The 44,869-nt window shown below is 73.2% G+C and carries 38 protein-coding genes and 1 riboswitch (1 of these 39 running past the window's edge); of the genes, 12 read left to right on the top strand and 26 right to left on the bottom strand.

The window, feature by feature from the left end; all coding sequences use genetic code 11:
• Positions 1–119 precede the first annotated feature (119 nt).
• From ABZZ17_RS11125 to ABZZ17_RS11095, 7 genes are all read right to left on the bottom strand, one after another.
• Positions 120–863 carry a DUF3159 domain-containing protein gene (locus ABZZ17_RS11125; RefSeq protein WP_356874382.1) on the bottom strand — a complete coding sequence of 248 codons (744 nt, stop codon included), beginning with the start codon at positions 861–863 and terminating at the stop codon, positions 120–122.
• A gap of 2 nt (positions 864–865) precedes the next feature.
• A complete protein-coding gene (locus ABZZ17_RS11120; protein WP_356874380.1) occupies positions 866–1,285 on the bottom strand; it encodes an OB-fold nucleic acid binding domain-containing protein in 420 nt (139 codons plus the stop codon).
• A gap of 24 nt (positions 1,286–1,309) precedes the next feature.
• Positions 1,310–1,996 carry a response regulator gene (locus tag ABZZ17_RS11115; protein ID WP_356874378.1) on the bottom strand — a complete coding sequence of 229 codons (687 nt, stop codon included), beginning with the start codon at positions 1,994–1,996 and terminating at the stop codon, positions 1,310–1,312.
• Positions 1,993–4,602: a sensor histidine kinase KdpD gene (locus ABZZ17_RS11110; RefSeq protein ID WP_356874376.1), complete on the bottom strand. Its 2,610-nt coding sequence runs from the start codon at positions 4,600–4,602 to the stop codon at positions 1,993–1,995. Before ABZZ17_RS11110 ends, ABZZ17_RS11115 begins: the two co-directional genes overlap by 4 nt.
• 180 nt (positions 4,603–4,782) lie before the next feature.
• Positions 4,783–5,565 (bottom strand): DUF3710 domain-containing protein, encoded by a 783-nt coding sequence (locus ABZZ17_RS11105; RefSeq protein ID WP_356874374.1) that lies wholly within the window; start codon positions 5,563–5,565, stop codon positions 4,783–4,785.
• Position 5,566: 1 nt separating this feature from the next.
• Positions 5,567–6,103: a dUTP diphosphatase gene (dut, locus tag ABZZ17_RS11100; protein WP_356874372.1), complete on the bottom strand. Its 537-nt coding sequence runs from the start codon at positions 6,101–6,103 to the stop codon at positions 5,567–5,569.
• Entirely contained in the window at positions 6,103–6,687 is a 585-nt protein-coding gene (locus ABZZ17_RS11095) for a PaaI family thioesterase (RefSeq protein WP_356874370.1), read from the bottom strand. Before ABZZ17_RS11095 ends, dut begins: the two co-directional genes overlap by 1 nt.
• Before the next feature lie 58 nt (positions 6,688–6,745).
• Between ABZZ17_RS11095 and ABZZ17_RS11090 the strand changes: the two genes are divergently transcribed.
• Positions 6,746–7,216 carry a DUF3093 domain-containing protein gene (locus ABZZ17_RS11090; protein ID WP_356874368.1) on the top strand — a complete coding sequence of 157 codons (471 nt, stop codon included), beginning with the start codon at positions 6,746–6,748 and terminating at the stop codon, positions 7,214–7,216.
• Between the two features lie 32 nt (positions 7,217–7,248).
• On the opposite strand, the gene ABZZ17_RS11085 is transcribed toward ABZZ17_RS11090, so the two are convergent.
• The 4 genes from ABZZ17_RS11085 to ABZZ17_RS11070 form a co-directional block, all read right to left on the bottom strand.
• The gene (locus ABZZ17_RS11085; RefSeq protein WP_356874366.1) at positions 7,249–8,181 is read right to left on the bottom strand and encodes a hypothetical protein; all 933 of its coding nucleotides are present in this window, start codon (positions 8,179–8,181) and stop codon (positions 7,249–7,251) included.
• 10 nt (positions 8,182–8,191) lie between these two features.
• Positions 8,192–8,488: a DUF4193 domain-containing protein gene (locus ABZZ17_RS11080; RefSeq protein WP_356874364.1), complete on the bottom strand. Its 297-nt coding sequence runs from the start codon at positions 8,486–8,488 to the stop codon at positions 8,192–8,194.
• 384 nt (positions 8,489–8,872) lie between these two features.
• Positions 8,873–10,120 (bottom strand): HAMP domain-containing sensor histidine kinase, encoded by a 1,248-nt coding sequence (locus ABZZ17_RS11075; RefSeq protein WP_356874362.1) that lies wholly within the window; start codon positions 10,118–10,120, stop codon positions 8,873–8,875.
• A 5-nt stretch (positions 10,121–10,125) separates the two neighbouring features.
• On the bottom strand, positions 10,126–10,779 hold the full coding sequence (locus ABZZ17_RS11070) for a response regulator transcription factor (protein WP_030008767.1): 654 nt from the start codon (positions 10,777–10,779) through the stop codon (positions 10,126–10,128).
• 262 nt (positions 10,780–11,041) lie between these two features.
• On the opposite strand from ABZZ17_RS11070, the gene ABZZ17_RS11065 reads away from it, so the two are divergent.
• A complete protein-coding gene (locus ABZZ17_RS11065) occupies positions 11,042–11,209 on the top strand; it encodes a hypothetical protein (protein ID WP_356874360.1) in 168 nt (55 codons plus the stop codon).
• A gap of 161 nt (positions 11,210–11,370) precedes the next feature.
• On the opposite strand, the gene ABZZ17_RS11060 is transcribed toward ABZZ17_RS11065, so the two are convergent.
• Positions 11,371–12,198 (bottom strand): inositol monophosphatase family protein, encoded by an 828-nt coding sequence (locus ABZZ17_RS11060; protein WP_356874358.1) that lies wholly within the window; start codon positions 12,196–12,198, stop codon positions 11,371–11,373.
• 13 nt (positions 12,199–12,211) lie between these two features.
• Complete coding sequence (locus tag ABZZ17_RS11055; protein WP_356874356.1) at positions 12,212–13,372, bottom strand: ferrochelatase; 1,161 nt, start codon at positions 13,370–13,372, stop codon at positions 12,212–12,214.
• A 183-nt stretch (positions 13,373–13,555) separates the two neighbouring features.
• On the opposite strand from ABZZ17_RS11055, the gene ABZZ17_RS11050 reads away from it, so the two are divergent.
• Both ABZZ17_RS11050 and ABZZ17_RS11045 read left to right on the top strand, forming a co-directional pair.
• Positions 13,556–14,821, top strand: a complete 1,266-nt coding sequence (locus tag ABZZ17_RS11050) for an MFS transporter (protein ID WP_356874354.1) — start codon at positions 13,556–13,558, stop codon at positions 14,819–14,821.
• Positions 14,763–16,100, top strand: a complete 1,338-nt coding sequence (locus ABZZ17_RS11045; RefSeq protein ID WP_356874352.1) for a D-arabinono-1,4-lactone oxidase — start codon at positions 14,763–14,765, stop codon at positions 16,098–16,100. Before ABZZ17_RS11050 ends, ABZZ17_RS11045 begins: the two co-directional genes overlap by 59 nt.
• A 17-nt stretch (positions 16,101–16,117) precedes the next feature.
• Here ABZZ17_RS11045 and ABZZ17_RS11040 read toward each other — a convergent pair whose 3' ends face one another.
• Positions 16,118–16,978 carry a hypothetical protein gene (locus ABZZ17_RS11040; RefSeq protein ID WP_356874350.1) on the bottom strand — a complete coding sequence of 287 codons (861 nt, stop codon included), beginning with the start codon at positions 16,976–16,978 and terminating at the stop codon, positions 16,118–16,120.
• A 505-nt stretch (positions 16,979–17,483) separates the two neighbouring features.
• Here ABZZ17_RS11040 and sepH point away from each other — a divergent pair.
• Complete coding sequence (gene sepH / locus ABZZ17_RS11035) at positions 17,484–18,542, top strand: septation protein SepH (protein ID WP_356874348.1); 1,059 nt, start codon at positions 17,484–17,486, stop codon at positions 18,540–18,542.
• A 60-nt stretch (positions 18,543–18,602) separates the two neighbouring features.
• On the opposite strand, the gene ABZZ17_RS11030 is transcribed toward sepH, so the two are convergent.
• The gene (locus ABZZ17_RS11030) at positions 18,603–19,439 is read right to left on the bottom strand and encodes a sulfurtransferase (RefSeq protein WP_356874346.1); all 837 of its coding nucleotides are present in this window, start codon (positions 19,437–19,439) and stop codon (positions 18,603–18,605) included.
• A gap of 176 nt (positions 19,440–19,615) precedes the next feature.
• Here ABZZ17_RS11030 and ABZZ17_RS11025 point away from each other — a divergent pair, with 176 nt between their 5' ends.
• Positions 19,616–20,440, top strand: a complete 825-nt coding sequence (locus ABZZ17_RS11025) for a VOC family protein (RefSeq protein WP_356874344.1) — start codon at positions 19,616–19,618, stop codon at positions 20,438–20,440.
• Between the two features lie 179 nt (positions 20,441–20,619).
• Here the strand turns inward: ABZZ17_RS11025 and ABZZ17_RS11020 are convergent, their stop codons facing one another.
• A complete protein-coding gene (locus tag ABZZ17_RS11020) occupies positions 20,620–21,411 on the bottom strand; it encodes a hypothetical protein (RefSeq protein WP_356874342.1) in 792 nt (263 codons plus the stop codon).
• A 194-nt stretch (positions 21,412–21,605) separates the two neighbouring features.
• Between ABZZ17_RS11020 and ABZZ17_RS11015 the strand changes: the two genes are divergently transcribed.
• The 3 genes from ABZZ17_RS11015 to ABZZ17_RS11005 all read left to right on the top strand — a co-directional run bounded on the left by ABZZ17_RS11015 (position 21,606) and on the right by ABZZ17_RS11005 (position 27,469).
• Positions 21,606–23,096, top strand: a complete 1,491-nt coding sequence (locus ABZZ17_RS11015) for a hypothetical protein (protein ID WP_356874340.1) — start codon at positions 21,606–21,608, stop codon at positions 23,094–23,096.
• An 82-nt stretch (positions 23,097–23,178) separates the two neighbouring features.
• Positions 23,179–25,272: a hypothetical protein gene (locus tag ABZZ17_RS11010; protein ID WP_356874338.1), complete on the top strand. Its 2,094-nt coding sequence runs from the start codon at positions 23,179–23,181 to the stop codon at positions 25,270–25,272.
• Positions 25,273–25,366: 94 nt separating this feature from the next.
• Positions 25,367–27,469 (top strand): DUF11 domain-containing protein, encoded by a 2,103-nt coding sequence (locus ABZZ17_RS11005; protein WP_356874336.1) that lies wholly within the window; start codon positions 25,367–25,369, stop codon positions 27,467–27,469.
• Between the two features lie 84 nt (positions 27,470–27,553).
• Here the strand turns inward: ABZZ17_RS11005 and ABZZ17_RS11000 are convergent, their stop codons facing one another.
• Genes ABZZ17_RS11000 through ABZZ17_RS10985 form a run of 4 tightly spaced genes read right to left on the bottom strand, consistent with a single transcriptional unit; the run spans position 27,554 to position 32,931 of the window.
• Positions 27,554–28,204: a thymidine kinase gene (locus ABZZ17_RS11000; RefSeq protein WP_356874334.1), complete on the bottom strand. Its 651-nt coding sequence runs from the start codon at positions 28,202–28,204 to the stop codon at positions 27,554–27,556.
• 52 nt (positions 28,205–28,256) lie between these two features.
• Positions 28,257–29,462: a nucleotide pyrophosphatase/phosphodiesterase family protein gene (locus tag ABZZ17_RS10995; RefSeq protein WP_356874332.1), complete on the bottom strand. Its 1,206-nt coding sequence runs from the start codon at positions 29,460–29,462 to the stop codon at positions 28,257–28,259.
• Positions 29,462–30,058 carry a DUF5998 family protein gene (locus ABZZ17_RS10990; RefSeq protein ID WP_281209526.1) on the bottom strand — a complete coding sequence of 199 codons (597 nt, stop codon included), beginning with the start codon at positions 30,056–30,058 and terminating at the stop codon, positions 29,462–29,464. The genes ABZZ17_RS10995 and ABZZ17_RS10990 overlap by 1 nt, the downstream gene beginning before the upstream one ends.
• Positions 30,059–30,105: 47 nt before the next feature.
• Complete coding sequence (locus ABZZ17_RS10985; RefSeq protein WP_356874329.1) at positions 30,106–32,931, bottom strand: GNAT family N-acetyltransferase; 2,826 nt, start codon at positions 32,929–32,931, stop codon at positions 30,106–30,108.
• A 197-nt stretch (positions 32,932–33,128) separates the two neighbouring features.
• On the opposite strand from ABZZ17_RS10985, the gene ABZZ17_RS10980 reads away from it, so the two are divergent.
• On the top strand, positions 33,129–33,410 hold the full coding sequence (locus ABZZ17_RS10980) for an HPr family phosphocarrier protein (protein ID WP_007267025.1): 282 nt from the start codon (positions 33,129–33,131) through the stop codon (positions 33,408–33,410).
• Between the two features lie 279 nt (positions 33,411–33,689).
• Here the strand turns inward: ABZZ17_RS10980 and ABZZ17_RS10975 are convergent, their stop codons facing one another.
• From ABZZ17_RS10975 to ABZZ17_RS10960, 4 genes are all read right to left on the bottom strand, one after another.
• Positions 33,690–34,355, bottom strand: a complete 666-nt coding sequence (locus ABZZ17_RS10975) for a GntR family transcriptional regulator (protein WP_356874326.1) — start codon at positions 34,353–34,355, stop codon at positions 33,690–33,692.
• A 218-nt stretch (positions 34,356–34,573) separates the two neighbouring features.
• On the bottom strand, positions 34,574–35,383 hold the full coding sequence (locus tag ABZZ17_RS10970; protein WP_356874323.1) for a M23 family metallopeptidase: 810 nt from the start codon (positions 35,381–35,383) through the stop codon (positions 34,574–34,576).
• 12 nt (positions 35,384–35,395) lie between these two features.
• Positions 35,396–35,552, bottom strand: a riboswitch (cyclic di-AMP (ydaO/yuaA leader).
• A 238-nt stretch (positions 35,553–35,790) separates the two neighbouring features.
• Positions 35,791–37,158 carry a pitrilysin family protein gene (locus ABZZ17_RS10965; RefSeq protein ID WP_356874410.1) on the bottom strand — a complete coding sequence of 456 codons (1,368 nt, stop codon included), beginning with the start codon at positions 37,156–37,158 and terminating at the stop codon, positions 35,791–35,793.
• A 20-nt stretch (positions 37,159–37,178) separates the two neighbouring features.
• Positions 37,179–38,528: a pitrilysin family protein gene (locus tag ABZZ17_RS10960; RefSeq protein WP_356874321.1), complete on the bottom strand. Its 1,350-nt coding sequence runs from the start codon at positions 38,526–38,528 to the stop codon at positions 37,179–37,181.
• 253 nt (positions 38,529–38,781) lie between these two features.
• Between ABZZ17_RS10960 and ABZZ17_RS10955 the strand changes: the two genes are divergently transcribed.
• Both ABZZ17_RS10955 and ABZZ17_RS10950 read left to right on the top strand, forming a co-directional pair.
• Entirely contained in the window at positions 38,782–41,238 is a 2,457-nt protein-coding gene (locus ABZZ17_RS10955) for a DNA topoisomerase IV subunit A (protein WP_356874319.1), read from the top strand.
• Positions 41,239–41,344: 106 nt separating this feature from the next.
• A complete protein-coding gene (locus ABZZ17_RS10950; RefSeq protein WP_356874317.1) occupies positions 41,345–43,459 on the top strand; it encodes a restriction endonuclease in 2,115 nt (704 codons plus the stop codon).
• Between the two features lie 97 nt (positions 43,460–43,556).
• Here ABZZ17_RS10950 and ABZZ17_RS10945 read toward each other — a convergent pair whose 3' ends face one another.
• Positions 43,557–44,645: a GTP-binding protein gene (locus ABZZ17_RS10945; protein ID WP_356874314.1), complete on the bottom strand. Its 1,089-nt coding sequence runs from the start codon at positions 44,643–44,645 to the stop codon at positions 43,557–43,559.
• A 24-nt stretch (positions 44,646–44,669) separates the two neighbouring features.
• Positions 44,670–44,869: the end of a citrate synthase/methylcitrate synthase gene (locus ABZZ17_RS10940; RefSeq protein ID WP_356874312.1), read on the bottom strand. The gene runs 952 nt beyond the window's last position; only the last 200 of its 1,152 coding nucleotides appear in the window; its start codon lies beyond the right edge, outside the window; its stop codon occupies positions 44,670–44,672.

Raw genomic sequence — 44,869 nt, 5'->3', positions numbered from 1 at the left:
CAGCACGCCCGCGGGCCCCCGCGCTCCGGGCCGCCCCGACCGCCGCCCCCCACCCCGAAGGGGCGGAGCGGCTTCGCAGCTGCTCCGCCCCTTCGGCGTGCGTGACGGTCGGGCGCGGGTCAGACCCCGCGCTCCCGGGCGGCGGCGGCCTTGGCGGCCTTCTCCGCGGCCTCTTCGGCCTCGTACTCGGCGATCACGTCGATCGGCGGCGGCGCCTTCGCGAGGAAGAGCCAGGTGAAGTACACGGCCAGCACCATCGGCGGGAGCTTCAGGGCGATCAGCACCCAGCCGAGCTGGGTGGCGTCGCCCCACCAGTACAGCGGGAAGAGGATCGCGTACTTGGCGAGGAAGATCAGGCCCCAGGCGAGGCTGGCCTTCGTGTACGCCTTCTTCCGTCCGGGATTGCGGGTGCGCCAGGACAGGTTCTCCTTGAACACCGGCCCCAGGACCACGCCGAGCAGCGGGAACCCGACCAGCGCGGAGACCGTGAAGGCCACGCCCAGGCCGGCGCCGTAGATCATGCCGGGCAGGTAGAAGCCCTTGGCGCTGCCGGTGAAGAGCGCGAAGGCCACGCCGACGCCGACGCCGAAGACGCCGCTGAAGGCGTGCTTGACGGTGTCCTTGCGCAGCAGCCGCACGACCACCAGGAGGACGGCCACCGCGCCCGCCGCGATGGCGGACAGCTTCACGTCCTTGTTGATCGTGTAGATCATCACGAAGAGCAGGCCGGGGAGCATCGTCTCCACGGTGCCCCGGATGCCGCCGAAGGCGTCGAAGAGCGCCGCCTGGGTCACGGCGCTCTGGTCGGCCGCCGACGGGCCTTCCGGCGCGGCCGGCGGGGTGGGTTTGTCGAGTGACGTCACCGTCAGTGCTCCTGTCCGAGCGGTCGGAGTTCGTACTTCGGGTTGAAGAGCACCCGGCGCCCATGACTCATCGAGATCCGCCCGGAGGCGATCATGCGCCGCCCGGGCTCGATTCCCACGATCGAGCGACGCCCGAGCCACACCACGTCGAGTGCCGCCGAGCCGTCGAACAGTTCCGCCTCCAGGGCCGGTACGCCCGCTCGCGGCCGCAGGGTGACGGTACGCAGGGTTCCCGTCACCTTGACTATCTGGCGGTCGTGGCAGTCGCAGATCCGCAGGCACCCCGCGGCTTCTGCGTCCTCCTGCAGTTCCGCCGAATGCAGCTCCTCCTGGGAGGTGGAAAGCCGCTCTATCATCCGGCGGAACCGGCCCGCCGGCCTGGCCGGTTTCGCGGGCTTCTCGGGACGCGGTTCAGCACTCATACAGGAAGCGTACCGGCGCCCCCGCTACCTCTCGAAGCGGTATCCCATGCCCGGTTCGGTGATGAAGTGCCGCGGGTGCGAGGGGTCCGCCTCCAGCTTGCGGCGCAGCTGGGCCATGTAGACGCGCAGGTAGTTGGTCTCCGTGCCGTAGGAGGGCCCCCACACCTCCTGGAGGAGCTGCTTCTGGCTGACGAGCTTGCCGCCGTTGCGCACCAGCACCTCCAGCAGGTGCCACTCGGTGGGGGTGAGGCGTACGTCGCGCCCCGCGCGCACCGCCTTCTTCGCGGCCAGGTCCACGGTGAACCCCTCCGTCTCCACGACTACCTCGCCCTCCCCGGCGCCGGGGGTGGGCTCGGCCCGGCGGACGGCGGCGCGCAGCCGGGCGAGCAGTTCGTCCATGCCGAAGGGTTTGGTGACGTAGTCGTCGGCGCCCGCGTCCAGCGCCTCGACCTTCTCGTCGGAGGTGTGGCGGGCGGAGAGGACGAGGATCGGGACGCGGGTCCAGCCGCGCAGCCCCTTGATCACCTCGATGCCGTCCATGTCGGGCAGGCCCAGGTCGAGGACGACCACGTCGGGGTGGCGGGCGGCCGCGAGTTCCAGGGCGCCCGCTCCGTCGGCGGCCGCGTCGACCTCGTACTTGCGCGCCTTGAGGTTGATCACGAGGGCCCGGACGATCTGCGGTTCGTCGTCCACCACGAGCACCCGGGTCATCGGGGTCCTGCTTTCTGTCGTTCGGGGTGTGCTGCCGTGTCCACGCGGAGGGGTCCGGCTCCGGTTCCGGTCTCCGTCTGCGGGGTGTCCGGCGGCGGGCGGTCGCGGCCGGCGGCGCGGAGGGTGAGCACCATGGTCAGTCCGCCCCCGGGGGTGTCCTCGGCGGCGAGGCTGCCGTCCATGGCCTCGGCGAAGCCGCGGGCCACCGCGAGCCCGAGGCCCACTCCGGCGCCGCGGGGGGCGTCGCCGTAGCGCTGGAAGGGGGCGAAGATGCGGTCCTTGGCCTCGTCCGGGACCCCGGGGCCGCGGTCCACGACCCGCACCTCGACGCGGTCGCCGAGGAAGCTGGCCGCGACCAGCACGGCCTGCCCGGGCGGGCTGTACTTGACGGCGTTCTCGACCACGTTGGCCACGGCGCGCTCCAGCAGCCCCGGGTCCACGGCCACCATGGGCAGGGTTTCGGGCACGTCGAGCAGCACGCTGTCCTCCGGTACGCCGCCCAGCGCCATTGGGACCACCTCGTCGAGGTCGATCTCCCGGATCAGCGGGGTGACGGTCCCGGTCTGGAGCCGGGACATGTCGAGCAGGTTCCCCACCAGGTGGTCGAGCCGGTCGGCGCCGTCCTCGATCCCCTCCAGCAGTTCGGCGCGGTCCTCCTCGGACCAGTCCACGTCGTCGGAGCGCAGCGAGCTGACGGACGCCTTGATGGAGGCGAGCGGCGTACGCAGGTCATGGCTGACGGCGGCCAGCAGGGCGGTCCGGATCCGGTTGCCCTCGGCCAGCCGGCGGGCCTCCTCGGCCTCTCCGACCAGCCGCTGGCGGTCCAGTACGACGGCGGCCTGGGCGGCGAAGGCGCCGAGGACCCGGCGGTCCTCCGCGGGCAGTACCCGCCCGGACAGGGCCAGCGCCATGTGGTCGCCGATCGGCATGTCCACGTCGGCGTCCTCGGGGCGGGCCGCCGGGCTGGGGCCGACGCTCCCGGCCCGGGTCCAGGGCTCGACGTCGCCCTGCCGCTCCAGCAGGGCCACGGACTCCATCGCGAACGTCTCCCGTACGCGCTCCAGCAGCGCGTCCAGGGCGGTCTCCCCCCGCAGCACGCTCCCGGCCAGGAAGGAGAGGATCTCGGACTCGGCGCGCAGCCGCGCGGCCTGGTGGGTGCGCCGGGCGGCGAGGTCGACCACGGAGGCGACCGACACGGCGACCCCGAAGAAGACCGCGATGGCCATGATGTTCCGGGGGTCGGAGACGGTGAGCCGGTGCAGCGGGGGAGCGAAGAACCAGTTCAGCAGCAGGGAGCCGATGGCGGCGGAGGCGAGGGCGGGCCAGAGTCCGCCGAGCAGCGCGGCCGTCACCGTCAGCGCCAGGAAGAGCAGCATGTCGTTGGCGAGGCCGGGATCGGCGTCGATGTGGGTCAGCAGGAGGCACAGCAGGACCGGGAACAGCGCTCCGACCAGCCAGCCCGCCACGATGCGCGGCCTGCCGAGGCGGGCGGCCGAGCGGGTCACGGGCAGTCCGCGCCCCTTGGCGACCTCCTCGTGGGTGACGATGTGGACGTCGAGGTCGGGTCCCGAGTCGCGGGCCACGGTCGCGCCGACGCCGGGGCCGAGGACGTACTGCCAGGCCTTGCGGCGGCTGGAGCCGAGGACGACCTGGGTGGCGTTGACGCCGCGGGCGAAGGCGAGGAGCGCCTCCGGGATGTTGTCCCCGATGACGTGGTGAAACGTTCCGCCGAGGTCCTCGACCAGGGTCCGCTGGACCGCGAGCTCCTTCGGGGAGGCCGAGGTCAGGCCGTCGCTGCGGGCGATGTAGACCGCCAGGATCTCGCTGCCGGAGCCCTTCGCGGCCATCCGGGAGGCCCGCCGGATCAGGGTGCGCCCCTCCGGCCCGCCGGTGAGTCCGACGACGATCCGCTCGCGCGCCTGCCAGGTGGAGCGGATGTCGTGCTCGCCCCGGTACTGCTGGAGGTACTCGTCGGCCCGGTCGGCCACCCACAGCAGCGCGAGTTCGCGCAGCGCGGTGAGGTTGCCCGGCCGGAAGTAGTTGGACAGGGCCGCGTCGACCTTGTCGGGCTTGTATATGTTGCCGTGCGCCATCCGGCGGCGCAGGGCCTGCGGGGACATGTCGACCAGCTCGACCTGGTCGGCCCGCCGCACCACCTCGTCCGGCACGGTCTCCCGCTGCCGCACGCCCGTGATCGACTCGACCACGTCCCCGAGGGACTCCAGGTGCTGGATGTTCACGGTGGACACGACGTCGATGCCGGCGCGCAGGAGTTCCTCCACGTCCTGCCAGCGCTTGGCGTTGCGCGAGCCGGGCACGTTGGTGTGCGCGAGCTCGTCCACCAGCGCGACGGCGGGACGGCGGGCGAGCAGCGCGTCCACGTCCATCTCCGTGAAGGCGGCGCCGCGGTGGACCAGTTCCCTGCGCGGCACCTGTTCGAGTCCGTGCAGCATCACCTCGGTGCGCGGCCGCCCGTGGTGTTCGACGAAGCCGACGACGCAGTCGCCGCCCCGCTCCACCCGGCGGTGGCCTTCCGAGAGCATCGCGTACGTCTTGCCCACACCGGGTGCCGCGCCGAGATAGATCCTTAGCCTGCCGCGTCCCATGGGCTCATTCTCGGGGACGTTCCCGCCGTTCACGCACTGACGGCCCGCCGTACGCCCATCCCTGACGCAACCCTGACGCGGACGCGACCGGCCGCACGGGCCCGCCCCGCCCGGTACGCGGACGGGCGGGCCCCGCCCCCGCAGGGAGCCGGACCCGCCCGTCGTCTGCCGCTCGCGGGGTCAGCGGACCTCGGTGATCTCCGGGCCGCGCTCCAGCTGGCCCATGCCGCCGGAGAAGCGGGAGCTCTCCTGGTCCTCGGCCGTCTGCACGCCGTCCGGCACCATCTGGGCGTCGTTCGGCAGCTTCAGGACGATCGGGTCACGCGGGGCCATGGGGCCGTCGCCGCGCAGGACGACGGTGTCCCGGAAGATCTGCTCCAGCACGCCGGCCGACTCGGGGCGCACCGCGCCCTGGCCGGAAATGACGCCGCGCAGGAACCAGCGGGGGCCGTCGACGCCGACGAAGCGCACCAGCTGGGCGCCGGTCTGGCCGTCCGGCAGGGGTACGGGCACCTGGGCCCGCAGTTCCCAGCCCAGGGGGCCCTCGACCTCGTCGATGATGCCGCCCTGCTGGGTGATGCCCGAGGCGATCTCGTCGCGGACCTCGCCCCAGATGCCCTCCTTCTTGGGGGCGGCGAAGGCCTGCAGCTGCACGGCGCTGTCGCCGAGGACCACGGTCGCGGCCACGATCGCGTCACCGGCGACCTCGACGCGCAGTTCCATGCCCTCGACACCGGGCACGAGGATGCCGCCCAGGTCGACCCGGCCGTCGGCCGGGTTTCCGAGCACCTCGGAGACGTCCCACGGGCCGTCGGGCCGCGGGGCCGGGGGCAGGTTCATCCTGCGCGGCTTCGCGGAGTCGGGCTCGCCGGCGTCGTCCGGCTCATCGGCGCGCACGCCGTCGACCTGCTCGGCCGCGCCGCCGTCCTTGACGGAGTCGTTCTTCTTGCGACGTCCGAACACGTCACTGTCCTTCCCGGTCGGTTACGACCGAAGCGTAGCCATTCCCACCCTGCTGACCAGCGCCGGATCCGGCCACGGCCGCATGACCGCCGGTGGAGCCGAACCCCCCGTCGGCCCGGGCCGAGCCGGGAAGCTCCTCCACCTCGTGGAAGCGCACCTTCTCGACCCGCTGGACAACCAGCTGGGCAATGCGGTCGAAACGCTCGAACCTGACGCTCTCGCGCGGGTCGAGATTGACCACGATCACCTTGATTTCCCCACGGTACCCGGCATCCACCGTCCCCGGGGCATTCACGAGCGCGAGCCCGCAGCGTGCGGCCAGGCCGGAGCGGGGGTGCACGAAGGCGGCGTACCCGTCGGGCAGGGCGATGGAGACGCCGGTGGGCAGGACGGCCCGCTCCCCGGGCTCCAGTTCCGCGGCCGCGGTGGTCACCAGGTCGCAGCCGGCGTCACCGGGGTGACCGTAGGCGGGCAGGGGCACCTCGGGGTCGACGCGGCGGATCAGCACGTCGACGGGCGCATGGGTGTTCTGGGACATCAGGGGTTCACCTCGAAGGCGCGTGCGCGCCTGACCTGGTCCGGGTCGGCCATCGCCGCCCGGATCTCCTCGGGCCGACCGTTGTCGATGAAGTGGTCGACCTTCACTTCGATGAACAGGGCGTCGGCGCGCACCGCGACCGGGCCCTGCGGGCCGCCTGTGCGGCCGACGGCGCTGGAGTAGATCTTCCGCCCGGCCACGGCGGTGACCTCCGCCTCCAGGTACAGCACGGTGTCCACGGGCACGGGGCGGACGAAGTCGGTCTCCAGGCGGCCGGTCACGGCTATGACGCGCAGCAGCCAGTTCAGGGAGCCCAGCGTCTCGTCGAGCGCGGTGGCCAGGACGCCGCCGTGGGCGAGGCCGGGTGCACCCTGATGAGCGGGCTTCACGGTGAACTCCGCGGTGACGCGGACGCCCTCTCCGGCGCGGGCCTCCAGGTGGAGGCCGTGCGGCTGTCCCCCGCCGCAGCCGAAACAGTGCTCGTAGTGCGCGCCGAGGAGCTCGCCGGGGGCCGGTGCGTCGGGGTGCCGGACCGGTGCGGCGGCGTCGGCCGGGGGCGTCAACGCTGTGTTTCGTCCACTCACAGCCGCTGACCTTACCCGCGCGGCTACCCGCCGGTCGCCTCGTGGCAGGCTTGCCCGTATGCAGCTCTCCCCCGCGCACCACGACGAACGCCTGTCCGCCCCCCGCTCCTGGTGGGGCATCGCCGTGCTGGCCGGCATCGCGTGCGCGCTGATGCTGTTCCCGCTCGGGACGACGCCGCTGCTCGCGGGGCTGGTGGGCGGCACGGCGCTGACGGGGCTGCTGGTCAGTTCGTACGGCTCCGCGCGCGTGCGCGTGGTGAACGGCTCCCTCGCGGCGGGCACCGCCCGGATCCCGGTGACGGCCCTGGGCGAGCCCGAGGTGCTGGAGGCGGAGGAGGCCCGCGCCTGGCGCACGTACAAGGCCGACACCCGCGCCTTCATGCTGATGCGCAGCTACGTCCCGACGGCGGTCCGCGTCGAGGTGACGGACCCGGCGGACCCGACCCCGTACGTGTACCTGTCCACCCGCGAGCCGCAGGCCCTGTCGGCGGCGATCCGCGCGGCGAAGAGCGGCCCCGCCGGGGCCTGAACGGCACGGGCCGGCCCGCCTCGGGGACCGTCTCAGTCGCGGGGGTGCATCGGGCGGCCTTCCAGTGCGGCCCTGGCGGCCTCGGGAAGGGGCCCAGGGGGCCGCTCCAGGGGCGGGAGGGCCGGGAGGGCATCCCACGGCACGGCCCGGGCGCGCAGGTCCCCACGCACCTTCTCGGCGACTTTCCTGGTGTCCCGGCGGTTCATGACGGCGCCGACGGCGGCGCCCACCATGAACGGCATCAGGTTCGGCAGGCTGCGGAACATCCGCTTCATGATCTGTTGGCGCAGTTCGCGCTTCATCTGACCGCCCAGCGCCGCGTTGAGCGTCGTCGGCTTGGTCAGGTCGACCCCGCGCTCCTCCGTCCACGACGTGAGGTAGGCGAGGCTGCGGTCCTTCAGGTTCCCGCCGGGGCGGAGTCCGTAGACCTCGTGGAGTTCGGCGATGAGCTTCAGCTCGATCACGGCCACGCCGGTGATCTCGGCGGCCAGCTCCGCCGGCATGGCGGGCGGAACCGGCAGCATCGCCGCGGCGCCGATGCCCGCGCCCACGGTCGAGGTGCCGTTGGCGGCCCCGGTGATCAGCTTGTCGGCAAGCTGATCGGGACCCAGGTCCGGGAACTGCCTGCGCAGGGTCGCGAGGTCCCGGACCGGAACGCGCGGTGCGTTCTCGATGATCCAGTCGGTGATGTACAGGGCGGCGGCCTTCGCGCTCTCGCCGCCCTTGCGCACACCGTTCCTGACGGCTTGCACCGGACGTGCCCCGGACCGGTGCCGGGGCTGTTCGTCAGCGTCCGTGACCGACGGCACCGCCGCGGCGGTGTCGCTGGGCACGGCAGTCTTCTCGAGGGCCGAGCCGCCGGAGGCCCCAGGACCCGTTTCCGGGTCCGTGGCTGCCGCCTGCGTCTCCGCCTGACCGCCGGATTTACGGAAGCGTCGCTTCCGAAATGGCGTCGAGCCCGTCACGGCCGAGGCCTCAGTCGCAGTCGCGGCAGATCGGCTGGCCGTTCTTCTCGCGTGCCAGCTGGCTGCGGTGGTGCACCAGGAAGCAGCTCATGCAGGTGAACTCATCGGCCTGCTTGGGAAGGACCCGGACGGCCAGTTCCTCGTTGGAAAGGTCCGCGCCGGGCAGTTCGAGGCTCTCGGCGCCGTCGAAGTCGTCGACGTCGACGCTCGACGACGTCTTCTCGCTGCGCCGGGCCTTCAGCTCCTCAATGCTGTCGTTGTCGACGTCGTCGTCGGTCTTGCGTGGGGTGTCGTAGTCCGTTGCCATTTTTTCGCTCTCCCCCTCTGGGATTTAGCGGTGTCTCAGCGCACGTAACGCGCGAGAGGCCGGACTTGTGCCCGACCTGAGGCGGAGATTTTGCCTCACATCAAGGTCTGTTACTCAATCGACACCCAGCCGCACGCCCGAAGGAGCTTGTGGCTGGGATGACGACCGGGACCGTACACGGTCCGGGGGCCGTCTTGCACAAACGCCACCCCGTGTATTTCCCGCCATCAGGGGGGCCGGAAACCCGGACTTCCCGGGCTTTCCGGCCGCCCAGGGGTCACTGAACGCACATGACCCGACACTCGACAATGTGATCGATCACACAACTACCATCCATCATCCCTCCAGACCGTTCCGCCGACAGCGAACAGGTCCCCGAGTGGATCAAAGGGGCAACGTGACACGCATCACCAGGCCACCGCCTTCGCGGGGCGTCGCCTGGATGCGGCCGCCGTGAGCGCGCGCCACGGAGCGCGCGATCGACAGACCGAGGCCCACACCCTTGTCACTGCCCGTTCGTTCCGTACGCAGCCGTCTGAAGGGCTCGAAGAGGTTGTCCACCTCGTACGCGGGAACAACGGGACCCGTGTTCGATACCAGGAGCACCGCCTGGCCGTGCTGGGCCTCGGTCGTGACCTCCACCCAGCCGCCCTCCGGGACGTTGTACCGGACGGCGTTCTGGACCAGGTTGAGCGCGATCCGCTCCAGCAGGACGCCGTTGCCCTGGACCACGGCCAGCGCCCGCTCGCCGCGGATCTCCACGCCCTTCGCGTGGGCCTCCCCGCGCGCCTGGTCGATGGCGCGCGAGGCGACCTCCGCCAGGTCCACGGGCTTGCGCTCCACGATCTGGTTCTCGCTGCGGGCCAGCAGCAGCAGGCCCTCGACCAGCTGCTCGCTGCGCTCGTTGGTGGCCAGCAGCGTCTTGCCCAGCTGCTGGAGTTCCACCGGTGCCCCGGGATCGGAGAGGTGCACCTCCAGCAGCGTCCGGTTGATGGCCAGCGGGGTCCGCAGCTCGTGCGAGGCGTTGGCCACGAAGCGCTGCTGCGCCGTGAAGGCCCGCTCCAGGCGGTCGAGCATCTCGTCGAAGGTGTCGGCGAGCTCCTTCAGCTCGTCGTCCGGCCCGTCCAGCTCGATCCGCCGGGTCAGGTCGGAGCCGACCACCCGGCGGGCGGTCCGGGTGATCTTGCCCAGCGGCGAGAGCACCCGGCCGGCCATCGCGTAGCCGAAGGCGAAGGCGATGATGCTCAGCCCCAGGAGGGCCATCAGCGACCGGCTCAGCAGGTCGTCCAGCGCGTGCCGGCGCTGTTCGAGGATGCACTTGCCGATCGCGGCGTTGAACTGGTCGAAGGACTGGTCGATGCCCACCACGCCGGGACAGGTGCTGCTGGAGACCTCGACCTTCTGCCCGCCGACGATCTTGAACGGGAGCGCGTTGCCCTCGCGCAGGGCCTGCGCGGCCAGCAGGTAGATGATCGACAGCAGCAGGATGCCCGCGATGAGGAACATCCCGCCGTACAGCAGGGTGAGCCGTATCCGGATGGTCGGGCGCAGCCAAGGGAAGGGACCCTCGGGCTGGCCGGGGTCCCACGTGGGTTTCGGTGGCGCCGCCGGCGGCGCCGGAGTCGCTGCCATCCTCGTCAGATCCGGTATCCGGAACCGGGGACGGTCACGATGACCGGCGGCTCGCCGAGCTTGCGGCGCAGGGTCATGACGGTCACCCGGACCACGTTGGTGAAGGGATCGGTGTTCTCGTCCCAGGCCTTCTCCAGCAGCTGCTCGGCGGAGACCACGGTCCCCTCGCTGCGCATGAGGACCTCCAGCACCGCGAACTCCTTGGGCGCCAGCTGCACCTCCTTGCCCTCACGGAACACCTCGCGCCGGTTCGGGTCGAGCTTGATCCCGGCCCGCTCCAGGACGGGCGGCAGCGCGACCGTCGTACGCCGCCCGAGGGCGCGCACGCGGGCGGTCAGCTCGGTGAAGGCGAACGGCTTGGGCAGGTAGTCGTCGGCGCCGAGTTCCAGTCCCTCGACGCGGTCGCTGACGTCGCCGGAGGCGGTCAGCATGAGCACCCGGGTGGGCATGCCGAGCTCCACGATCTTCCGGCAGACGTCGTCGCCGTGCACCAGCGGAAGGTCCCGGTCGAGCACGACCACGTCGTAGTCGTTCACCCCGACGCGCTCCAGGGCGGCGGCGCCGTCGTACACGACGTCCACGGCCATGGCCTCCCGGCGCAGGCCGGTGGCCACCGCATCGGCGAGCAGCTGCTCGTCCTCGACGACGAGTACGCGCACGTCGTTTCCTTCCTTCGAGCCCAGAAGGGCACACGTGTATTGCCCGCCCATCCTGCCGGTTTCGGCCGTAAACCGGCTGTAAGGCACCGCTCGGCCCCCCTCCGGGGACAGGTGTGCGGGGTGGACGTGAGGATTCCCTCGCCTCACGAGGTTTCTGCGCCCAGGGTGCCGGGGAGGACCTCACCACACCCCAACCATTCCTTGACGGCGGATTGACACGCGCTCTTCCGCCGCCGGCCCACGAAGAGGGGGCGAACCCACCATGGACGCATTCACCGCGGGTCTCCTGCAGCGCATCAGGAGCACCCAGTCGGACCTCAGCAAGGCCCGGGAGACGGGCGACGACTACCTCGCGGACGTGGAACAGGCCGAACTGGAGGACCTCCAGCGGCTCGCGGCGGAGCACGGCGTGCCCGTCACCGCGGCCTGACCCCGCACCACCCCGACCCCCGGGGCGTTCGCCCCACGGACCACGGAGCCCGTACCACCGCGTCACCGCAGCACCGCAGCACCGCGTAACCCCGTAGCTTCCGGCCCCGGCCGCCTCGTTCGGCGACCGGGGCCCGCTCGTGTGCCCGCCCGGCGGCGCGGTCAGTCGTGCCAGGCGCCGGTCTCCTCCAGCAGCGGCTGGAGCGAGGCGAAGACCGCCGGCGAGGCCGCCAGGACCAGTTCCCCGGAGGCCGGTTCGCCCGGCCGGCCGCCGGTCAGCGCGCCCGCCTCGCGGGCGATCAGGTCGCCCGCCGCCAGGTCCCAGGGGTTCAGCCCGCGCTCGTAGTACCCGTCCAGCCGCCCGGCGGCCACGTCGCACAGGTCCAGGGCCGCCGAGCCGCCCCGGCGGACGTCGCGCACCCGCGGGATGATCCGCGCCGCGACCTCGGCCTGGTGGGCGCGCCGCGTCTGGACGTAGCCGAACCCGGTCCCGATCAGCGCCTGGTCCAGCGGCGCGCCCGCCCGGCAGGCGAGGCGGGCGGTGCCCATCCAGGCCCCGCCGCCGAGGACGGCGTGGTACGTCTCCCCCCGCATCGGAGCCGCCACGACGCCCGCGACGGTCACGCCCCGGTACTCGGCGGCGATGGACACGCCCCAGCTGGGCAGCCCGTAGAGGTAGTTCACGGTGCCGTCGAGCGGGTCGACGATCCACCGCACCCCGCTGGTGCCCGGGCTGTCCGCGCCCTCCTCGCCCAGCAGCCCGTCGGCGGGCCTGCGCTCGGCGAGGACGCCGGTGATCAGCTTCTCGGCCGCGATGTCCATCTCGGTCACCACGTCGATCGGGCTGCTCTTGGTGGCGGCCACCGACAGGTCCGCCGGCCGGCCGTCCCGCAGCAGTTCCCCGGCCCGCCGGGCGGCCTCCAGGCCCACGTCGAGCAGTTCGGCCTTCAGCTCTTCGGAAAGCTCCGGCCCGTCGAAGATCTCGGACATCAACGCTCCTCCCCTACGCGTAAGGACTGTCGGCGCCCGCGGCCGCCGGCCGGGGTGCCCGCGCCGGGCAGCAGCCCACGGCGCACAGGTCGTGGCTCGCTCCGAGCAGGCCGAGCGCGCACCGCTCGACGTCCTCGCCGCGCTCGCCCGCGGCCCGCTCCAGCACGAGGTCGCGCACCGCCGCGGCGAACCGCGGGTCGGCGCCGACGGTGGCCGAGCGGGCGACGGGCAGGCCCAGTTCGGCCGCCTTGGCGGTGGCCTCGGTGTCGAGGTCGTAGAGGACCTCCATGTGGTCGGAGACGAAGCCGATGGGCACCATCACCGCCGCCGGGGCGCCCGCGCCGTGCAGGACCTCCAGGTGGTCGCAGATGTCCGGCTCCAGCCAGGGCACGTGCGGGGCTCCGCTGCGGGACTGGTAGACCAGCTCCCAGGGCCGTTCGGTGCCCGTCCGCGCGCGGACGGCGTCGGCGATCACCTTCGCGACGTCCAGGTGCTGCCTGACGTAGGCCCCGCCCCCGCCGTGCTCCCCGGCCGGTCCCGAGGCGTCGGCGGCCGCGGTGGGGATGGAGTGCGTGGTGAAGACCAGGTGGGCCCCGTCGCGCACCTGCGCCGGCAGCCCGGCCAGCGAGGCGAGCACCCCGTCGATCATGGGCTGCACGAAGCCGGGGTGGTTGAAGTAGTGCCGCAGCTTGTCCACCCGGGGCAGCGGCGCCACGCCCTCCGCGGCCAGGGCGGCCAGGGAGTCGGCGAGGTTCTCCCGGTACTGCCGGCAGCCCGAGTACGAGGCGTACGCGCTGGTCGCCAGGACCGCGATGCGGCGGCGGCCGTCGGCGGCCATCTCCCGCAGCACGTCGGTCAGGTACGGCGCCCAGTTCCGGTTGCCCCAGTACACCTGCAGGTCCAGCCCGTGCTCGGCGAAGTCCTTGCGCAGCGCGTCCAGCAGCTCGCGGTTCTGCCCGTTGATGGGGCTGACCCCGCCGAAGCCGAAGTAGTGCTGCCCGACCTCCTTCAGCCGCTCGCGCGGGATGCCGCGCCCGCGCGTGACGTTCTCCAGGAACGGCACGACGTCGTCGGGTCCCTCGGGGCCGCCGAAGGACAGCAGCAGGAGGGCGTCGTAGGGGGCGGCGAGGCCTTCGGCCACGGGCGCCTCGGGGGCACGGAGCTGGTCTGACATGCCTCGAATCCTGCCACCACGCCTTCGCCGACGAGAAGCGGCCGCGTCCGCATCCCGGACGCGCCGCAGGTAAGGTGACCCTAAGTCAACCCGTCCGGTCAGCTGTTCCGCGCACGGTCCCGTGCGGTCCCGCGTCGGCGCCCGTAACCTGTACGGGCCAATGACGTCCCTTACGGAGATCCCTTGCCCAGTCCCTACCGCGCGATCTTCGCGGCCCCCGGCACCAAGGGGTTCAGCGCCGCGGGCCTCATAGGCCGCCTGCCCCTCTCCATGGTGGGCGTCGGCATCCTCACCATGATCTCCGAGATCACCGGCCGCTACGCGATGGCGAGCGCCCTCACCGGCACCCTCGCCCTGTCCGCCGCCGTCGTCGGCCCCCAGGTCTCCCGCCTGGTGGACCAGTACGGGCAGCGCCGGGTGCTGCGTCCCGCGACGCTGATCTCCGTGCTGGCGGTGGCCGGGATGCTGCTGGCGGCCGCCAACGGGCTGCCGGACTGGACCCTGTTCGTGTGCGCCGCCGTCGCCGGCTGCGTCCCCAGCGTCGGCTCGATGGTCCGCGCCCGGTGGACCACGATCTACCACGACTCCCCGCGCGAGCTGCACACCGCGTACTCCTTCGAGTCCGTGATCGACGAGGTCTGCTTCATCTTCGGTCCGATCCTCGCCATCGGGCTGTCGACCACCTGGTTCCCCGAGGCCGGTCCCCTGATCGCCGCCGTCAGCCTGCTCGTCGGCGTCTGGCTGCTCACCGCGCAGCGCGCCACCGAGCCCGAGCCGCACCGGCGCACCGGGCACACCGACCGCGCCTCGGCGCTGCGCTCCCCCGGCCTCCAGGTGCTGACGGCCACGTTCGTGGCCACCGGAGCGATCTTCGGCTCCATCGACGTCTCCACCCTGGCCTTCGCCGAGGAGCAGGGCAGCAAGTCCTCGGCGAGCTTCGTCCTGGCCATCTGGGCCCTCGGGTCCTGCCTGGCCGGCATCGTCTTCGGCCTGCTCCATCTCAAGGGGCGGACCGAACTCCGGTGGGTACTGGGCGTATGTGCGATGGCCGTGAGTATGATCCCCCTCCTACTGGCCGGGAACCTGCCGATCCTGGCCGTGGCGCTCTTCGTCTCGGGCCTCGCCATCGCTCCCACGATGATCACCACGATGGCCCTGATCGAGGCGCACGTCCCCCGCGCCAAACTCACCGAGGGCATGACCTGGATCAGCACCGGGCTCGCGGTCGGCGTCGCGGCCGGGTCCTCGGTGACCGGTCTGGTCATCGACGCGGCCGGCGCGCAGCGGGGGTACGTCGTCTCCATCTCGGCGGGAGCGGCCGCGGCGGCGGTGGCGTTCGCGGGATACCGCCGGCTGACGAGGCCGGCGCAAGGGGAGGAGCCCTCTAGCGATGGCGCAGACACCGACAGTGCGGACGGCGGGGAAGAGCGGGCCGGCCGAGTGGCGTAACTGGGCGGGCAACGTCCGGGCCAGGCCCGCCCGCGTGGTCACCCCGGCCTCGGTCGGGGAGCTTCAGGAGGCGGTCCGCCGGGCCGCCGAGGAGGGGCTGCGGGTGAAGGCGGTCGGCACCGGCCACTCCTTCACCGCGGCCGCCGCGACCGACGGGCTGCTCGTACGCCCGCAGGCGCTGGCCGGGATCACGGAGGTCGACCGGGCGGCCGGCACCGTCACGGTGGCCGCCGGCACGGTCCTGAAGGACCTCAACCGGGCCCTGGCGGCCCAGGGCCTGTCGCTCACGAACATGGGCGACATCATGGAGCAGACGGTCTCCGGCGCCACCAGTACCGGCACCCACGGCACCGGCCGCGACTCCGCCTCCATCGCCGCGCAGATCCGCGCCCTGGACCTGGTCACGGCGGACGGACGGCTCCTGCACTGCTCGGACAAGGAGCACCCGGAGGTCTTCGCGGCCGCCCGGCTCGGCATCGGCGCCCTCGGCATCGTCACCTCGCTGACCCTCGCCGTGGAGCCGCTGTTCTTCCTGACCGCCCGTGAGGAGCCCATGGGCTTCGACCGGGTGACCGCCGAGTTCGACGAGCACGTCGCGGAGAACGAGCACTTCGAGTTCTACTGGTTCCCGCACACCGGCAACTGCAACACGAAGCGGAACAACCGCAGTCAGGGCCCCGCGGCCCCGCCCGGCCCGGTCAGCGCCTGGATCGAGGACGAGCTGCTGTCCAACGGCGTCTTCCAGGCCGTCAACTCCCTCGGCCGCGCCGTCCCGGCGGCCATACCCGGCATCGCCAAGGTGGCCAGCCGCGCCCTGTCGGCCCGCACCTACACGGACATCCCGTACAAGGTGTTCACCAGCCCGCGCCGGGTCCGGTTCGTGGAGATGGAGTACGCGTTGCCCCGCGAGCGGGCCGTCGAGGCGCTGCGCGAGCTCAAGGCCGTGGTGGACTCCTCCGGCCTGCGGATCAGCTTCCCGGTGGAGGTCCGGACGGCTCCGGCGGACGACATCACCCTCTCGACGGCCTCGGGGCGCGAGACCGCCTACATCGCGGTGCACATGTACCGGGGCACCCCCTACCAGGCCTACTTCACGGCGGCCGAGCGGATCTTCACCGAGTACGGCGGGCGGCCGCACTGGGGCAAGGTGCACACCCGCGACGCGGAGTACCTCGCCTCCGTCTACCCGCGCTTCGGCGAGTTCACCGCGCTGCGGGACCGGCTCGACCCGGACCGGCTGTTCGGCAACGACTACCTGCGGCGCGTGCTGGGGGCCTGATCCGGACCGGGGGCCGGTCAGGAACCGCCGCCCCGCTCCTGGCCGCCCGTCCCCTGACCGGTGCCGGTGCCGCCCGTGCCGGTTCCCGTTCCCGTCCCGGCGTCACCGCCCTGGCCGGCGCCGGGCGTCGGAGCGGACGGGGTGGCCGGCGGCGACGGCTTGCCGCTCGGCGTGACCGGCGGGCTCGGCGTCGCCGGCGGGGAGGGGTTCGCGGAAGGGGACGTGCCGGGGTCCGGAGTTCGGCTCCCCTCGCCGTGCGGGTGGGAGGGGTTCGGGGAGCTCCCGGATCCGGGGGTCCGCCCGCCCTTGCCGCCCCCGCCGTCCTCCTCCCCCCGGCCCGGCGCGTTCCCGGGCGGGGCGGGGCGGTGGTCGGCGGCCTTGCGGGTACCGGCGGACCAGAGCGTGTCGCCGCCCTTGCTCACGGAGGTTCCGGCCACGGCCTCGTAGGTCCCGAGGCCGCCGATGGCGATGGCGAAGGCGGCCGCCGAGGCCGCCGCCGTGCGCTTCCAGCCCCGGACGCGGGTGCCGTGCACGGTGGCCTCGCCGAACTCCCCGTCCGGCGCCGCGGCGCCGGACGCCGTGGTCTGCGCCTCCCGCCCGCCGGGCAGCGGGACCTGACGGGCCTTCGGGCGGGCGGTCTCGCGCAGCTGGTCGCCGGTGCGCCGGAAGACGTGCTGGATGACGGGCCCGCCGGCGGTGGCGACCACGCTGACCACACCGGCGCCGACGATGGTCCCGTACACGCCCAGCTGCGAGGCCAGCAGCGCCGCCCCGACGGTGGCGAGGGAGGTGCCCGCGATCTGGGCCACGCTCAGATCGAGCTTCTTCACCCCGTCCGGCTGCTCCGCCCCGGCTTCGTGTACCGCCTTCTGACCCATCGCCATCCCCTGCGTGTCACGCCTCTCGCGCTTCTCCTCTGTCAGCAGTTACTGACACCCGGGCGAAAGGGATAGTTCCGTTTCTGGGGATTGTGTGAAGCAAGACACCCGAAATCGGGCGCGCACGCAGGTCGGCCCGGCTTCCGACCCGATTTCGGGCAGCCCAACTCCCGCCGCCCGGGACAAGTTCGGCGGCGCGGCGGTCCACCCAGGTGGCCCGAATGGAGTACTGTGGCGAGCCCTGGGGCCGTCCTTCCTTACGGATGTCCGGGCTCGGGAGAGGGGGCCGACTGATGGAGAAACGGCACTCAAGACCGGTGATGCCGCGGTATCGCACGGGCTCCTGCTGCGCACAGTAACCAAGCGGTCACTGTGCGTGCCCAACAGGTAACCGTGCCATAACGTCGATCAAGGGCGCATGCCCGACACGCCGGTTTAACTCGGCAAGGTTGTGGCAGGCTGCACCCGGGCAGGCCACACTCGACTAGCGGAAGCAGCGACGCACGTGACGTCGGCAGGCACCACCCGGGAGGTCCCCATGCCCGAACTGCGTGTCGTGGCCGTCTCCAATGACGGCACACGACTGGTGCTCAAGGCTGCGGACAGCACGGAGTACACGCTTCCGATCGACGAGCGGCTGCGGGCTGCCGTGCGCAATGACCGCGCGCGCCTGAACCAGATCGAGATCGAGGTGGAGAGCCACCTCCGCCCCCGTGACATCCAGGCCCGCATACGAGCCGGTGCCTCCGCGGAGGAGGTCGCCCAGCTCGCCGGCATCCCCGTCGACCGGGTCCGCCGCTTCGAGGGTCCCGTCCTGGCCGAGCGCGCCTTCATGGCGGAGCGCGCCCGCAAGACGCCCGTCCGCCGGCCCGGCGAGAACACCGGACCCCAGCTCGGCGAGGCCGTGCAGGAGCGGCTCACGCTGCGCGGGGCCGACAAGGACTCCGTCCAGTGGGACTCCTGGCGCCGCGACGACGGCACGTGGGAGGTCCTGCTGGTCTACCGGGTGGCGGCCGAACCCCACTCGGCGAGCTGGACGTACGATCCGCCGCGCCGGCTGGTCGTGGCCGTGGACGACGAGGCCCGGTCCCTGATCGGCGAGTCGGACGACCTGCCCTCGACACCCGAGCCGAGCTTCCCGTTCGTGCCGAGGATCGCCCGGCTGCCGCGCGACCGGCCGCTGGACCGCGCCCTGGACCGCCAGCTGGAACGGCCCGACAGCCGGACCCCGCCGCCGCCGGAGCCCGAGGAGGAACGGGACACGCTGACCAGCCTGCTGGAGGCGGTTCCGAGTTTCCGCGGCGACCTGGTCGTCCCGGACCGCACCGAGGCCCCGGCCGAGGAGCCCGAGGTCGAGGAGCCTCCGGCTCCGGCCGCGTCGGCGGGCGCCGGTTCGGCGTACGCGGACGTCCTGATGCCGCGCACGGTGGCGGGTCACCGCGACCGGCTCACCGGTACGACGGACCGCCAGGCCGAGGCCGACGGCGTCCGCCCGGGCCGCCGCGCGGCGGTCCCCAGCTGGGACGAGATCGTCTTCGGCACCCGCCGCAAGAAGCAGGAGTAGCCGCCGACCGTGTGCGTGCCGCCGACCGGCCGGTCGGCGGCACGCACACGGCGCGCTCCCCTACTGCGGCTCCGGGCCCGTCGCCACGGGGCGCTCCGGGTCCGAGGACCAGTGCGACCAGCTGCCCGCGTACAGGGCCGCCGGGATCCCCGCCACCTCCAGGGCCAGCACCTCGTGGGCTCCGGAGACGCCCGATCCGCAGTACACGCCCACCGGGGTGTCCCCGGTGGCGCCCAGTGCCGTGAACCGTGCGCGCAGTTCCCCGGCCGGCAGGAACCGGCCGTCCTCCGTCACGTTCTCCGCGGTCGGGGCCGACACCGCGCCCGGAATGTGGCCGCCGACCCGGTCGATCGGCTCGACCTCGCCGCGGTAGCGCTCCCCCGCCCGGGCGTCCAGCAGGAGCCCGGAACGCGCCAGCGCGGCCGCCCCGTCCGCGTCCAGCAGGCCCAGAGCCCCCGGGTTTGGCTTGAAATCGCCCTCGGTCGGCTGCGGCGCGTCGGCGGTCACCGTTCCGCCCGCGGCCGTCCAGGACGCCAGGCCCCCGTCCAGTACGCGTACGGCCGGGTGACCCGTCCAGCGCAACAGCCACCAGGCGCGTGCGGCGGCCCAGCCCTGACCGCCGTCGTACACGACCACCGGGGTGTCCGAGCCCACTCCGGCCCGCCGCATGACCGCCGCGAAGGCCTCCGGGTCCGGCAGCGGGTGGCGTCCGCCGGACCCGGGCGGACCTGCCAGTTCGCGGTCGAGGTCGACGTACACGGCGCCGGGCAGGTGGCCCGCCTCGTAGGCGGGGCGCTGGTCGGGGCCGCCCAGTTGCCAGCGGACGTCCAGGAGCACCGGCGGGTGCGCGCCGGCCAGCTCGTCCATCAGTTCGGCGGGCGAGAGAATCGCATTCATGGGCCCATCTTCCTCCCCGCCCCACGGCCCGTGTAACAAGCCGGACATCGGCGGGCCGCAGGGATTCGGTCATCTCTCTTCCCGCCCGCGACAACCCGGCCCGGTCGGGGCGCGCCGCGCGCCCCGGAGTGCAAGCATCGGGCGGGTACGGGGACGAGACGGAGGAGACTGCTGACATGACCGAGGCAGTGCGGGCTTCGCGGCGCCCGCCCGGCACACCCTGTTGGGTGAGCCTCATGGCACACGGGCTCGGGAGCACCGAGGCCTTCTACGCCGACCTCTTCGGCTGGGAGTACGAGCCGGGGCCGCAGCACCTCGGCCCGTACGTCCGGGCGTTCCTCGACGGCGAGGAGGTGGCGGGCATCGGCCAGCTGCCGCCCGACCGGGACCTCCCGGTCGCCTGGACCACGTACTTCGCCACCGACGACGCCGACGCGAGCGCCGAGGCGATCCGGTCCTGCGGCGGCACGGTCGCGGTGGGGCCCCTCGACGCGGGGCCGGAGGGCCGGATGGCGATCTGCTCCGACCCGCTGGGCGCGATCTTCGGGATCTGGCAGGCCGGGGACCATCCGGGGACGCGGACGTTCGGGGTGCCCGGCACGCCCGTCTGGAACGAGCTGCTCACCCAGGACAGCTCGGCGGTCGGCAAGTTCTACGCGTACGTCTTCGGCCACGAGGCCGAGCAGTACAAGGAACCCGACGCCGAGCGGTATTCCGACGGCCCCGGAGGCCTGGACTACCTGACGCTGAGCCTGGCCGGGCGGCCGGTCGCCGCCGTGCACGGGGTCGGGCGGGCGCTTCCGCACGACCGGGGGCCGCACTGGATGACGTACTTCGAGGCGGCCGATCCCGACGCGGCCGCCGACCGGGTGGTGGAGCTCGGCGGACGGATCGTCAGCCCGGCCCGGGACCGCATCCGGGGGCGCCTGGCCACGGTGGCCGACCCGGAGGGGGCGGTCTTCTCCCTGATCCGGTCCTACGGAGACGGCGGCCCGGCCTGAACCGGGGCCCGTCGGCCGGGTCACGTGACGAGCCGGGTCACGTGACGAGGAGGACGCTGCCGAGGGCGTAGGGGACGGTACGGCCCAGGCCCGGGATCCGGCTGCGGGCGCACTCGTTGAGGGCGCCGATCGCGGCGGTGGCGGTCTGGGCCCCGGCCCGCGCGCGGGGGCCGTTCCGCCTATCGGCCGAGCGCGGCCCGCACGGTGATCCCGTACTGCACGCGCAGGCGGCGCAGTTCCCACACCGACAGCGCGGTGACGGACAGCGGGGGCCCGGCGACGAAGAGCAGCCTGACGCCCAGGGGCGCGTTGACGGGCGGGGCGTCGAAGAGCTGGAACAGGGCCATGGCCCACACCAGGACCGGCGATATCAGCGGCGGGAGCACCTCGTGCACGTCGGCGGTGCGGAAGCAGTGGTGGACGCAGAACGCGGCGGCGGCCAGGCCGAAGGGCACCGCGAACAGGAAGGCGAAGGAGAGCGCCAGGTACAGCAGGTATCCGGCGATGCCCAGCGAGAACAACCGGCTCATCGCGTCGGTCAGCGGCCCGACCAGGACGAGGAGCAGGGCGGTGCCGAACACCGTGCCCAGTGCGGTGAGCGGGCCGCGCAGCCGGGCCCGGTAGAAGGCGGGGCCGGGCCGGCGGGCGCTGAAGACGAAGGCGGCCAGCGCGACGGGTCCGACGACCAGCAGCAGGCCCGCGCTGAGGAAGAGCTCGACGAGCTTGTCCTCGACGATGGAGCCCGCCGACTCGCGCAGCGGGTAGGCGTAGATCAGCCACGCGGTGGCGGCGAAACCGATGACGGTACGGGCGACCTTCGCGCTCTCGATCGGCGCGTCGATCAGCCGGTCCGGCCGCGTGGGCCGGCAGACCCGGGCCGCGAGCACGAACGGCAGCAGCAGGAATCCGACGCACCCCGAACGGCGGTCGCCCTGCGGTCTCCTGGTGGTCCTTCGCGCGTACGTGCGCATGGCACCGCCCCCCTGACGATCATGAACACCGCATCATAAGGGCGGCCCGGAACGGTGCCGTGCGGCCGGGAGGCTGAAATCGATCACCCATTAGCCGGGAACGATCAACGGGCCGGCGCCCTCCCCTGCCTTTTGTGTGAATAGCTGACCGCACTGGTCCTCCCTGGCGAGCCGGCTCCACCGAAGGGCAACCGATGCCACGTGCCGTGAAACACCCCGGTCGTCACGGCCGCCGGACGCTCGGCGCCGTCGGGGCACTGGCGGCGTGCTGGCTGCTGCCCTTGGCACCCGCGGCGGCATGGGCCGGGCCGGACGCGGAGCCCGGCACGCCGGAGGCACCCGCGTCCGTCTCCCCCGAGCCCCCGGCCCGCCCGGCCGCGGCGGCGGCCCCGTCCCCGGTGGCGGCCCCGTCCGGCGCGGCGACCCCGGGGGAAGGGCCCGCCGACGCACCCGGCGCCGTGCCGGGGACGGCCCGGGAGGGGGCGGTGGAGCCCGTGGTTCCGTCCGGATCCGCTGCGGCCTCCCCCGCCCGGGACCACGGGAGCGCCAACCTCGCGGTGTCGGCCGCCCTGCTCCCGGCCGCTCCGGCGGCCCCGGAGCGGCGGGAGCACCGGGAGGACGGGGGCCGGGTCGCCCGGGAGACCTTCGACTACCTCGTGACGGTGACCAACCACGGCCCGTCCACCGCCCGGCAGGTCCGCGTCACCGACCGGCTGCCCGCCTCCCTGGAGTTCGTCGCCTCCCGCGACGGGTGCACCGCGAGCGGCAGGACGGTGACCTGCGGGCCGCTGCCCGCCCTGGCCGTCGGCGCGTCCCACAGCTGGGTGATCACCGTACGGCTGTCGGCCGGCTACGCCGGTGACGGCACGGACATCGTCAACGAGGCGGCCGTCGGCGCCGACACCCCGGACCCCGAGACCGGGAACAACACGGCGACGCTGACGGGGCTGGAGATCCCGCCCAGCGCCCGGGACGCGGACCTGTCGCTGCGGAAGACGGCGCTGCTGGCGCCGGGCCGCAAGGACGTCAGGCCGGGCGAGAAGTTCACGTACCTGATCACGGTGCGCAACCAGGGCCCGGCCACGGCGCGGCAGCTCAGGGTCACCGACCGGCTGCCGGCCTCGCTGACCCTGGTGTCCTCGCCCGACGACTGCGCGGTCCCGAAGGGCGAGGACCGGCTGGTGGTGTGCCCGCCGACGGAACGTCTGGCGGCGGGTGAGACGGCGGAATACCGCATCACGGTGCGCGCGGTTACCGGGGACCGGGCGGCCCGCCCGCCCGGCGGTACGTGCGCGCCCATCGACAACGTCGCCCGGGTGACCTCCGCGAGCCTCGACCCCGACCTCTCCGACAACGCCAACCGGCGCGGTACGACGGGACCCGGCGGCGGCCGCCTGTGCCTGGTGACCGGCCGGGGCGAGGAACACCACGGCCACCAGGACCACCACGGCCGCGACGACGGCCACGACGGAAGCGACCACCACGGGCCGGACCACGACGGCCGCGGGGACCAGGGGCACCCGGACCACGGCCGTGACGACCAGCACGGCCGGCCGGACCCGCACGCCGGGCGGGGCGACCTGGCCGACTCCGGCGCCGGGGTGCCGGGGCCGCTGCTGTGGGTCTCGGCGGGCCTGGTGCTCGTCGGAGCGGCGCTGCGGAGGGCCTTCCGGGCGCGCGCGTGACCCGAGGGCCGCCGCGGGCCTCCGCGGCGGCCCGTGACCCGGGGGGCGACCGCAGAACGAGTAGACGAGGAACGTTCCGAGGATGACCATGCCCTGGAGTGCCCGGTGGCGCAGGGCCGCCGCCCCCCTGCTGTGCGCGGCCGCGCTCGTACTGCCGTCGCCGCCCTCGACGGCCGCGGCGGCGGACGGCCCGGAGCCGCGGGCGCTGGCCTTCCCCGTCAACGAGACGTTCGACAGCTCCACCAACCTCGGCACCACCAGCGGCGGCGCGAGCTACCCGGGGGAGGGCTGGCTGCGGCTGACGTCCGCGAGCGCCAACCAGGCCGGCACCTGGAAGATGAAGGACTCCTTCCCCTCCAGCCTCGGCATCGTCGCCGAGTTCAGCTACGCCACCTACGGCGGAACCACCTTCGACGGCAAGCGGGGTGACGGGCTGTCGTTCTACCTGACGGACGGCGCGGCGACCGACGGGACCGGCCCGGCCGGCGGCAGCCTCGGCTACGCCTGCTCGGGATCGGCGGGCCTGTGCTTCCGCTCGGGCGTCCCGGGCGCCTACCTCGGCATCGGGCTGGACGAGTTCGGCAACTTCTCCTCCAGCCCGGTCGGCAACGGCGGGCCTGGCACCCAGGCCAACAAGATCGTGGTGCGCGGCGGCGGGAACAACTCGACGGGTTACCGCTACGCCACGGCGGCCGACGGACCGGGCTCGACCGTGGAGACCGGCAGCCGGGCGAAGGAGCGCAAGGTCCGCGTCTCGCTCCTGCCCAGCGGTACGAAGATGCTGCTGTCGGTGTGGTCGGACAGCGGTCCTGGCACCGACATGGGCAAACTCGTCACCGACTTCGACGTCACGGGCATCACCGGCCAGCCGACGCTGCCCGCCACCCTCAAGGTCGGCTTCTCCGCGAGCACCGGCGCCGCGACGAACATCCACGAGATCGACGACCTGCGCATCAACGTGCCGGCGGACCTGACGGTCACCAAGTCGGGGTCCCCCGCGAGCGTCCCCGCGGGCGGCGGACCGGTGACGTACACCGTCACCGTCTCCAACGGCCAGGCCAACGAGGTCACCGGCGCCGCGGTGCGCGACACCGTGCCCGGCCTGACCGACGTCACCTGGACCTGCCGCGCCGGCACCGGCGGCACCTGCGGCAGGGCCTCCGGCAGCGGGAACGCCCTGGACACGACGGCCGACTTCAAACGGGGCGGCTCCGTCACCTACACGGTCAGCGGCACGGCCCCGGCCCAGCCCGCCACGCTGAGCAACACGGCCACCGTGACCGCCCCGGCCGACCGCACGGACACCAATCCGGCCGACAACAGCGCCACCGCCCCCGACACCGTGGTCACCGCGCGCGCCGACGTGGCCGCCGAGAAGGAGGGAATCGGGTCCGGTCCGGTGGCCCCGGGCGAGGAGTTCGCGTACCGGATCACCGCACGCAACCTGGGGCCCTCCCACACGAGCGCGGTCCAGCTCTCCGACACCCTGCCGGGGCCGCTGCGGTTCGTGTCCTCCGCCGACGGCTGCACGGCCTCGGGGCAACAGCTGTCCTGCCCGGCCCGCGCGTCCCTGAACGCCGGTACGAGCACCTCGTGGACCGTGCGCGTCCGGCTGGACCCGGCCTACCGGGGTGACGGCACGGACCTCGGGAACATCGCGACCGTCCGGCACGCCGTCACCGACCCGCAGCCCGCGAACAACACCAGCGCGGCCGCCGCCCCGCCCGGCGGCGTCGCGGCCGCGCGGGCCGACCTCTCGCTGGCCAAGGCCGCCGAGGAGCGCTCCCCCGTGGCCCCCGGCGAGGCCTTCGCCTACACGGTGACCGTACGCAACGCCGGCCCGTCCGTGGCCCGGCGGGTCACGGCCGCCGACCCGCTGCCGCCCGCCCTCGTCTTCGTCTCCTCGGCCGGGGACTGCACCGCCGCCGGCCGGGACGTCACCTGCGGTACGGCGGCGGAACTGGCGCCCGGCACGGCCCGGTCGTGGACCTTCACCGTACGGCTCGACCCGGCCTACTCCGGGGACGGGACGGACCTGCGGAACACCGCGACCGCCCGGGCGGACACCGCCGACCCGAACCCGCTCGACAACAGCGGGTCGGCCGGGACGCCCGGGGGTCGCGTCGGCCCGCCGCGCGCCGACATCGAGCTCGCCAAGCACGCCACCGCGGGCTGACGTCCCACGGCGGGCCGACGCCGCTTCCCCTCCCCCGAACTCCCGTACAGCGTTCTGTACGGTCCTCTCCCGCACGAAACGGAAACGATGCGCGATGACGACGACACCCGGCCGGCGGCCGGCGGTGCGGGCCCTGGTCCCGCTGCTGTGCGCCTCAACGCTGTGGGCCGCAGCACTGTGGGCCGCCCCCGTCCCCGCGTCCGCACTGCCCGCACGAGGGTCGGCGGTCGAGGTGACGGCACAGCGTGCCAAGGCCCCGGGTGACCTGATCACCTACACCCTGACCGCGAAGAACAGGGGTCCGTCGGTCGCCCGGAACGTCACCGCCACGGACCGGCTCCCGCTCGGGATCTCCTTCGTCGGCTCCTCGGACGGCTGCACCGCCACCGGCCAGACCGTCGTCTGCGGACCCGAACCCCAGCTGGCCGCCGGGCAGTCCAGGAGCTGGAGCTTCCAGGCCCGGCTGAGCCCCTCGTACCAGGGCGACGGCTCCGACCTCGGCAACAGCGCCACCGGCACCTCGGACGCCACCGACCCGGATCCCGCCAACAACAAGCCCGATCCGGTACTGCCTCCCGGGCCGTTCGACCCCGTATCGGACCTGGCCACCGTCAAGACCCCGCTGGGCGCGGGGCCGACCGTTCCCGGCCAGGAGTACGAGTACGAGGTCCGTACGAGCAACAAGGGTCCCTCCGACGCGCGCAACGTCCTCGTCAGGGACGCCCTGCCCGACGGGCTGACCTTCGTGTCCTCGGCCGATCCGTGCACGGCCTCCGGACGGACCGTCAGCTGCGGCCCGCTGGCCCGGCTCGTCCCGGGCGCCGAGGTGGTGTGGACGTTCAAGGTGAAGCTGGACCCGGCGTACGCCGGTGACGGCAGCGACCTGCGCAACACCGCCACCTCCTCCTCCGCCTCCCGGGAGCCCGAGCCCGCCGACAACACCTCCCACGCCGTGCTGCCGCCGGGCGGCGTCACCGCCCCGCAGGCCGACGTGTGGACGACCAAGCGGCCCGCCGACGACACCCCGATCGCCCCCGGAGAGACCTTCGCGTACGTGGTCACCGCCACCAACGACGGTCCTTCCCGAGCGGTCGCCACCAAGGTCACCGACAAGCTCCCGGCGCAGCTCGCCTTCGTCTCCTCCCCCGACGGCTGCTCGGCCGCGGACGGTACGGTCACCTGCGGCCCGGTGGCCGTGCTGGAGCCCGGGGCGTCGCGGACGTGGCGGTTCACCGTCCGCCTCGACAGCGGGTACACCGGCAACGGATCCGACGTCCGCAACACGGCGACGGCCACCTCGACGACCAAGGACCCGAAGCCGGAGAACAACACGAGCAGCCCCGCCGGCCTGCCCGGCAGCACCGTCAACAAGCCGACCGCGGACCTGGCGGTGACCAAGGAGGCCGTGGGCACCAGGCCGCCCGTCCCGGGCGAGACCTTCGACTACCGGATCCGGGTGACCAACAACGGCCCCTCGGCCGACGCGTTCAACGTCAAGCTCACCGACAACCTCCCCGAGGGCCTCTCGTACGTGGCCTCCTCGCCCACCGGGTGCACCGTCGCCGGCCACCTGGTGTCCTGCAAGCGGACCAGCCCCCTCAAGGTCGGCGAGACGGTCGAGTACCTGCTCACCGTCAAGGTGGACCCCGCCTACGGCGGCGACGGCAGCGACCTGCGCAACACCGCCCGGGTGACGGCCGACAACATCGACCCCGCGAGCGAGAACGACGAGAGCACCGCGACCGTGCCCGGCGGTCACGTCACCGACCCGGCCGCGGACCTCGCCCTCACCAAGAAGCCCGTCCAGACCGCTCCCGTGGCACCGGGCGAGACCTTCGACTACGCCCTGACCGTCACGAACAACGGCCCCTCGCAGGCCGAGCAGATCACCGTCACCGACACGCTGCCGACCGCGCTGAGCTTCGTCTCGGGCGACGCGACGTGCACCTCCGGGCGGACCGTCACCTGCGGCCCGCTGCCGCGGCTGGCGCCGGGGGCGTCGATGACCTGGGTGATCAAGGTGAAGCTGGATCCGGAGTACACCGGCAACGGCTCCGACATCCGCAACACGGCGACGGTCGACTCCCTGACCGCCGACCCCAGGCCCGCCAACAACACCAGCACCGCCGCCGGCCCGCCGGGAGGCACGGTCAAGGACCCGACGGCCGACCTGGAGGTGGGCAAGACGACCCCCTGACCCGGACGTTGACCCCGAAGGCCGGCAGAGCCCCGCTCCGCCGGCCTTCGGCACGTCCCGCGCGCCGCGCGAAGGGGCGGGACGTCAGGCCGGGTTGACCGGGAGGACATCCGGGGAGAGGGCGCCGGCGCGGGCCGTGGCGGAGGTCATGCGGCGTCGGTGGTGGCGGCGGCACAGGACCTCGTAGCCGATCTCCTCCGCCGGGCGGTTGACGTCGCCGACCACCACCTGGGCGCCCTCGACGACCATCTCGCCGCCCACCGTACGGGCGTTGTGGGTGGCGCGGGCCCCGCACCAGCACAGGGCCTCCACCTGGAGCTGCTCCAGGCGGTCCGCCAGCTCGATCAGCCGCTGCGAGCCCGGGAAGAGCTTGGTGCGGAAGTCCGTGGTGATGCCGAAGGCGAAGACGTCCATGTCCAGGTCGTCCACGATCCGGGCCAGCTGGTCGATCTGGTCCGGCGTCAGGAACTGCGCCTCGTCCACGATCACGTAGTCCGCCTTGCCGCCCTTCGAGAGCTGGGCCACCACGTAGGCGTACAGGTCCATGTCCTCCGGCGCCTCGACCGCCTCCGTCACCAGGCCCAGCCGTGAGGACAGCTTGCCCTCGCCCGCCCGGTCGTCCCGCGTGAAGATCACGCCCTGGAGGCCCCGCGCGTCGCGGTTGTGGGCGATCTGGAGAGCCAGAGTGCTCTTTCCGCAGTCCATCGTTCCGGAGAAGAACACCAGCTCGGGCATGGGAAGTACGGGACCTTTCAGGTCGTGGAGGGGCAGGGTGGAGGGGGGCCGGTCAGGTGCGGACTTCGAGCAGGGGGACCAGCTGCTCGGCGGCGGTCATGGAGCCGTGCATGCCGGCGAGCGCCGACTCGTTGGGCTCGTTGCGGGACGCGGTGATCGCGACGTCCGCCTGGGCGGCGGCGATCACGTCGCCAATCCGGCCGAGCACGCGCTCGTCGCACTCCCCCGGCGCCCCGAACCAGCCCAGGTCCAGGGCCTCTTCGCGGCCGGCGACCCAGAAGCGGTCGCCGAGGACCTCGCGCCACACGGTAAGGACGTCGGCCTCGGCGCCGGGTACGGCGTACACGTGCCGGGCCCGGCCCTCGCCGCCGAGGAGGGCCACGCCGGCGCCCAGCTCCCAGTCGTCGTCGAAGTCGATCCGGGAGTCCTCGTCGAAGGGGACGTCGACCATGCCGTGGTCGGCGGTCACGTACAGCGCGGTGCGCGGCGGCAGCTGCTCGGCGAGGCGCTGTACGAGCCGGTCGACGTACATGAGCTGGCCGCGCCAGGCGTCGGAGTCCACGCCGTGCCGGTGACCGGCCCCGTCGAGTTCGCTGTAGTACGTGTACACGAGCGAGCGCTCACCGGCCGCGAGCTGGATCGCCGCGAGGTCCATGCGTTCCTCGCCGGTCATCCGTCCGTGGAAGGTGCCGCCGCTGAGCGCGACCTTGGTGAGCGGGGTGGTCTTGAAGGCGGGCGAGGACACCTGGGCGGTGTGCACCCCCGCCGCGTCCGCGAGCTGGAAGACGGTCGGGTACGGCTGCCAGGCCTTCGGCGGGGTCCACGGCTGCCAGCGGAGCTGGTTCATCAGCTCGCCGGAGGCCGGGTTGCGCACGGCGTAGCCCGGCAGGCCGTGCCGGGAGGGCGGCAGGCCGGTGCCGACGGAGGCCAACGAGGTGGCGGTGGTCGCCGGGAAGCCCGCGGTGATCGGGCGGCCGGTGCCGCCGCGCGAGCTCGCGAGGAGGGAGGTGAGGTACGGGGCCTCGTCCGGGTGGGCCTTGATCTGCTCCCAGCCCATGCCGTCGACGAGGAACACGCAGTTCCGGTCGGCCGGGGCCAGCTCGGCGATCCCGGCGGCGAGGCCGGGCACGCCCTGGCCGGCGGCGAGGGTCGGCAGCAGGTCGGCGAGGGAGCCGGTGCCGTACTGCGGGACCGGGGCGCCGGCGAGGTCGAGCAGTTCCGGTTCGTCCTGCCAGTTCGGCGGCGCGGAGTACGGCATCAGCGGGCGGGGCCGGAGGTCGCGGCGGTCGCTTCGGAGAGGGCCTGTGCGAACACCAGGGTCTGGCGCACGGTCTCCGGGCCGTCGCCGGCCTCGCTGACCCGCAGGCTGAGGTCGTCCGCGGTGGAGTTGCCGGTGTAGCCGTGGTCGGCGTCGCAGTTCGCGTCGCCGCAGGCGGCGGGCTCCAGGTCGATGCGCGAGACGGCGCCCCAGCCGATGGTCAGCACGACCTCGCGCGGCAGGGTGCCGGGGGTGTACGACTCCGGGTTGGCGACGACGCGGCTGAGGACCACGGAGGAGATGCTGCTGAGCTTGACCGACTCGGTGGAGGTGGTCGCGTACGGGGAGGGGGACCCGGCGTCGGCGGCCTGCTCGTCGGTGTGGCTGACGATGAAGCGGTTGCCGGTGAGGACCAGCACGGTCACGTGCCGGCGGACCTCGTTGGAGTCGAAGGTGGTCTCCTGGTGGACCAGGTACGACGAGATCGGCTCGCCGCCCACCGCGGCCTCCACCGCCTCGGCCACGAGGGCCGGGTAGTAGCCGCTGCGCTCGATCGCCGCGCGCAGCCCCTGGGTCGTCGTACCGGATTTCGCCATGAGGTCCATCCTAAGGCCCCTCCGAGGTCCCCCTACCTGCCCGGCGCTCAGTAGCTGGGCAGGGTTCGCGGGCCGAGGTCGGTGCGGGCGGGCGGGTGGGCGACGCGGACGGTGGCGCTGAGTGCGGAGAGGCCCTCGGTGGCGACGACCACCGGCTCCAGGGAGACCCCGACGACCTCGGGGTGGTCGTCGACGAGCCGGGACAGCCGGAGCAGGAGCTCTTCGAGGGCCCGGGTGTCGACGGGGTCGCTGCCGCGCCAGCCGAAGAGGAGGGGCGCCGTGCGGATGGAGCGGATCAGCGCGGCCGCGTCGCGGTCGGTGGCGGGGACGAGGCGGTGGGCGGTGTCGCCGAGCAGCTCGGAGGCGACCCCGGCGAGCCCGAAGGAGAGGACGGCTCCCCCGGCGGGGTCGATGACGGAGCGGACGACGGTGTCCACCCCGCGCGGGACCATGGCCTGGACCACGGGGAGGAGCTCGGCGGGCTTGCCGAGGGCGTCGGTGAGCTCCTCGTACGAGCGCCGCAGCTCGGCCTCGGTCGTGAGGTCGAGGCGTACGCCGCCCAGGTCGGCCCGGTGGCGCAGGTGCGGGGCGGTGGTCTTGAGGGCGACGGGGTAGCCGAGGATCCGGGCCGCGCGGGCCGCGGCGTCGGGGGTCGGGGCGGGCAGGACGGGCAGGACGCGGATGCCGTAGCGCGCGAGGAGCTCGCGCCCGTCGGCCTCGTCCAGGGTGGCGACGGACTCCGGGGCCACGTCCGCGAGGAGCGCGGCGAGCTGGGCGGCGGCGCCGGCCTCGTCGATGTCCTCGTACTCGGGGACCTGCCCGGCGTCGGCGTTGGCCCGGCGCCACTGGCCGTAGCGGACGGCTTCGGCGAGGGCCTTCACGGCCCGTTCGGCAGCCGGGTAGGCGGGGATCGGGCCCCTGAGGGCGGGCGGTCCGGCGGGGTCCGGGCCGGAGGCGGCGCCCGCGTCCGGGCCCGCGACGGCCGACGCCGCCCAGGCGGGGCCGGGCGGGGCTGCGGCGGCCGGGGTGGTGGCGCGGGCGGCGGAGAGCGCCTCGACCAGGGCGCCGAGTTCCACGTGGACGACCGCGACCGGCTTGCCCGGCGTCTCGGCCGCGGCCGCGCGCAGGGCGTCGGCGAGGTCGTCGGCCAGGGCCTGCTCGCTCACCCAGGGGATGGCGGTGACGATGACGGCGTCGTGGTCGGGCGAGGCCAGCGCGGCGGACAGGGCGGCACGGAAGTCGGCCGGGGAGGCGGCCGTGGTCAGGTCGAGCGGGGGCAGCGGGCGCAGCCCCTCCGTCAGGCAGGCGTCGTAGGTGAGGACGCCGAGGGACTCGGAGTTCCCGAGGATGGCCACGCGCGGGCCGGCCGGGAGCGGCTGGCCGGCGAGGAGCAGGCCGACGTCGACCAGTTCCGTGACGGTGTCGACCCGGATGACGCCGGCCTGCCGCAGCAGCTCGGAGACGGTGGCGTCGGTCAGCCGGGTACCGGGGACGACGTGTCCGGCGGGGGTGTGGCGGCCGCCGCGGGCGACGACCACCGGTTTGACGGCGGAGGTGCGGCGCGCGAGGCGGGTGAACTTGCGCGGGTTGCCGAGGGTTTCCAGGTACATGAGGGCCACGTCGGTGGCCTCGTCCTCGTACCAGTACTGGAGGATGTCGTTGCCGGAGACGTCGGCCCGGTTGCCGGCCGACACGAAGGACGACAGCCCCTCGCCGCGCCGGAGCAGGCCGGAGAGCAGGGCGATGCCGATGGCTCCGGACTGGGTGAACAGGCCGATCCGGCCGCGGGCGGCGGCGGGTCCGGGGGCCAGGGAGGCGTTCAGCTCCACCTCGGGGGCGGTGTTGATCACTCCGAAGGCGTTGGGGCCGATCAGCCGCATCCCGTACGACCGCACCTGGCGCACCAGTTCGCGCTGGCGGGCCAGTCCGGCGGGGCCGCTCTCCCCGTATCCGGCCGAGAGCACGACCAGCCCCTGCACTCCGTGCTCCCCGCAGGCGGCGACCGCGTCCGGGACCCGGCCGGCGGGGACGGCGATCACCGCGAGGTCGACGGGGGCGCCGATGTCGGCGACCGTCCGGTAGGCCCGTACGCCGTCCAGGAGGTCCCCTTCGATACCGGGGGCGCGGGCCTCGTTGACGGCGTAGAGGTGCCCGTGGAAGCCGCCGTCGCGCAGGTTGCGCAGGACCGCGGCGCCCACGCCGGCGCTGCTGCGGCTGACGCCGATCACCGCGACGGAGCCGGGGGCGAGCAGCCGCTGGACGGAGCGGGCCTCGGCGCGCTGTTCGCGGGCGCGCTGGACGGCGAGGGATTCGGCGGTGGGTTCGAGGTCGAGGGTGAGGTGGACGGAGCCGTCCTCGAAGCTGCGCTTCTGCTGGTAGCCGACGTCCGTGAACACCTTGATCATCTTGGTGTTGGCGGGGAGCACCTCGGCTGCGAAGCGCCGGATGCCGCGCTCCCGGGCCACCGCGCCGATGTGTTCCAGGAGCGCGGAGGCCACGCCGCGGCCCTGGTGGGCGTCCTGGACGAGGAAGGCTACCTCGGCCTCGTCGGCGGGGGCGGAGGCGGGCCGGCCGTCGGGGCCGATCCGGTCGAAGCGGACGGTGCCGATGAACTCCCCGCCGATGGTCGCGGCGAGGCCGACGCGGTCCACGTAGTCGTGGTGCGTGAAGCGGTGCACGTCGCGGTCGGACAGGCGCGGGTACGGCGCGAAGAAGCGGTAGTACTTCGACTCGTCGGAGACCTGTTCGTAGAAGCTGGTGAGCCGTCCGGCGTCCTCGGTGGTGATGGGGCGGATGCGGGCGGTGCCGCCGTCGCGCAGCACGACGTCCGCTTCCCAGTGGGCCGGGTACGAGGGGTCCGACGCGGTGGTCATGGGGTCACCCTAAGGGGCGGACGGGCCCTGCGGAGGGGGTGGGACGATCGTGCGCGGCGAACGCGGCACACCGGGGCGAACCAGTGCAAGCTGGGGAGGGTCGAACGGCGGCGCATCGGGGCCGAAGGTCGGTCCGAGCATTCCGGGTGCCGTGAGAGACTGGTCTAGACAACCGTAAAAACCTGAAGGGCATCACCATGGCAGAGCGCCGCGTCAACGTCGGCTGGGCCGAGGGCCTGCACGCTCGTCCCGCCTCGATCTTCGTCCGTGCGACGACCGCTTCCGGCGTCCCGGTGACCATCGCGAAGGCGGGCGGCGACCCCGTTAACGCCGCTTCCATGCTGGCGGTCCTGGGCCTGGGCGCCCAGGGCGGCGAGGAGATCGTGCTCGCTTCCGACGCCGAGGGCGCGGACGCCGCGCTCGACCGCCTCGCGAAGCTGGTCGCCGAGGGCCTCGAGGAGCTCCCGGAGACCGTCTGACCCTTCGGGTCCGGTGACAAGCCGTACGAACGGCGGAGCCGCAGCCCCCGGTGATCCCGGGGACTGCGGCTCCTTCGTTTTCGTACGGCCGGCACTTCGTACGGCCGGCACTTGTACGGCTGGACCGGCTAATGCAGAAAGCAGCCGCGCGGAAAAGCACGGTCGCACCGGGCCGCCTCAATTGCGTAATTACATTTGCCCGCACAGGCCGGAATACACGGCACCCGTGAACCGCCCGGCGCCGCGCGAATATCCGGCCACCTTTGTATACGGCTCTTGTTAATGCCGGCCGCTCGACATGTTTACGGCAGGTTGCAGAGTCCTCACCCGCGGCCGGTGCGCCTCGGCCGCGCGCGCCGCGTGCTGCGCCGTCAGGGCCCTGGCCCGCTCGGCGTCCCCGCGCGCGACGGCGTCCACGATCCCGCCGTGCTCCGCCCAGGACTCCACGGGGCGCACGGGGGCCTCCACCGCGTACATCCAGGCGATCTTGCGCCGGGTCTGGGTCAGCAGGGAGACCAGTCCCGGGCTGCCGGAGGCCTGGGCGAGCGTCTCGTGGAACCAGGCCCCCAGGTCCCGCAGATCCTCCCCCTGGCCCCTGCGGGCCCTCTCCTGGCCCAGCCGGACCAGTCCGCGCAGCACCTTCAGGTGGGCCTCCGTACGGCGGCGGGCGGCCCTGGAGGCCGCCAGGGGCTCCAGCAGCATCCGCAGCTCCAGGAGGTCGGCGGCCTCCTGTTCGGTCGGCTCCGCGACGCAGGCGCCCGCATGGCGGCGCGTGGTGACGAACCCCTCGGACTCCAGGGTGCGCAGCGCCTCGCGGACCGGGACGCGCGAGACCCCGTAGCGGCGGGCGAGCACCTCCTCGGTGAGCCGGCCGCCCGGCCCGAAGAACCCGGAGACGATATCGTCGCGGATCGCTGTGCATACCGCGTGCGCAGGAATACGCAAGACCGGACCTCCGCGTGATTTCGGCTGCCGGCGCCGTCGCCGGAATCGTGACCGTGCTGCGACTCTATTGCAACACACGATAATTTCCGAGGACGGCTGGAAATCCGAAACAATTCACGCCACGCGGGACGCGCCGCGGAACGCGAAGAAGACCCCGGCTCGGTGAGCCGGGGTCTTCTTCGTGGAGCGGGGTGCGGGGCCGCGCGGGTCCGCGTGGATCAGAGGCGCACGCCGTGGCTGCGCAGGTACGCGACCGGGTCGATGTCCGAGCCGTACTGGGCGCCGGTGCGGGCCTCGAAGTGCAGGTGCACGCCGCTGGAGTTGCCGGTGGAGCCGGCGAGGCCGATCTGCTGGCCCGCGGTCACCTGCTGGCCGGCGGAGACGCTCAGCGCGGACATGTGCCCGTACTGGGTGTAGGTGCCGTCGTTGTGGCGGATGACGACGTTGTTGCCGTACGCGCCGCCGTTGCCGGCCTCGACGACCGTGCCGGCGCCGACCGCGCGGATCGTGGTGCCGAGGGAGGCGTGGAAGTCGATGCCCGTGTGGCTGCCGGAGGACCACATGGCGCCGCCCGCACCGTACGAGGTGCTGACGTAGGAGCCGTCGACGGGAGCGACGTAGGTGTTGAGGCGCTTGCGGGCCTCCTCGCGGGCGGCGCGCTCGGCGGCCTCACGCTCGGACTTCGCCTTGGCCTCGGCGGCCTCGGCGGTGCGCTTGGCCTCCGCGGCGCGCTGCTTGGCGTCGGCGGCGGCCTGCGCCTGGGCGGCGACGGCCTCGGCGTCACGCATCTGGGACGCGGCCTGGGCCTCGATGTCGCCCTGGAGGTCGTCCGCGACGACGACCGGGTTCTGGCCGGTGTCCTCCATGGAGGGGCCCGAGTTGTCAGCGGCGAAGGCGGGGGCCGCCAGGGCGCCGACCACGCCCGTGGTGGCGAGGGCGGCTATGCCGGCGTAGCCGGCGGTCTTGCGGCTCAGACGGCTGGAGCCGCGGTGCTTGCCGGAGCCGGTGGGACGACTGCCAAACGCCATGAAGGGGGTGATCCTTTCCTTCCCTCTCGCCTACCGGGTTAGCTGACGGGTTCGGAGCAGGAAGGTCTCCTACGGGCCTCCTCTTGCGAGGCGGTCCGATTCACCCCAGGGACTGTGGGTCCCCGGCTCCCCAGGCTCGCGCCTGACGGGGACTCGGCGATCACTGTCCGGTGCCGCGGATGCGGCGGGCACAACTGACGAACAGCAGGGCCGACGCTAGGCGGATCATCAGTGGATCGCCAAACAGACGAGCCCAATTGTTGCGTACGCCACACCGCATACGAGCAACCACACCACTAAACGGACAAAAGGGGCTCTGATGGATATTCCATCAGAGCCCCTTGAGAATCGGTCAGTTACCGGTCGAGCGGCGGTCGCCCGCCGCTCGATCCCCGGTCACGCACCGGTCAGTTGGTGACGACGCTCACTGCGCCGATCCCCAGCGCCCGCACGGGCTCCGCGATCTGCGCCGCGTCGCCCACCAGGATCGTGACGAGACGGTCCACCGGGAAGGCGCGCACGACGGCCGAAGTCGCCTCCGCCGTACCGGTTTCGGCCAGCCGCGCGTACAGCCGGGCCTGGTAGTCGTCCGGCAGTTCCTGCTCGACCTGGTCGGCCAGCGTGCCCGCCACGGAGGACGCCGTCTCGAACTTCAGCGGGGCCACGCCCACCAGGTTCTGCACCGCCACGTCCCGCTCGGCGTCGGTCAGGCCGCCCTCCGCGAGGGTGCGCAGCACCTTCCAGAGGTCCTCCAGCGCCGGGCCGGTGTTCGGGGTGTCCACCGAGCCGCTGATGGCGAGCATCGAGGCGCCCTTGCCGTCGGCGGTGGAGCGCAGCACCTGCCCGAAGGCGCGGACGCCGTAGGTGTAGCCCTTCTCCTCGCGCAGCACCTTGTCCAGGCGGGAGGTGAGGGTGCCGCCGAGGCAGTACGTGCCGAGCACCTGCGGGGCCCAGACGATGTCGTGGCGGTCCGGGCCGGTCCGGCCGATGAGCAGCTGCGTCTGGACCGCGCCGGGCCGGTCGACGATGACCACGCGGCCGGTGTCGTCGGCGGTCACCGCCGGCACCGGGCGGGGCTCGGCGGTGTCGCCGGTCCAGCCGCCCAGGGTGTCGGCGAGGACGGCGTCCAGGTCGATGCCGGTCAGGTCGCCGACGACCACCGCGGTGGCGGTGGCCGGGCGCACGTGGGCCTCGTAGAAGGCGCGTACGGCCCCGGAGTCGATGCGGGCCACCGTCTCCTCGGTGCCCTGGCGCGGCCGGGACATGCGCAGGGTGGCCGGGAAGAGCTCCTTGGAGAGTTCCTTGGCCGCGCGGCGCTGCGGGTTGGCCAGCTCGTGCGGGATCTCGTCGAGCCGGTTGCGCACCAGGCGGTCCACCTCGCTGTCGGCGAAGGCGGGAGCGCGCAGCGCCTCGGCGAGCAGGCCCAGCGCCTTGTGCAGGCGGGAGGCCGGGACCTCCAGGGAGACCCGCAGACCGGGGTGGTCGGCGTGCGCGTCGAGCGTGGCGCCGCAGCGCTCCAGCTCGGCGGCGAACTCCTCGGCGGAGTGCTTGTCGGTGCCCTCCGACAGGGCGCGGGCCATGATGGTGGCCACCCCGTCGAGGCCCTCGGGCTCGGCGTCCAGCGGGGCCACGAGGTTGACCTCGACCGCCACCACCTGCTGGCCCGGACGGTGGCAGCGCAGCACGGTCAGGCCGTTGGGCAGCGCGCCGCGCTCGGGGGCCGGGAAGGCCCACGGCTTGGCCTCGCCGGGCTGCGGCTGCGGGTGGAAGGTCATCGTGACGGCTGCGGTGTCGCTCACTGCTCCGCCCCTTCGTTCTCGTTGCTCTCGTCGGCGTCGGCGTCGGACCCGGGCAGCGGCTCGTAGACCAGGACCGCCCGGTTGTCGGGGCGCAGTCTGGCCGCGGCCACGGCCTGCACCTCCTCGGCGGTGACGTCGAGGACGCGCTGGACTGCGGTCAGCGCCAGCTGCGGGTCGCCGAACAGCACCGCGAAGCGGCACAGTTCGTCGGCGCGGCCGGCCACCGTGCTCAGCCGGTCCAGCCACTCGCGCTCCAGCTGCGCCTGGGCGCGCTCCATCTCCTCGGCGGTGGGGCCCTCGGCGGCGAACCGCGCGAGCTCCTCGTCCACGGCCGCCTCGATGGCGGGCACCTCGACGCCGCTGGAGGTCTTCACGTCCAGCCAGCCCAGCGAGGGCGCGCCGGCGAGGCGCAGCATGCCGAATCCGGCCGCCACGGCGCTCTGGTCGCGGCGTACCAGGCGGTTGTGGAGGCGGGAGGACTCGCCGCCGCCCAGGATGGTCAGCGCCACGTCGGCGGCGTCGCACTCGCGGCTGCCGTCGTGCGGAAGACGGTAGGCGGCCATCAGCGCGCGCGCCGGGACCTCCTCGACGATCTCCTCGCGGAGCTGGCCGCCCATCACCTCGGGCAGGGAGCCGTCGCGCGGCGGCTGCTTGCCGTCGTGCGAGGGGATGCTGCCGAAGTACTTCTCGACCCAGGCGAGCGTCCGCTCGGGGTCGATGTCGCCGACGACCGACAGGACGGCGTTGTTCGGTGCGTAATAGGTACGGAAGAAGTTGCGCGCGTCCTCCAGGGACGCGGCGTCCAGGTCGGCCATCGAGCCGATCGGGGTGTGGTGGTACGGGTGGCCCTCGGGGTACGCGAGGGCGGTCAGCTTCTCGAACGCGGTCCCGTAGGGGACGTTGTCGTAGCGCTGGCGGCGCTCGTTCTTGACGACGTCGCGCTGGTTCTCCATGGACTCGTCGTCCAGGGCGGCCAGCAGCGAGCCCATCCGGTCCGCCTCCAGCCACAGGGCGAGTTCCAGCTGGTGGGCCGGCATGGTCTCGAAGTAATTGGTGCGCTCGAAGCTGGTGGTCCCGTTGAGGGAGCCGCCGGCGCCCTGGACGAGCTCGAAGTGCCCGTTGCCCGGTACGCTCGCCGAACCCTGGAACATCAGGTGCTCGAAAAGGTGAGCCAGGCCGGTCCGCCCCTTGACTTCGTGGCGCGAGCCGACGTCGTACCAGAGGCAGACGGCGGCGACCGGGGTGAGGTGGTCCTCGGACAGCACCACGCGCAGGCCGTTGGCCAGCCGGTGCTCGGTCGCTGTCAGGCCGCCGGAGCCGGCCTGAGCTGTGGCCGTGTGACCCATGGGCATGTGGTCCCTTCGATCGCGATGCAGAGATTTCTGTCAGACCTGCCACTGTATGCAAGCGCGTCGGCCACCGGAGAAGTTCCCGGTTGCCGCCTGCGGACTCCGTCCGGGGGACCCCCGGGGTCGGAGTCGGCATTGTCGGCGCCTCGGGCCACAATGGTCCGCGTCGCCCCTGCCGGACCGCCCGGCCGGTACCCGTACGTCCTGTACATCCCGTACACCCGATTCTTGGTTAAGGAGCCGCGCAGCGATGGCCCGCCGCAGCACGAAGACCCCGCCGCCGGAGGATTTCGAGGAGAAGATCCTCGACATCGACGTCGTCGACGAAATGCAGGGCTCCTTCCTCGAGTACGCGTACTCGGTGATCTACTCCCGTGCCCTGCCGGACGCCCGGGACGGCATGAAGCCGGTGCACCGGCGCATCGTCTACCAGATGAACGAGATGGGCCTGCGCCCCGACCGCGGCTACGTGAAGTGCGCCCGCGTCGTGGGCGAGGTCATGGGCAAGCTCCACCCGCACGGCGACGCGTCGATCTACGACGCGCTCGTGCGCATGGCCCAGCCCTTCTCGATGCGGCTGCCGCTGGTCGACGGCCACGGCAACTTCGGTTCCCTGGGCAACGACGACCCGCCGGCCGCCATGCGTTACACCGAGTGCCGCATGGCCGACGCCACGTCGCTGATGACGGAGTCGATCGACGAGGACACCGTCGACTTCACCGCCAACTACGACGGCCAGGAACGCGAACCGGTCGCCCTGCCCGCGGCCTACCCGAACCTGCTGGTCAACGGCGCCTCGGGAATCGCCGTCGGCATGGCCACCAACATGGCCCCGCACAACCTGGGCGAGGTCATCGCGGCCGCCCGCCACCTGATCCGCTACCCGGAGGCGGACCTGGAAGCGCTGATGCGCTTCGTGCCGGGTCCCGACCTGCCCACGGGCGGCCGGATCGTCGGGCTCTCCGGCATCAAGGACGCCTACGAGAACGGTCGGGGCACCTTCAAGATCCGCGCGACGGTGGCCGTGGAGGACGTCACTCCGCGCCGCAAGGGCCTGGTCGTCACCGAACTGCCCTTCACGGTGGGCCCCGAGAAGGTCATCGCGAAGATCAAGGACCTCGTCGGTTCGAAGAAGCTCCAGGGCATCGCCGACGTCAAGGACCTCACCGACCGCTCGCACGGCCTGCGCCTGGTCATCGAGATCAAGAACGGCTTCCACCCGGAGGCCGTGCTGGAGCAGCTCTACAAGCTGACGCCGATGGAGGAGTCCTTCGGCATCAACAACGTCGCCCTGGTCGACGGACAGCCGCTGACGCTGGGCCTCAAGGAGCTGCTGGAGGTCTACCTCGACCACCGCTTCGAGGTCGTCCGCAGGCGCAGCGAGTTCCGCCGCGGCAAGCGGCGCGACCGGCTCCACCTGGTCGAGGGTCTGCTGGTGGCCCTGATCGACATCGACGAGGTCATCCGGCTGATCCGCGAGAGCGACAACTCCGCGCAGGCCAAGGAGCGGCTGATCGAGCACTTCTCGCTCAGCGAGATCCAGACGCAGTACATCCTCGACACCCCGCTGCGCCGGCTGACCCGCTTCGACCGGATCGAGCTGGAGTCCGAGCGCGACCGGCTGACCGGCGAGATCGACGAACTGACCGGCATCCTGGACTCCGACGGCGAGCTGCGCAAGCTCGTCTCCTCCGAACTGGCCGCGGTGGCGAAGAAGTTCGGCACCGAGCGCCGGACGGTGCTGCTGGAGTCGGGGGCCGCGGCCGTCGCGGCGGTCCCGCTGGAGGTCGCGGACGACCCGTGCCGGGTGCTGCTGTCCTCCACCGGCCTGCTGGCCCGTACGGCGAACGGCGACCCGCTCCCCGAGGAGGAGGGCGGCTCCCGCGCGAAGCACGACCTGATCGTCTCCCAGGTCGCGGCGACCGCGCGGGCCGACGTGGGCGTGGTGACCTCGTACGGTCGGCTGCTGCGCCTCTCGGTGATCGACCTGCCGCAGCTGCCGGACACCCACGCCGCGCCGAACCTGGCCGGCGGCGCCCCCGTCGCGGAGTTCCTCTCCGGGCTGGAGGCCGACGAGAGCGTGATCTGCCTGCTCACGCTCGACGAGTCCTCCCAGGGCCTGGCCCTGGGCACCGAACAGGGCGTGGTCAAGCGGGTGGTGCCGGACTACCCGGCGAACAAGGACGAGCTGGAGGTCATCACCCTCAAGGAGGGCGACCGGATCGTCGGGGCGGTCGAGCTGCGCACGGGCGAGGAGGACCTGGTCTTCATCACCGACGACGCCCAGCTGCTGCGCTACCCGGCGGGCCAGGTGCGCCCCCAGGGCCGGCCCGCGGGCGGCATGGCGGGCATCAAGCTCTCCGAGAACGCCAAGGTGATCCACTTCTCGGCGGTGGACCCGGGCCGGGACGCCATGGTCTTCACCGTGGCCGGATCGCACGGCACGCTGGACGACTCGGTGCGCTCCGGCAAGCTCACCCCCTTCGACCAGTACCCGCGCAAGGGCCGGGCCACCGGCGGCGTGCGCTGCCAGCGGTTCCTGAAGGGCGAGGACGTCCTCGTACTGGCCTGGGCGGGCGGCGTCCCGGTCCGGGCCGCCGCGGCCAACGGCACTCCGGCCGCGCTGCCGCCCGTGGACCCGCGCCGCGACGGCTCGGGGGCGGCGCTGCCCGCCGTCGTCGAGGCCCTGGCGGGGGGCGTGTTGTAGCACGCGAGGGGCGCGGGGTTCGCGGGCGATGCGGTTGGCGCACCCCGCACCCCGCGCCCCGACTAGTGTTTTCCCCGTACACGCGGGTGGGGGGAGAACACAGCTGATGAGTCGTCGGTCCAGCGGGTTGATCGGGGTCTGGGCCGAGGCCCAGCGGCAGCAGCAACGGACGCAGCTGATCCAGCAGCGCGAGGCGGAACGCCGTCAGCGGGCCTACGAACGGGACGTGGCCCGGGGCCAGCGGGAGCAGCAGGCCGCCTACAAACAGCACCGCGAGGCCGAGGCCCGGCGCCGCACCGAGCGGATCGACGCCGAGGTGGCGGCCCTCCAGGGCATGCTCGCGGCGGGCTGCCGGGCGCCGGCCTTCCGGATGTCCGCCCTGGTCCGCTCCGAGCGGCTGGAGCCGTTCAACCCCGGCACGCTGGCCCAGCCCGTGCCCATGCCGCACCTCCAGCAGTTCCAGCAGCAGAGCGGCGGCTGGAACCTCGGCCCGGGCCGCCGCGCGCAGGCCGAGCGTGAGGCGCACGACCGGTACACGCAGGCCTGGCAGGCCGCGCACGCCGCGGACCAGGAGCGCCTGCGGCAGCTGGCGGCGTACCGGGAGCAGTACGACCGGTGGGCGGCCGGGCAGCTCGCCGAGGTGCGCCGCCACAACAGCGGGCTCACCGAACTGGCCGGGGCGCTGCGCGCGGGCGACGCCGAGGCCGCCGTCGAGTACTTCTCCGCGGCCCTCTACGCCTCCACCGCCTGGCCCGAGGACCTGCCCCGCCAGGTATCGGCGGCCTACGATCCCGCGGCGCGGCAGCTGGTGCTGGACTGGGAACTGCCGCGCTTCGAGGTGGTGCCGGAGGCGAAGTCCGTCCGGTACGTGCCGAGTACCGACCAGGACAAGGAGACGGCCCGCCCGGCCACGCAGCGCCGGGCGATCTACCGGGACCTGCTGGCGCAGTGCGTCCTGCTGGTGCTGCGCGAGCTGTACGCGGCGGACGAGTTCGGCGCGCTGGACTCGGTGGTGGTTAACGGGTTCGTGGACGACCACGATCCGGTGACGGGCCGGGAGGCGCAGATCGTACTGGCCACGGTGATGGCCCCGCGTACGGCCTTCTCCGGGCTGCGCCTGGAGCAGGTGAGCGCGGTGGACTGCCTGGTCGACGGTCTGCGCGGGCAGTTGTCGGCGCGGCCCGACCAGCTGACGGCCGTACGGGCGGGCCGCGGGCCGGGCGAGGTCGGCGGGGGCGTGGTCCGGCACGGCGGGCACGGGGAGGGGGGCGAAGGGGAGCCCGACCTCTTCGCGATGGACCCGATCGCCTTCGAGAACCTGGTCGCGGAACTGTTCCGGGCCATGGGCATGGAGGCGGTGACCACGCAGCGGTCGGGAGACGGCGGCGTGGACGTCGAGGCGCTGGACCCGGCGCCGATCCGGGGCGGGCGGATCGTCGTCCAGGTCAAGCGGTACCGCAACACGGTCCCGCCGACGGCGGTGCGGGACCTGTACGGCACGGTGCAGGACGCGGGGGCGAACAAGGGGGTGCTGGTCACCACCTCGTCCTTCGGGCCGGGTTCGTACACCTTTGCCAACGGCAAGCCGTTGGAGTTGGTTCCCGGGGTGGAGCTGGTCGGCCTCCTGCACCGGTACGGGCTGCGGGGACGGCTGGGCGACGGCGCCTCCCCGTCCGTAGCCGTGGCCTCCCCGGGTGTTCCGGCCCCGCGCGCTCCCGAGCCCGAGGCGGTCGCGCCGGACCGCAACGTGCTGGGCATGTCCTGGTCGGGCTCCGTCGCGCTGGACGTGTGCGCGCTGGTCTGCGAGGGCGGCCGGGTGCTCAGCGAGGACCATTTCGTGTTCTTCAACAACCCGCGGACCCCGGACGGTTCGGTCCGCTCCCGCCCGCACTCGGCCCCCGACAAGGCCGCCGTCGAGGTCGGCTTCGACGACCTCCCCCAGCGGGCCGACCGGCTGGTGCTGGTCGCCGCGATCGATCCGGAGGTCAATCCGGACGCCGACCTGGCGGGGTTCACCGACGCGCGGATCCGGCTGCTCGGCGCGGCCGGCGAGGAGATCGACCGGCTGGAGGTCTCCGACGGCCGGGCGGGCGAAACCGCCCTGGTCCTGGGTTCCTTCCGGCGCCGCCCGAACGGCGACTGGAAGTTCGTGATCGGCGGCAAGGGCTACCGGGGCGGCCTGGAGGACCTGCTGCGCGAATACGGCGTCGAGGTGGCCTGAGCAACCCCCGGCCGCGCCGGCCGAGAGCTCCGGTCCGCGCGGTCGGGCGGGCGGTCGGGCGGGCAGGCGGTCGGTCGGACCGCACGGCCGGTGCCGCTCAGCCGTCCGCCGGACCGCCCTCCGGCTCCTCCGGTCCGCCGCGCGGTACGTACCGCAGCACCCCCCACATGCTCTCCGGGCGGGCGTCCTGCGGGGCTTCCTCGCGGCACGCCTCCAGCTCGCGCAGCAGGCCCGGTCCGTCGATGCCGGAGCCGATCAGGACGAGCCGGGTCCGGCGCGGTTCGCCCCGCGCCCAGGGGCCGGGGACGAACCTCAGGAAGCGGCCGACCGCGTGGACCTCGTAGCGCTCCTCGTGGCCGGGGACGCCGAACCGGACGAAGCCCTTGATCCGGTAGAGGCCGGCCGGGCGGCGGTCGAGGAAGTCGATGAGGCGGCGCGGGGAGAGGCCCTGGTCGGAGGTGAACTCGACGCTCTCGTAGGCCGCGTGCGCGTGCGCGCGGTGGTCGTGACCGCCGTCGTCGGCCTCGGCCAGCAGGTCCTCGAAGGAGAGCTGGCCGCGGGTCTCGGTCCAGGGGCGGCGGTCGAAGAGGAGTTCCGGGTCGATGCGTCCGTGGTCGGCGCCGATGACGGGGGTACCCGGCGCGCAGAGCGCGCCGAGCGCCGTCTCGATCCGGGCCCTTTCGGCGGCGTCGACCCGGTCGGTCTTGTTGAGGACGACCAGGTCGGCGACGGCGAGGTGGCGGTCCGTCTCGGGGTGCCGGGCGCGGGTCGCGTCGAACTCCGCCGCGTCCACGACGTGCGCCATGCCGCCGTAGCGGACGGCCGGGTTCTCGTTGGCCATCAGCATCCGGATCATCTCCTGCGGCTCGGCGAGTCCGCTGGCCTCGATGACGATCACGTCGATCCGGTGGGCGGGGGCGGTGAGCTTCTCCAGGTACGCGTCCAGTTCGCTGCCGTCGACGGCGCAGCACAGGCAGCCGCCGCCGATGGAGACCATCGAGTCGCCGACCTGGCCGGCCACCGACATCGCGTCGATCTCGATCGACCCGAAGTCGTTGACGACGACCCCGATCCGGGTTCCTCCCCGGTTGCCGAGGAGGTGGTTGAGCACGGTGGTCTTGCCGGATCCGAGGAATCCGGCGAGGACGACGACGGGGACGCTCCGCTCGGGCTGCCTGCTGTTCACCCGGCCGATGGTAACGAGGCCGCGTCAGTCCAGGAGCGGCACGGGCTGCGGAGGGGTCGGGCCGGTGTAGCGGGCGGCCGGGCGGATGATCTTCGAGTCGGCGGCCTGTTCGAGGACGTTCGCGCTCCAGCCGACCACGCGCGCGGCGCAGAAGGTCGGGGTGAACATCTCGCGCGGCAGCCCGCACAGCTCCATGACGACTCCCGCGTAGAACTCCACGTTGG

It is taken from the genome of Streptomyces sp. NPDC006512 (assembly GCF_040611935.1).
Taxonomy (GTDB): domain Bacteria; phylum Actinomycetota; class Actinomycetes; order Streptomycetales; family Streptomycetaceae; genus Streptomyces.
The sequence above is the reverse complement of the archived record's forward strand: the minus strand, read 5'-3'. Positions and strand labels throughout refer to the sequence as shown.

Coding starts and splice junctions, on each gene's coding strand:
- ABZZ17_RS11120 (WP_356874380.1), bottom strand. CDS start 1,285: ATGAGTGCTGAACCGCGTCCCGAGAAGCCCGCGAAACCGGCCAGGCCG.
- ABZZ17_RS11115 (WP_356874378.1), bottom strand. CDS start 1,996: ATGACCCGGGTGCTCGTGGTGGACGACGAACCGCAGATCGTCCGGGCC.
- ABZZ17_RS11110 (WP_356874376.1), bottom strand. CDS start 4,602: ATGGGACGCGGCAGGCTAAGGATCTATCTCGGCGCGGCACCCGGTGTG.
- dut (WP_356874372.1), bottom strand. CDS start 6,103: ATGTCCCAGAACACCCATGCGCCCGTCGACGTGCTGATCCGCCGCGTC.
- ABZZ17_RS11090 (WP_356874368.1), top strand. CDS start 6,746: ATGCAGCTCTCCCCCGCGCACCACGACGAACGCCTGTCCGCCCCCCGC.
- ABZZ17_RS11080 (WP_356874364.1), bottom strand. CDS start 8,488: ATGGCAACGGACTACGACACCCCACGCAAGACCGACGACGACGTCGAC.
- ABZZ17_RS11075 (WP_356874362.1), bottom strand. CDS start 10,120: ATGGCAGCGACTCCGGCGCCGCCGGCGGCGCCACCGAAACCCACGTGG.
- ABZZ17_RS11065 (WP_356874360.1), top strand. CDS start 11,042: ATGGACGCATTCACCGCGGGTCTCCTGCAGCGCATCAGGAGCACCCAG.
- ABZZ17_RS11060 (WP_356874358.1), bottom strand. CDS start 12,198: ATGTCCGAGATCTTCGACGGGCCGGAGCTTTCCGAAGAGCTGAAGGCC.
- ABZZ17_RS11055 (WP_356874356.1), bottom strand. CDS start 13,372: ATGTCAGACCAGCTCCGTGCCCCCGAGGCGCCCGTGGCCGAAGGCCTC.
- ABZZ17_RS11045 (WP_356874352.1), top strand. CDS start 14,763: ATGGCGCAGACACCGACAGTGCGGACGGCGGGGAAGAGCGGGCCGGCC.
- ABZZ17_RS11040 (WP_356874350.1), bottom strand. CDS start 16,978: ATGGGTCAGAAGGCGGTACACGAAGCCGGGGCGGAGCAGCCGGACGGG.
- ABZZ17_RS11030 (WP_356874346.1), bottom strand. CDS start 19,439: ATGAATGCGATTCTCTCGCCCGCCGAACTGATGGACGAGCTGGCCGGC.
- ABZZ17_RS11025 (WP_356874344.1), top strand. CDS start 19,616: ATGACCGAGGCAGTGCGGGCTTCGCGGCGCCCGCCCGGCACACCCTGT.
- ABZZ17_RS11020 (WP_356874342.1), bottom strand. CDS start 21,411: ATGCGCACGTACGCGCGAAGGACCACCAGGAGACCGCAGGGCGACCGC.
- ABZZ17_RS11015 (WP_356874340.1), top strand. CDS start 21,606: ATGCCACGTGCCGTGAAACACCCCGGTCGTCACGGCCGCCGGACGCTC.
- ABZZ17_RS11010 (WP_356874338.1), top strand. CDS start 23,179: ATGACCATGCCCTGGAGTGCCCGGTGGCGCAGGGCCGCCGCCCCCCTG.
- ABZZ17_RS11005 (WP_356874336.1), top strand. CDS start 25,367: ATGACGACGACACCCGGCCGGCGGCCGGCGGTGCGGGCCCTGGTCCCG.
- ABZZ17_RS11000 (WP_356874334.1), bottom strand. CDS start 28,204: ATGCCCGAGCTGGTGTTCTTCTCCGGAACGATGGACTGCGGAAAGAGC.
- ABZZ17_RS10995 (WP_356874332.1), bottom strand. CDS start 29,462: ATGCCGTACTCCGCGCCGCCGAACTGGCAGGACGAACCGGAACTGCTC.
- ABZZ17_RS10990 (WP_281209526.1), bottom strand. CDS start 30,058: ATGGCGAAATCCGGTACGACGACCCAGGGGCTGCGCGCGGCGATCGAG.
- ABZZ17_RS10985 (WP_356874329.1), bottom strand. CDS start 32,931: ATGACCACCGCGTCGGACCCCTCGTACCCGGCCCACTGGGAAGCGGAC.
- ABZZ17_RS10980 (WP_007267025.1), top strand. CDS start 33,129: ATGGCAGAGCGCCGCGTCAACGTCGGCTGGGCCGAGGGCCTGCACGCT.
- ABZZ17_RS10970 (WP_356874323.1), bottom strand. CDS start 35,383: ATGGCGTTTGGCAGTCGTCCCACCGGCTCCGGCAAGCACCGCGGCTCC.
- ABZZ17_RS10965 (WP_356874410.1), bottom strand. CDS start 37,158: ATGACCTTCCACCCGCAGCCGCAGCCCGGCGAGGCCAAGCCGTGGGCC.
- ABZZ17_RS10960 (WP_356874321.1), bottom strand. CDS start 38,528: ATGGGTCACACGGCCACAGCTCAGGCCGGCTCCGGCGGCCTGACAGCG.
- ABZZ17_RS10955 (WP_356874319.1), top strand. CDS start 38,782: ATGGCCCGCCGCAGCACGAAGACCCCGCCGCCGGAGGATTTCGAGGAG.
- ABZZ17_RS10950 (WP_356874317.1), top strand. CDS start 41,345: ATGAGTCGTCGGTCCAGCGGGTTGATCGGGGTCTGGGCCGAGGCCCAG.